This is a genomic window from Streptococcus porcinus (assembly GCF_900475415.1).
GTDB classification, from domain to species: domain Bacteria; phylum Bacillota; class Bacilli; order Lactobacillales; family Streptococcaceae; genus Streptococcus; species Streptococcus porcinus.
The window spans coordinates 1515760-1573430 of record NZ_LS483388.1 but is presented as its reverse complement, the minus strand read 5'-3'; the positions used below and the strand labels follow the sequence as shown (position 1 = coordinate 1573430).

The 57671-nt window shown below is 35.9% G+C and carries 62 protein-coding genes and 1 riboswitch (2 of these 63 only partly in view); of the genes, 55 read left to right on the top strand and 7 right to left on the bottom strand.

From position 1 onward, the window contains the following. The 10 genes from DQM45_RS07830 to DQM45_RS07785 form a co-directional block, all read left to right on the top strand. Positions 1-1029: the 3' portion of a nucleotidyltransferase gene (locus DQM45_RS07830; protein WP_003082845.1), read on the top strand. 78 nt of this gene lie to the left of the window's left edge; only the last 1029 of its 1107 coding nucleotides appear in the window; its start codon lies beyond the left edge, outside the window; its stop codon occupies positions 1027-1029. 91 nt (positions 1030-1120) lie between these two features. After that, the gene (locus tag DQM45_RS07825) at positions 1121-1837 is read left to right on the top strand and encodes a MerR family transcriptional regulator (RefSeq protein ID WP_003085759.1); all 717 of its coding nucleotides are present in this window, start codon (positions 1121-1123) and stop codon (positions 1835-1837) included. A gap of 43 nt (positions 1838-1880) precedes the next feature. Further along, positions 1881-2243, top strand: a complete 363-nt coding sequence (locus tag DQM45_RS07820; RefSeq protein WP_003084103.1) for a PH domain-containing protein — start codon at positions 1881-1883, stop codon at positions 2241-2243. 62 nt (positions 2244-2305) lie between these two features. Further along, a complete protein-coding gene (locus tag DQM45_RS07815) occupies positions 2306-3142 on the top strand; it encodes an SDR family oxidoreductase (RefSeq protein WP_003085777.1) in 837 nt (278 codons plus the stop codon). 186 nt (positions 3143-3328) lie between these two features. Next, on the top strand, positions 3329-4045 hold the full coding sequence (locus DQM45_RS07810; protein ID WP_003083499.1) for a YebC/PmpR family DNA-binding transcriptional regulator: 717 nt from the start codon (positions 3329-3331) through the stop codon (positions 4043-4045). A 132-nt stretch (positions 4046-4177) separates the two neighbouring features. After that, positions 4178-5005 (top strand): amino acid ABC transporter substrate-binding protein, encoded by an 828-nt coding sequence (locus DQM45_RS07805; protein WP_003085517.1) that lies wholly within the window; start codon positions 4178-4180, stop codon positions 5003-5005. A 262-nt stretch (positions 5006-5267) separates the two neighbouring features. After that, complete coding sequence (locus DQM45_RS07800) at positions 5268-6113, top strand: MetQ/NlpA family ABC transporter substrate-binding protein (protein WP_003083530.1); 846 nt, start codon at positions 5268-5270, stop codon at positions 6111-6113. 107 nt (positions 6114-6220) lie between these two features. Further along, positions 6221-7594 carry a M20/M25/M40 family metallo-hydrolase gene (locus DQM45_RS07795; protein WP_003083264.1) on the top strand — a complete coding sequence of 458 codons (1374 nt, stop codon included), beginning with the start codon at positions 6221-6223 and terminating at the stop codon, positions 7592-7594. Then, positions 7587-8651 (top strand): methionine ABC transporter ATP-binding protein, encoded by a 1065-nt coding sequence (locus DQM45_RS07790; RefSeq protein WP_003084797.1) that lies wholly within the window; start codon positions 7587-7589, stop codon positions 8649-8651. Before DQM45_RS07795 ends, DQM45_RS07790 begins: the two co-directional genes overlap by 8 nt. After that, positions 8652-9344, top strand: a complete 693-nt coding sequence (locus tag DQM45_RS07785) for a methionine ABC transporter permease (RefSeq protein WP_003084048.1) — start codon at positions 8652-8654, stop codon at positions 9342-9344. 46 nt (positions 9345-9390) lie between these two features. Here DQM45_RS07785 and ktrA read toward each other — a convergent pair whose 3' ends face one another. From ktrA to rsmG, 3 genes are all read right to left on the bottom strand, one after another. After that, complete coding sequence (ktrA, locus tag DQM45_RS07780; protein WP_003083332.1) at positions 9391-10062, bottom strand: potassium uptake transporter gating subunit KtrA; 672 nt, start codon at positions 10060-10062, stop codon at positions 9391-9393. A gap of 15 nt (positions 10063-10077) precedes the next feature. Then, positions 10078-11454, bottom strand: a complete 1377-nt coding sequence (gene ktrB, locus DQM45_RS07775) for a potassium uptake transporter channel subunit KtrB (RefSeq protein WP_003084296.1) — start codon at positions 11452-11454, stop codon at positions 10078-10080. A gap of 84 nt (positions 11455-11538) precedes the next feature. After that, positions 11539-12252: a 16S rRNA (guanine(527)-N(7))-methyltransferase RsmG gene (gene rsmG, locus DQM45_RS07770; protein ID WP_003085827.1), complete on the bottom strand. Its 714-nt coding sequence runs from the start codon at positions 12250-12252 to the stop codon at positions 11539-11541. A gap of 148 nt (positions 12253-12400) precedes the next feature. Between rsmG and DQM45_RS07765 the strand changes: the two genes are divergently transcribed. The 15 genes from DQM45_RS07765 to greA all read left to right on the top strand — a co-directional run bounded on the left by DQM45_RS07765 (position 12401) and on the right by greA (position 29512). Then, on the top strand, positions 12401-12955 hold the full coding sequence (locus tag DQM45_RS07765; protein ID WP_003084291.1) for a LemA family protein: 555 nt from the start codon (positions 12401-12403) through the stop codon (positions 12953-12955). 33 nt (positions 12956-12988) lie between these two features. Next, entirely contained in the window at positions 12989-13885 is an 897-nt protein-coding gene (htpX, locus tag DQM45_RS07760; RefSeq protein WP_003085754.1) for a zinc metalloprotease HtpX, read from the top strand. Positions 13886-14080: 195 nt separating this feature from the next. Next, positions 14081-14614, top strand: coding sequence for a YceD family protein (locus tag DQM45_RS07755; protein ID WP_003084706.1), 534 nt, complete (start codon positions 14081-14083; stop codon positions 14612-14614). Positions 14615-14832: 218 nt separating this feature from the next. After that, positions 14833-15519, top strand: a complete 687-nt coding sequence (gene covR, locus DQM45_RS07750; protein ID WP_003082738.1) for a two-component system response regulator CovR/CsrR — start codon at positions 14833-14835, stop codon at positions 15517-15519. Between the two features lie 9 nt (positions 15520-15528). Next, entirely contained in the window at positions 15529-17010 is a 1482-nt protein-coding gene (locus tag DQM45_RS07745; protein WP_039984627.1) for a HAMP domain-containing sensor histidine kinase, read from the top strand. 214 nt (positions 17011-17224) lie between these two features. Next, on the top strand, positions 17225-17719 hold the full coding sequence (nrdR, locus tag DQM45_RS07740; protein ID WP_003084743.1) for a transcriptional regulator NrdR: 495 nt from the start codon (positions 17225-17227) through the stop codon (positions 17717-17719). After that, a complete protein-coding gene (locus tag DQM45_RS07735; protein WP_003083617.1) occupies positions 17706-18893 on the top strand; it encodes a replication initiation and membrane attachment family protein in 1188 nt (395 codons plus the stop codon). Before nrdR ends, DQM45_RS07735 begins: the two co-directional genes overlap by 14 nt. Continuing rightward, on the top strand, positions 18894-19796 hold the full coding sequence (gene dnaI / locus DQM45_RS07730) for a primosomal protein DnaI (RefSeq protein WP_003082582.1): 903 nt from the start codon (positions 18894-18896) through the stop codon (positions 19794-19796). It begins immediately after the preceding gene. 62 nt (positions 19797-19858) lie between these two features. Then, positions 19859-21169: a ribosome biogenesis GTPase Der gene (gene der / locus DQM45_RS07725; protein ID WP_003085171.1), complete on the top strand. Its 1311-nt coding sequence runs from the start codon at positions 19859-19861 to the stop codon at positions 21167-21169. 218 nt (positions 21170-21387) lie between these two features. Beyond that, complete coding sequence (locus tag DQM45_RS07720) at positions 21388-24480, top strand: DEAD/DEAH box helicase (protein ID WP_003084613.1); 3093 nt, start codon at positions 21388-21390, stop codon at positions 24478-24480. Positions 24481-24741: 261 nt separating this feature from the next. Further along, positions 24742-25356 carry a hypothetical protein gene (locus tag DQM45_RS07715; protein ID WP_003082644.1) on the top strand — a complete coding sequence of 205 codons (615 nt, stop codon included), beginning with the start codon at positions 24742-24744 and terminating at the stop codon, positions 25354-25356. Between the two features lie 40 nt (positions 25357-25396). Further along, positions 25397-26731: a UDP-N-acetylmuramate--L-alanine ligase gene (gene murC, locus DQM45_RS07710; RefSeq protein WP_003084111.1), complete on the top strand. Its 1335-nt coding sequence runs from the start codon at positions 25397-25399 to the stop codon at positions 26729-26731. Positions 26732-26773: 42 nt separating this feature from the next. Continuing rightward, positions 26774-27256 (top strand): GNAT family N-acetyltransferase, encoded by a 483-nt coding sequence (locus tag DQM45_RS07705; protein WP_172601675.1) that lies wholly within the window; start codon positions 26774-26776, stop codon positions 27254-27256. 109 nt (positions 27257-27365) lie between these two features. After that, positions 27366-28958 (top strand): endolytic transglycosylase MltG, encoded by a 1593-nt coding sequence (gene mltG, locus DQM45_RS07700; protein ID WP_003085688.1) that lies wholly within the window; start codon positions 27366-27368, stop codon positions 28956-28958. A 71-nt stretch (positions 28959-29029) separates the two neighbouring features. Next, entirely contained in the window at positions 29030-29512 is a 483-nt protein-coding gene (gene greA / locus DQM45_RS07695) for a transcription elongation factor GreA (protein ID WP_003083977.1), read from the top strand. Between the two features lie 85 nt (positions 29513-29597). On the opposite strand, the gene yidC is transcribed toward greA, so the two are convergent. Together yidC and DQM45_RS07685 are read right to left on the bottom strand one after the other, a co-directional pair. After that, on the bottom strand, positions 29598-30527 hold the full coding sequence (yidC, locus tag DQM45_RS07690; RefSeq protein ID WP_039984623.1) for a membrane protein insertase YidC: 930 nt from the start codon (positions 30525-30527) through the stop codon (positions 29598-29600). Positions 30528-30609: 82 nt separating this feature from the next. Beyond that, positions 30610-30888 carry an acylphosphatase gene (locus DQM45_RS07685; RefSeq protein WP_003083602.1) on the bottom strand — a complete coding sequence of 93 codons (279 nt, stop codon included), beginning with the start codon at positions 30886-30888 and terminating at the stop codon, positions 30610-30612. An 85-nt stretch (positions 30889-30973) separates the two neighbouring features. On the opposite strand from DQM45_RS07685, the gene DQM45_RS07680 reads away from it, so the two are divergent. The 14 genes from DQM45_RS07680 (at position 30974) to DQM45_RS07615 (ending at position 40096) form a co-directional block, all read left to right on the top strand. Further along, positions 30974-31711 (top strand): TrmH family RNA methyltransferase, encoded by a 738-nt coding sequence (locus tag DQM45_RS07680; RefSeq protein WP_003085870.1) that lies wholly within the window; start codon positions 30974-30976, stop codon positions 31709-31711. 37 nt (positions 31712-31748) lie between these two features. After that, positions 31749-32249, top strand: coding sequence for an HD domain-containing protein (locus DQM45_RS07675; protein WP_003083777.1), 501 nt, complete (start codon positions 31749-31751; stop codon positions 32247-32249). Between the two features lie 19 nt (positions 32250-32268). Further along, positions 32269-32958: a Bax inhibitor-1/YccA family protein gene (locus DQM45_RS07670; RefSeq protein WP_003082722.1), complete on the top strand. Its 690-nt coding sequence runs from the start codon at positions 32269-32271 to the stop codon at positions 32956-32958. Between the two features lie 259 nt (positions 32959-33217). Continuing rightward, the gene (locus DQM45_RS07665) at positions 33218-33457 is read left to right on the top strand and encodes a YneF family protein (protein ID WP_003084275.1); all 240 of its coding nucleotides are present in this window, start codon (positions 33218-33220) and stop codon (positions 33455-33457) included. Positions 33458-33629: 172 nt separating this feature from the next. Continuing rightward, positions 33630-34424, top strand: a complete 795-nt coding sequence (gene racE / locus DQM45_RS07660; protein WP_003083093.1) for a glutamate racemase — start codon at positions 33630-33632, stop codon at positions 34422-34424. Further along, positions 34421-35407: a nucleoside-triphosphate diphosphatase gene (locus tag DQM45_RS07655; protein WP_003084634.1), complete on the top strand. Its 987-nt coding sequence runs from the start codon at positions 34421-34423 to the stop codon at positions 35405-35407. Before racE ends, DQM45_RS07655 begins: the two co-directional genes overlap by 4 nt. Beyond that, positions 35386-35907, top strand: a complete 522-nt coding sequence (locus DQM45_RS07650; RefSeq protein WP_003083615.1) for a metallophosphoesterase — start codon at positions 35386-35388, stop codon at positions 35905-35907. The genes DQM45_RS07655 and DQM45_RS07650 overlap by 22 nt, the downstream gene beginning before the upstream one ends. After that, entirely contained in the window at positions 35904-36371 is a 468-nt protein-coding gene (gene cbpB, locus DQM45_RS07645; RefSeq protein WP_003085346.1) for a cyclic-di-AMP-binding protein CbpB, read from the top strand. The genes DQM45_RS07650 and cbpB overlap by 4 nt, the downstream gene beginning before the upstream one ends. After that, the gene (gene xerD / locus DQM45_RS07640) at positions 36364-37110 is read left to right on the top strand and encodes a site-specific tyrosine recombinase XerD (protein WP_003084134.1); all 747 of its coding nucleotides are present in this window, start codon (positions 36364-36366) and stop codon (positions 37108-37110) included. Before cbpB ends, xerD begins: the two co-directional genes overlap by 8 nt. Further along, complete coding sequence (locus tag DQM45_RS07635) at positions 37110-37817, top strand: segregation/condensation protein A (protein WP_003085712.1); 708 nt, start codon at positions 37110-37112, stop codon at positions 37815-37817. Before xerD ends, DQM45_RS07635 begins: the two co-directional genes overlap by 1 nt. Continuing rightward, entirely contained in the window at positions 37814-38365 is a 552-nt protein-coding gene (gene scpB, locus DQM45_RS07630) for an SMC-Scp complex subunit ScpB (protein ID WP_003083598.1), read from the top strand. The genes DQM45_RS07635 and scpB overlap by 4 nt, the downstream gene beginning before the upstream one ends. A gap of 38 nt (positions 38366-38403) precedes the next feature. After that, complete coding sequence (locus DQM45_RS07625; RefSeq protein WP_003085222.1) at positions 38404-39126, top strand: pseudouridine synthase; 723 nt, start codon at positions 38404-38406, stop codon at positions 39124-39126. Beyond that, on the top strand, positions 39123-39365 hold the full coding sequence (gene yidD, locus DQM45_RS07620) for a membrane protein insertion efficiency factor YidD (RefSeq protein ID WP_039984620.1): 243 nt from the start codon (positions 39123-39125) through the stop codon (positions 39363-39365). The genes DQM45_RS07625 and yidD overlap by 4 nt, the downstream gene beginning before the upstream one ends. A 185-nt stretch (positions 39366-39550) precedes the next feature. Then, positions 39551-40096, top strand: coding sequence for a tRNA (cytidine(34)-2'-O)-methyltransferase (locus DQM45_RS07615; RefSeq protein ID WP_003084421.1), 546 nt, complete (start codon positions 39551-39553; stop codon positions 40094-40096). Positions 40097-40583: 487 nt separating this feature from the next. Here DQM45_RS07615 and DQM45_RS07610 read toward each other — a convergent pair whose 3' ends face one another. After that, a complete protein-coding gene (locus DQM45_RS07610) occupies positions 40584-41417 on the bottom strand; it encodes an AraC family transcriptional regulator (RefSeq protein ID WP_003084315.1) in 834 nt (277 codons plus the stop codon). A 191-nt stretch (positions 41418-41608) separates the two neighbouring features. On the opposite strand from DQM45_RS07610, the gene DQM45_RS07605 reads away from it, so the two are divergent. The 16 genes from DQM45_RS07605 to DQM45_RS07530 all read left to right on the top strand — a co-directional run bounded on the left by DQM45_RS07605 (position 41609) and on the right by DQM45_RS07530 (position 57288). Then, positions 41609-42883, top strand: coding sequence for a sugar ABC transporter substrate-binding protein (locus DQM45_RS07605; protein ID WP_003085930.1), 1275 nt, complete (start codon positions 41609-41611; stop codon positions 42881-42883). A 63-nt stretch (positions 42884-42946) separates the two neighbouring features. Then, entirely contained in the window at positions 42947-43837 is an 891-nt protein-coding gene (locus DQM45_RS07600; RefSeq protein ID WP_003085822.1) for a carbohydrate ABC transporter permease, read from the top strand. 12 nt (positions 43838-43849) lie between these two features. Continuing rightward, positions 43850-44680, top strand: coding sequence for a carbohydrate ABC transporter permease (locus DQM45_RS07595; protein WP_003083702.1), 831 nt, complete (start codon positions 43850-43852; stop codon positions 44678-44680). A 9-nt stretch (positions 44681-44689) separates the two neighbouring features. Continuing rightward, positions 44690-46891 (top strand): alpha-galactosidase, encoded by a 2202-nt coding sequence (locus DQM45_RS07590; RefSeq protein WP_093959126.1) that lies wholly within the window; start codon positions 44690-44692, stop codon positions 46889-46891. 76 nt (positions 46892-46967) lie between these two features. Further along, a complete protein-coding gene (locus DQM45_RS07585; RefSeq protein ID WP_003084652.1) occupies positions 46968-48017 on the top strand; it encodes an aldose epimerase family protein in 1050 nt (349 codons plus the stop codon). A gap of 60 nt (positions 48018-48077) precedes the next feature. Continuing rightward, a riboswitch (FMN riboswitch) is annotated at positions 48078-48202 on the top strand. A 79-nt stretch (positions 48203-48281) separates the two neighbouring features. After that, positions 48282-48860, top strand: coding sequence for an ECF transporter S component (locus DQM45_RS07580; RefSeq protein WP_003083168.1), 579 nt, complete (start codon positions 48282-48284; stop codon positions 48858-48860). Continuing rightward, positions 48850-49500, top strand: a complete 651-nt coding sequence (locus DQM45_RS07575; protein WP_003086026.1) for a phosphatase PAP2 family protein — start codon at positions 48850-48852, stop codon at positions 49498-49500. Before DQM45_RS07580 ends, DQM45_RS07575 begins: the two co-directional genes overlap by 11 nt. 58 nt (positions 49501-49558) lie before the next feature. Beyond that, a complete protein-coding gene (locus DQM45_RS07570; RefSeq protein ID WP_003083889.1) occupies positions 49559-50479 on the top strand; it encodes a TIGR01212 family radical SAM protein in 921 nt (306 codons plus the stop codon). 22 nt (positions 50480-50501) lie between these two features. Further along, complete coding sequence (locus DQM45_RS07565; protein ID WP_003082853.1) at positions 50502-51338, top strand: ABC transporter ATP-binding protein; 837 nt, start codon at positions 50502-50504, stop codon at positions 51336-51338. Continuing rightward, positions 51335-52120: an ABC transporter permease subunit gene (locus DQM45_RS07560; protein ID WP_003084417.1), complete on the top strand. Its 786-nt coding sequence runs from the start codon at positions 51335-51337 to the stop codon at positions 52118-52120. Before DQM45_RS07565 ends, DQM45_RS07560 begins: the two co-directional genes overlap by 4 nt. A 12-nt stretch (positions 52121-52132) precedes the next feature. Further along, on the top strand, positions 52133-52681 hold the full coding sequence (locus tag DQM45_RS07555; RefSeq protein ID WP_003083741.1) for a tRNA (mnm(5)s(2)U34)-methyltransferase: 549 nt from the start codon (positions 52133-52135) through the stop codon (positions 52679-52681). A gap of 150 nt (positions 52682-52831) precedes the next feature. Next, positions 52832-54166 carry a hemolysin family protein gene (locus DQM45_RS07550; RefSeq protein WP_003085331.1) on the top strand — a complete coding sequence of 445 codons (1335 nt, stop codon included), beginning with the start codon at positions 52832-52834 and terminating at the stop codon, positions 54164-54166. Between the two features lie 76 nt (positions 54167-54242). Further along, entirely contained in the window at positions 54243-55034 is a 792-nt protein-coding gene (gene pflA / locus DQM45_RS07545) for a pyruvate formate-lyase-activating protein (RefSeq protein ID WP_003083373.1), read from the top strand. A gap of 117 nt (positions 55035-55151) precedes the next feature. Then, entirely contained in the window at positions 55152-56087 is a 936-nt protein-coding gene (locus DQM45_RS07540; protein WP_003084955.1) for a manganese-dependent inorganic pyrophosphatase, read from the top strand. After that, the gene (locus DQM45_RS07535; RefSeq protein WP_003085949.1) at positions 56087-56551 is read left to right on the top strand and encodes a hypothetical protein; all 465 of its coding nucleotides are present in this window, start codon (positions 56087-56089) and stop codon (positions 56549-56551) included. The genes DQM45_RS07540 and DQM45_RS07535 overlap by 1 nt, the downstream gene beginning before the upstream one ends. Before the next feature lie 50 nt (positions 56552-56601). Further along, a complete protein-coding gene (locus DQM45_RS07530) occupies positions 56602-57288 on the top strand; it encodes a DUF1803 domain-containing protein (RefSeq protein ID WP_003084268.1) in 687 nt (228 codons plus the stop codon). 50 nt (positions 57289-57338) lie between these two features. On the opposite strand, the gene DQM45_RS07525 is transcribed toward DQM45_RS07530, so the two are convergent. Further along, positions 57339-57671 carry the final stretch of a FecCD family ABC transporter permease gene (locus DQM45_RS07525; protein ID WP_003083809.1) on the bottom strand. 669 nt of this gene lie beyond the right edge of the window, so the window shows 333 of its 1002 coding nt (coding positions 670-1002); its start codon lies beyond the right edge, outside the window; the stop codon is at positions 57339-57341.

Here is a 57671-nt window from a genome sequence, read left to right as displayed (position 1 = left end):
CTGAAAATTGTGGCCATGTCGGGTAATTTTGTCCAGCGAGGTGAGCCGGCTATTGTTGATAAGTGGACTAGGGCTCAGATAGCTTTGGAAAATGGTGCCGATATTGTAGTCGAACTACCTTTTCAAGTGGCTGTTCAGTCGGCTGATTATTTCGCTCAGGGAGCTATCGATATTCTTGCTAAGATGGGTGCAGATACTTTAGCTTTTGGTACTGAAGAAGACTTAGATTATGATAGAATTGCAAAGCTTTATGAGGAAAAAGCTGAGCAGATGACAGCTTTTCTTGAAACGCTAGATAATACCCTCTCTTACCCTCAGAAAAACCAGATAATGTGGGAAAGGTTTACTGGAATTGATTTTTCGGGGGAGACCCCAAACCACATTTTGGCTTTAGCCTACGTAAAGGCTAGCGCAGGCAAGAATTTGCGACTACAGCCCATCAAAAGGCAGGGCGCCGCATATCATTCTCAAGAAAAAAATCAGCTTATGGCCTCCGCAACAGCCATCCGAAAACACATTTCAGACCGAGCGTTTTTAGAGCAGGCAACGCCCAGCGCGGGTTTGATTCTATCCGCACCACACTTGTCTTGGGACAACTTTTACTCTCTTTTAAGGTATCAGCTGTTAACGCATCCCGATCTGACCCAGATTCCGCAGGTTAACCTGGAATTGGCCAGTCGCCTCAGCTCGGCAATTGCGAGCGCAGCGAGCTTGGAAGACCTAGTGGAGCAAGTGGCTACAAAACGCTATACAAAAGCTAGGATTCGCCGCCTCTTGACTTATATTTTGGTCAATGCTCAAGAAGCGACATTGCCGCAGGGGGTTCATCTTTTAGGCTTTACGGAAAAGGGCCAAGCTCACTTAAAGACCTTGAAAAAATCAGTCCATTTAATCAGCAAAATCGGTGCCGTTCCTTGGGATAAACCAACACAGCAGGCTGATTTGGTCTATCGACTAGGCCATCCTGACCTGCCAGAACAAACTTTTGGGCGAAGCCCCATTAGAATATTAAAAAATAAACTTGGCTAAGCCAAGTTTATTTTTGTAAGCTCTTGACGCTAACCTTTGGTAATAGTTTATACTAGAGGTAAGCTAGTGAAAATAATGAAAGAAGGTCAATATGAGAACCGTTAAAGAAGTTAGTCAATTAAGTGGTGTTACAATCAAGACCCTACACCACTATGATAAGATTGGTCTTTTAAAACCGGTGCTCATCAAGGAAAATGGTTATCGTTATTATGATAATGATAATTTGCATAGATTACAGGAAATATTACTTTTTAGGGAATTAGAATTTCCGCTAAAGGATATTGACCAAATCCTTAATCATCAATCCTATGATCGACAGGAAGCCCTAAAAGATCAGATTAAATTACTGGAATTAAAAAGAGTCAAGATTGACAAATTAATAGCTCACGCTAAACAAATGGAAAAAGGAGAAGTAACAATGACATTTGAAACCTTTGAGCATCTTGAATATGATAAGTATCAAACTGAAGTTAAGGAACGTTGGGGAGCAACTCAAGCTTATCGGGAATACAATCAGAAAAAGGGGGAATTAACTTTTGAAGCGATTGGTAATCAGATGACAGGTATTTTTTCAGAATTTGCTGCGATGCAAGAATTAGGAGCTGATCATGAAAAAGTGGAAGCTCAGGTTAAAAAATTGCAAGCTTATATTACAGACCATTTTTATAGTTGTACTATAGAAATACTAGCTGAATTAGGCCCACTGTATAAAGCAGATCAACGTTTTAAAGACAATATTGATAAAATGGGTGGACCAGGAACAGCTGATTTTGTGGCAAAAGCTATTAAAATTTATTGTCAACTCTAATGAGAGATGATATGATAAATAAAAAAATCACTTAGGAGAAAAAATGACTGATTTAACTGCATTAGAATGGACTTTTGTTTCAGAGTGTCAAATTCCTGATGATGTTCGTGACATTCTTGTTTCAGGTGAAGAACCAATTGCCGCTTATAAAACAATACGTGATACTGCTATTTTCACGTCAAAGAGACTCATTGTTAAAGATGCTCAAGGCTTAACGGGTAAAAAAGTAGAAATATACTCTCTTCCTTATAAATCAATAAATATGTGGTCTACTGAAAGTGCCGGTACCTTTGATTTTAACTCTGAAGTGGAACTTTGGACAAGAGCTGGCCATATCAAGATTCAATTAAAAAGAGATATTGATATTCGACGCTTTGATTGGCTCATTGCAAGTGTTCTCTTATAATTAGTTATTAGCAAAAGTGCTATGAGATATAGCACTTTTCTCTATTGATAATGGGGTGTAAAATGAAAAAAATTGCGATAACAGGGGTAACAGGAAAGCTTGGTGGCTACTTGGCGACTAGATTGGCTCACATAGGTATTGAGAGCCGTCATTTAGCTAGACGACCACAAAATGCTAAAGTATATGATAATGCAGAGATATTTCAATCTTTTTATGATGACTCACAAATTACAATTCAATCGCTGACTGGAATAGAAGTCTTATTTATGGTTTCTGCCAGAGAAGGTCGGAGCCGTCTTGATGAGCATAAAGCTTTTTTGAGAGCGGCTCAAAAGGCTGGTGTTAAGCACGTCATTTATACCTCTTTCATAGATGCAAGGTCAGACTCAACTTTTACCTTGGCGCGTGATCATGCATCAACTGAAGCTTACATCAAAGAATTAGGCTTTTCTTATACTTTCTTAAGGGATAACTTTTATCAGGATATTTTTTTAGAAATGGCTGAGCAATCTAGCTTATTAAGAGGTCCAGCAGGTATAGGTAAGGTTTCAGCAGTTTTACGTTCCGATGTGGCGGCTGTTGCTTTAAAAATTCTTCAAAATCCCGAAAATTGGGTCAATCAGAGCTTGAATCTGACTGGACCGCAAGCACTAACCCTTGAGGCGATGGCAAGACTGCTAAGTCATTATTTGGGTAAAGAAGTGACATACTATGATGAGACTGTTGAAGAAGCTTATGAATGGTGTAAACAGTGGCCAGTAGAAGATTGGCAGTATGATGCATGGGTTTCAACCTATACAGCCATTGCTAAAGATGAATTATCCCAAATATCAAATGATATTGAAAGAGTTTTGGGCAGACCGGCAACTTCCTTGGAGGAATATTTAAAAAATCGGTAGTATTACAATTCTCAAAACGATTAATGAAGAAATTCTGGAAAAAGGTTAATGTATTTGAAGCTATTGGGGGAGTTAATTTCCATTTTACCAAATCACCTCAAAGTGCTATAATAATAGAGTTAATGAGATAGCTCGGCTATTTTAAAAAGAGCTTTGAAAAATAATACTTATCGCGAGGAGAAACTAATGGGACGTAAATGGGCCAATATTGTTGCCAAAAAAACTGCTAAAGATGGTGCTACTTCAAAGGTTTATGCTAAGTTTGGGGTAGAAATCTACGTTGCTGCTAAACAAGGAGATCCCGATCCAGAATCAAATTCAGCACTCAAATTTGTTATCGACCGTGCTAAACAGGCTCAAGTACCAAAGCATGTTATTGATAAAGCTATTGATAAAGCTAAGGGTAACACAGATGAAACCTTCGTTGAAGGTCGTTATGAAGGGTTTGGACCAAACGGTTCAATGATCATTGTTGATACTTTGACTTCAAATGTTAATCGGACTGCAGCAAATGTTCGCACTGCCTATGGTAAAAATGGTGGAAACATGGGTGCCTCAGGGTCTGTCTCTTATATGTTTGATAAAAAAGGTGTTATCGTATTTGCAGGTGAGGATGCTGATGCTATCTTTGAGCTACTCTTAGAAGCAGATGTTGAAGTTGATGATGTTGAAGCAGAAGAAGGCACAATTACGGTTTATACAGCTCCAACTGATCTACATAAAGGAATCCAAGCCCTTCGTGATTCAGGTATTGCAGAATTCCAAGTTACTGAATTAGAGATGATTCCACAAAGTGAAGTCACTCTTGAGGGCGAAGACCTTGAGAAGTTTGAAAAATTAGTAGACGCTTTAGAAGCTGATGATGATGTTCAAAAAGTATACCATAACGTTGCTGACTTCTAAGTTACACCATAATTAAAAGAGCCGCAGAGCTCTTTTTTGATACGCTTTTTTTATCAGAGTGATAAAGAATAAATATTGGTAGGAAAAAGACAAAGGTGATAGAATATGAAATAATACTAAAGGAGTAAACTAATGATAAAAGGTAAAAAAGCTGCTTTTTTAAGCATGACAGTACTTGTCGGAATGGTTTTAGTAGCTTGTAGTAATAATAAAACAACTGGTGCCAATGGTAAAGAAATAATAACTTTTGCAACTGTTGGAACGACAGCGCCCTTTTCTTATGAAAAATCAGGTCAGCTAACAGGCTATGATGTGGAGGTTGCTAAAGCAGTCTTTAAAGATTCTAATAAATACAAAGTTAATTTTAAGAAAACAGAGTGGTCTTCTATCTTTACCGGACTAGATTCAAGTAAATATCAAATAGCTGGGAATAATATCAGTTATACAAAGGAAAGAGCTTCAAAATATCTCTTTTCTTATCCAACTGGAACAACTCCATCTGTTTTAGTTGTTCCAAAAGATAGTGATATCAAATCCTATGCAGATATAAAAAATCATTCAACACAAGTTGTTCAAGGAACAACGACTGCAGCCCAATTGGAAGATTTCAATAAAAAGAACAGTTCGGCTCAAGTTAAGTTGAAATACACTAACGAAAATATCACTCAAATGCTGTCAAATCTAAGTGAGGGTAAATCTGATTTTAAAATTTTTGATGCTCCAACGGTTAATGCGATTATAAAAAATCAGGGTCTTGATAATCTTAAAACAATTCCATTAGAAAGCAAAGAGCAGCCATATATTTACTTTATTTTTGGTCAAGATCAAAAGGACTTACAAACTTTTGTAAACAAACGACTTAAAGCACTAGAAAAAGATGGTACTCTGACTAAGTTGGCTAAGGCTCATCTCGGAGGAAATTACGCACCTAAAGCTAAACAACTTAACCTACCAAAATAATAAAGCAACTTTAAGGTAGTTTCTTATATAAGCTAATACAAGCTAAGCAATTATTGTTAATCAGTAGTTGCTTTTTATGTTTATAAAGCTTTATTTTAGGAAACCACTTTGAAAATAATTATCTGTGAAATCATATTTTTGCAGTTATAATTATCGGAGATATAGTTTTAAACTATGCATATAACTAAAATATATCAATTTGCAAACTATATCTTAATTGGTTAGAATAACTATATTACTAATTTGAAATGGGGAACAATTCATGTTACATAAAAAAATAATCACTTTTGTAGGTATTCTACTAACTTCAACAGTATTAGTTGCATGTGGAAATGCTAAAACAGATAAAAATACGATTACTGTAGGTGTTATGACTAAAACAACTTCGGATGACGCTAGGTGGAAGAAAGTTGAAGACTTACTAAAAAAAGATGGTATTAAGTTGAAATATAAAGAATTTACAGATTACTCACAACCTAATAAAGCTGTAGCTAATGGTGAGGTTGATATTAATGCTTTTCAACATTATAACTTTTTGGCTAACTGGAATAAGGAAAATAAAGAAAATTTAGTAGCAATTGCTGAAACCTATATTAGTCCTATTCATCTATTCTCTGGAACAAGCCAAAAAGGAAAAGCAAAGTACAAATCAGTTAGTGAACTGCCAAAAGCGGGACAAATTGCGGTGCCAAATGATGCGACAAATGAGAGTCGTGCCCTCTATGTTTTGCAAGCAGCAGGTCTAATCAAGCTAGATGTTTCTGGTGATCAATTAGCAACAATTGCTAATATTACTGAAAACAAAAAAGATTTAGATATTAAGGAACTTGATGCAAGTCAGACTGCGAGAGCTCTTTCATCAGCTGATGCTGCAATTGTGAATAATAGTTATGCAGTACCAGCTAAAATTGATTTTAAAACCTCTTTATATAAAGAGAAAGTTGATAAAAATTCTAAACAATGGATTAATATCTTAGCAGGTAAAAAAGATTGGAAATCGTCCAATAAAGCAGCAGCAATTAAAAAGTTAGTTAAAGCATATCATACTGATGACTTGAAGAAAGTTGTCGAAAAAACGTCTAAGGGAGTTGACGTTCCTGTTTGGTAATGGTTATAAGATGAGGCTGGGATGATTATCCTTAGCCTCTATCCTATTTTGGGAATAAACTAAAAAGCACAATAATAATATTAGAATGTTAGAAGGTTGGACGACAAATGGATAATCAAGGTATTAAAAGTTTTGATCAACACTTATGGCATGATGCAACTGTTCAAACCCATCTTGAAGAATTAAGACAGCTAATAGCTATTAAATCGATATACGCTCAAGACATAGGCTTAAAGGATGCAGCTACCTATTTAGGGAAGGTTTTTGAAAAGGCTGGAGCTCAAGTTACTATTGATCAAAGTTATAAAGCCCCCTTTGTAATTGCTGAATTTAAAAGTCCCTTTCCTGAGGCAAAAAAGCTCATTTTTTATAACCATTATGATACTGTACCAGCAGATGATGACCAAAAGTGGACGGCTGATCCCTTTACTTTGGATATTCGAGATGATATTATGTATGGACGTGGTGTTGATGATGATAAGGGGCATATTTTAGCTCGGTTAACAGCTGTTAGTAGATATTTAGTAGAGCATTCAGTACTGCCCTTGAATATAACTTTCATTATTGAAGGCGCAGAGGAATCTGCCTCTGTTGATTTGGAAAACTATTTAGTAAAGCACAAGGACAAGTTAGTAGATGCTGATCTTTTAATATGGGAACAAGGAATCCGAAATCAGTCTAATCAGTTAGAATTAACTGGAGGCAATAAAGGAATTTTGACCTTTGATATGTCGGTTACTAGTGCAGTAAGAGATATCCATTCGAAATTTGGTGGAGTTGTTGATTCTGCCACTTGGTATTTGCTTGAAGCTATTTCAAGCTTGCGCGATAAGGAGGGAACCCTTTTAGTAGATGGTATTTCTGAGCAGATTATACCTGAAAATCAAAGAGAGCTTGATTTAGTCGTTCACTATTCTACAGAAACTGGAGACATATTGCAGAACCTTTATGGATTGAGGTTGCCACTTTTACAATCTGAAAAAGAAGCATTTTTGAAGCGCTATTATTTCCAACCTTCTGTTACTATTCAAGGGATTTCTTCTGGCTATTTAGGACCTGGCGTAAAGACGATTATTCCGGCTTATGCTAGTGCTAAGATGGAAGTTCGTTTGGTTCCAGGTTTAGATCCCAATCATGTCTTTGAAGCTATTAAAAAACATTTGCAAAAACAAGGCTTTGCAAATGTCGATCTAACCTATACGCTTGGAGAAAAGAGCTATCGAAGTGATTTAACTAATCCAGAGGTTCTTAGGTTGATCAGCACGGTTGAAAATAATTATCCTCATGGTGTTTGTTTACTACCGATCTCTGCAGGAACGGGCCCTATGCATACTGTATTTGAAGCTTTAGGGGTACCTATGGTTTCTTTAGGACTTGGTAATGCTAATAGTTCAGATCATTCAGGTGATGAAAATGTTTTAATTTCAGATTATTTACGCCATATTATATTAATTGAGGAGTTTATTAAAAGTTATGAATAAAGCAATGGTGCAGTTGAATCATATCGCTATTACTTTCCAACAGGGTAAGAAGCAAATTGAGGCTGTCAAGGATGTATCAGTAACTATTAACGAGGGAGATATTTACGGAATTGTTGGTTACTCTGGTGCAGGGAAGTCAACTTTAGTTCGTGTTATTAATTTATTACAAGTTCCTTCAGCTGGTCAAATTCATATTGATGGGGACTTAACTTATAAAGACGGCAAAGTTATCTTATCCAGTAAGGGGTTGCGGGAGAAGCGTCGTGAAATAGGAATGATTTTTCAGCATTTTAATTTGATGGCTCAAAAAACGGCTAAAGAAAATGTTGCCTTTGCGTTACGTCATTCTAGCTTGAGTAAAATAGAAGTGGAAGAGAAAGTTACTCATTTGTTGGAAATGGTAGGGTTGAGTGATCGTGCTGATAATTACCCTTCACAATTATCTGGTGGACAAAAACAACGGGTAGCCATTGCCCGTGCATTAGCAAATGATCCTAAAATTTTGATATCTGATGAGGCAACTTCGGCATTAGACCCTAAAACGACAAAACAAATATTAGCCCTCTTACAAGACTTAAATAGGAGATTGGGTCTCACTATTGTTATGATTACTCATGAGATGCAAATTGTTAAAGATATCTGTAATCGTGTTGCAGTCATGCAAAATGGTTCTTTGATTGAAGAGGGGTCGGTTTTAGACATTTTTTCAAATCCCAAACAAGCCCTAACGCAAGAGTTTATCCGGACAGCAACTGGTATTGATGAAGCTTTAGGGAAAATCAACCAGCAAGAAATTGTTAAGCAATTGCCCAAGGATGCATTATTGGCACAACTTAAATATGCTGGTACGTCAACAGATGAACCAATATTGAACCAAATTTATAGAGATTATGAAGTAACTGCTAATATCTTATATGGGAATATTGAAATTTTAGATCAGACTCCTGTTGGTGAAATGATTTTGGTTTTAGAAGGCGATGCTAAAAACCTTGGATTAGCAGAAGAAGCACTAGCAAAAGCTGGTGTTGACTTAACGATATTAAAGAGAGGAAAATAAATGTCAAGTATCATTCAAACTTATTTACCAAATGTTTATCAACTAGGCTGGTCTGGTGATGCTGGCTGGGGACTAGCAATTTGGAATACCATCTACATGACTATTGTCCCATTCATTGTTGGAGGGAGTATAGGGCTCTTTTTAGGGCTTCTCTTAGTTTTAATGGGTCCAGGTGGTGTGATTGAAAATAAAGTAGTTTCTTGGATTTTGGATAAAGTGACATCTATTTTTCGAGCAATTCCTTTTATTATATTAATTGCTATCTTAGCAAGCTTCACTTATTTGGTAATGGGAACAATTCTTGGTGCTAATGCAGCGCTTGTTCCTTTAACTTTTGCGACATTTCCATTTTTTGCTCGTCAAGTTCAAGTTGTCTTTTCAGAACTTGATAAGGGTGTTATTGAAGCAGCACAGGCTTCAGGAGCAACTTTTTGGGATATTGTTCGTGTTTATCTTAGTGAGGGATTACCAGATTTGATTCGTGTTTCAACGGTGACTTTAATTTCACTGGTCGGTGAAACAGCAATGGCGGGAGCTATTGGTGCTGGTGGTTTGGGAAATGTTGCTATTTCTTATGGATATAATAGATTCAATAATGATGTGACTTGGGTAGCGACGTTACTGATACTATTTCTTATTTTTAGTATACAATTCACTGGTGATCGTTTAACAAGATATTTTAGTCATAAGTAAAAGAGTAGGCCTGATTGAGGTCTACTCTTTATATTCGTATAAATGTTTATTTTAAATAGCCAAGATAATCAAATTTTTCAAAAGTATGATTATTGGCAATTGCAACGAGGATAGTATTTGGTTCAAGCGGAGCAGTAGGATTGACATTTGGATCTAAGGAACTTTCTTTCTCGTGTCTAGTGCCAATAATATTCAATTCATACTTTTGTCTAACATCTAACTCCGTTAAGGTTTTTCCTACCCATGATTCGGGGATAGCAAAATTTATCATTGAGATGCCATGTTCAAGGTAGATGATGCTTTCAATATGACATTTTAGAATGTTTGAGGCAACTCTTTTGCCAGAGTCACGTTCAGGAGTGATAACATTTGTCGCACCGATACCATAGAGGACTTCCTCATGGATTTTATTTTTGGCTTTCGCAATAATAGCAGGGACTTCAAGTTTTTTACAATGCATAATTGCTAGAACTGACGCTTCAAGATTATTTCCTGTGGCAATAACGACAGTGTCACATTGATCAATGCCAACTGCTAATAAAAAATCATTATCGGTCATATCACCGACAGCGGCCTTTGTAACAAGATTGCCAATTTCATTAACATTGGCTTCACTTTTATCAATAGCAATCACGTCTTGATCAAATTGACTCAGCTGTCTAGCTACTGTTCTACCAAAAATACCTAAACCTAATACGCCTATAGTTTTACGTTTCATATTTATTCTCCTGTCCTATCCTACTAAAATATCTGTGGTTGCATATCGGATTGTTTTTTCTTTTCTTTGAATTAAGCTCAGTAAGAAAGTAATTGGCCCCACACGTCCAATAAACATTAAGAACATAATGATGACCCTGCCTGGTGTAGATAATTTTGGAGTAATATCCATTGTAACTCCAACGGTATCAATTGCTGAAACTGCTTCAAAGAGTAGAGCGACAGGATCTAAGGTAGGTTCTACGCTGAGTAGAAGGGTATAGCCAATGATAAATACTGACATAAAGAAGATTAAAACAGACATTGTTTGTTTAACAGTTCGACTAGTGATAATCCGATTTTGGAATGTTACTTGGGATTGTCCGGAAAGCTCTGCTTTTAAAAGTAAAATAGTAATGGCTACAGTTGTTACTTTAATACCTCCAGCAGTTCCCCCGGGAGCCCCACCAATAACCATTTGAATCATGTAAAGAAAATTTGTTGGTGCTAACGTGTCTAGGTAGGATAAAGTAGCAAAACCAGCGGTTCGCATTGTTACGGTTTGAAAAAAGCTAACCATCATTTGTTCTATGAAGGTGTAATTAGCAATTGTTTTAGGATTATCTTTTTCCAAAAACCAGGTTAATAAAGTTCCTAAGACTAAGATAATGCCAGTTGTTTGGAGTACTAGTCTAGTTTGATTGGATAGTTTTCGGTAAAACAAACCATGACATTTTGGTTTTTCAACAAAATAGCGTCTCAAGTTTTCCATGATATCGTGCCAGACGGCAAAACCAATTCCTCCAAAAATGATTAGAGCAGAGACAACAAAATTAATTGTTGGATTGAGAACAAAATCTTTTAGGCTAGAGCTCCCCAAATTATCAAAACCAGCGTTGCAAAAAGCAGAGACGGCTAAAAACAAACTATTAAATAGACCATCTTTCCAACCAAAACGAGGAACAAATTCAATTGCGATAATTGCACATGCAAGCATTTCGATGATAAAGGTAATCTTATAAGCAAAGAAAAGAAAATCTTTTAAGTTTTTACTATCTTTTCGATTTAAGGCAGACTGCAGTAAGGTGTGGCCAGACAAATCCATTTTACGCTTTAAAGCAAAGGTACTAAAAGCAATAAAACTTACTAGTCCAAGTCCTCCAATTTGCATGAGACAAATAACAATCGTTTGACCTAAGCCGTTATAAGCTTCGGAAACAGGTATGACTGATAGGCCTGTTACGCACACCATAGATACAACATTGAAAAGATGATCTAAAAAAGTAGCTTGATGGGCACTTGGGGAGTGTGTCAAAGGCGAAGACAGCAGGGTGCTGCCGATTAGAATAACAGAAGCAAAACTTAGGGTCAATTTTTGTGTGACCGTCCAAGTTCTGATAGGTGGTAGTCTCATAAGTCCTCCTTAAAGTATCCCTTTCATCTTATCAAAAATTAATCAAAAAAGCCAAATCTTAAAAATAATTTAGCTTTATTCTTTTTAAAGTGGCTTTTTATTTGGTATCCCAGCTTTACGTGGGTATTTATTAGGTGTTTCTTTTTTCTTTTCAACAATGGTCATATACCGATCGTCACCATTTGGTAATTGATAATGGTGGTTGCTAACTACTTGTGAAAAGAGAAGGTGAAGTGCCTTGCGGGCATCATTTAACTCTTGGTCAGCAGCTTGTGCTTTGAGGGCGATGAGTTGTCCTCCAACTTTTAGGAAAGGGATTGTTAATTCTGACAGAATTTGCATTCTGGCTACGGCACGTGCTGTAACTAAGTCATATTTAGAGCGAAAGTCCTTATCTTGACCAAAGTCTTCTGCTCTGCCATGATAAAAAGCTACTCCATCTAAGCCTAGTTCCTGAGTTAAATGTGCTAAGAAGGTAATCCGCTTGTTTAAAGAGTCGATGATAGTTACTTGCAGTTGTGGAAAGACAATTTTCATTGGAAGGCTTGGAAAGCCTGCTCCAGCGCCGATATCTAGAAGTTGAATGGGCTGATTAGGGATATAACCTTGCAAGATAGGAGCAATAGAATCATAGAAATGTTTTAGGTAGACATCATTTTTTTCAGTAATTGCTGTTAAATTAATCTTTTGGTTCCACTCAATTAGGGTGTTAAAATAGGTATTAAACTGATCTTTTTGTTTTTGGGTTAGGTCATATCCATACTTTGCTAAAGTTTGGTAAAATTCTTCTGGGGTCATTGTTTTCCTTTAATTTTTGATTTTTTTCTATTCTAACATAATTATAGTGATAAACAAATGCCTAAGAAGAAAGTCTTCATAACATTGATAGTTGCTATTCGGCTGAAAATTGCTATAATTAAGTCAATAGATAAAAAGGAGAAACACTATGACACTTGTAATCATTTTAGTCCTTATAGCACTCTTAGCTCTTTGGTTAATGTCTAGCTATAATAGTCTTGTTAAAAGCAGGATGCATACCAAGGAAGCTTGGAGCCAAATTGATGTTCAATTAAAAAGAAGGAATGACTTAATTCCTAACTTGATTGAAACCGTGAAAGGCTACGCTGCTTATGAAGAAAAAACCTTCCAGAAAATCACAGAACTTCGTTCACAAGTTGCTCATGCTTCAACGCCAGCAGCAACTATGGAAGCTTCAAATGAACTAACTAAACAAATGGCGAGCTTGATAGCAGTAGCTGAAAACTATCCAGATTTAAAGGCCAATACTAATTTCTTGAAGTTGCAAGATGAATTGACTAATACTGAAAATAAAATTTCTTACTCACGTCAATTGTTTAATACAACAACATCTAATTACAATATGAAATTAGAAACTTTTCCAAGCAATATCGTAGCGAAAATGTTTGGGTTTAAACCAAGTGAATTTTTACAAACACCTGATGAAGAAAAAGCAGTTCCAAAAGTGGAATTTAATTTCTAAGGTATCTAAAATCTGTTTTTAGAAGGGGAGAAGATGCTCTATCAACAAATTTCTCATAATAAGCGACGTACAGTTATTCTCATTATCGCCTTTTTCTTCCTATTAACAGCAATAGGTGCTGCGGCAGGCTATTTATTGGTTAGGTCATATCAGTTGGGCATAGTTATCGCGCTGATTGTTGGCTCTATTTATGCTTTTAGTATGATTTTTCAATCCATAGCTGTAGTTATGAGTATGAATAATGCAAGGGAAATTACGGTTGATGAGGCTCCTGACTTTTTTCACATTGTTGAGGATATGGCAATGGTTGCCCAGATACCGATGCCAAAGGTTTACATTATCGATGACCCTTCTTTAAATGCTTTTGCTACAGGATCAAGTCCTCAAAATGCAGCAGTAGCTGCAACAAGTGGTTTGTTGCAAGTTATGAATCGCGAGGAATTAGAGGGAGTTATTGGGCATGAAATTAGTCACATCCGTAACTACGATATTCGAATTTCAACAATTGCAGTTGCTTTAGCAAGTGCAATTGCTCTAATTTCCAGCATTGGTAGCCATATGATGTGGTATGGAGGTGGCAGTAGAAGTCGTGATGATGACCGAGATGATAGTGCTTTAGGAATATTTCTGTTACTCTTTTCCTTTTTGTCACTGATTTTGGCCCCAATAGTAGCTTCACTTGTCCAATTGGCCATTTCTAGACAGAGGGAATACCTAGCTGATGCAAGTTCAGTTGAATTAACACGTAATCCTGAAGGCATGATTAAAGCTTTGCAAAAATTACAAGATTCTCAACCATTATCTAGCCCCATAGATAGTGCGAGTGCGGCCCTCTACATTAATGAACCACGTAAAAAAGAAGATGTTTCGAATTTATTCAGTACACATCCTCCTATCAAAGATCGAATTGAGCGATTGCGTCATATGTGAGAGTTTAAGGAAACCTTAAGCTCTTCTTTTTATACTAAGATAGTATTAAGTTTTCTGTTTATATTATTATAAATAGGTTTAGATAAAAGGACCTCTGTCTTTTGAAGTGATAAAAAAGCACTTTTTTTACAGAAATGCATTGACAAATTGTTAAAATAATAGTAAAAATAAATGAGAGTATTATTAGGAGATCCTATGTTAAACATTTCAGAAATCAAGAAAAAACAAGAACCAATTTCATTTGACCACTATTTGGAGATAAAGAAAAGTCTCATAGAACGTGATCCATCGATTATTGATATCAAGGATGTTCACGTTGTTGGCACAGTCAGCTATGATGATGGTCTTTACCATTTAAATTATCAATTAAGCTATTCATTAACTTTACCTTCTAGTCGTTCCATGGAACCAGTTGAAAGATTAGAAACCCAGTCTATACAGGAATTTTTCGCAGAAGAAGGAGCTGTTAAAGACATGGGGGATAAGATTGACGAAAGCCTAGTGTTGATTTTAGAAGGTGATAGCATTGATTTAGAAGTGAGTGCTATTGATAACATATTATTATCGATTCCATTACAAATCTTAACTGACAAAGAATTAGAATCAGATGAAATGCCTTCTGGTAATGATTGGGAAGTTTTAACAGAGGATCAGTTTCGAGCTTTACAGGCTGAAAAGAAAAAAGGGAACAATCCTTTTGCAAGTTTAGATGGCTTGTTTGATGAATAAAACTGACTATTTAAGGAAATTGTAATTTTTTGTTGCTAAATAAAGCTGACTTTGATATACTCTATACAGTATCTGATTAGTCAAAAAGAGGGTTTCTTGTAACTCTTTAAAATTCTGAAATACTATATAGAATCTAGTGGATTACAAAACTCTCAATTAAAAAAGGAAAACCGACTATTAAAGCTTGTTTAGAAGATAGAAGGGAAAAGGAAAAATATATGACAAAGAAAATTCTAATTGTCGAAGATGAAAAAAATCTCGCACGGTTTGTCTCACTTGAACTTCAACATGAAGGTTACGAGGTGACAGTAGAAGTAAACGGGCGTGAAGGCCTAGAAACAGCATTAGAAAAAGATTTTGATTTAATTTTACTAGATTTAATGCTTCCAGAAATGGACGGTTTTGAGGTTACTCGTCGTCTTCAAACAGAGAAAACTACCTATATCATGATGATGACTGCGCGTGATTCTATTATGGACGTTGTGGCAGGTCTCGATCGCGGTGCAGATGATTATATTGTCAAACCATTCGCTATTGAAGAGTTGTTAGCACGTATTCGGGCAATTTTCCGTCGTCAAGATATTGAAACTGAAAAGAAAGCACCTAATCAAGGTGTTTATCGCGATCTTGTTTTGAACCCTCAAAATAGATCCGTGAACCGTGGTGATGATGAAATTTCACTAACAAAACGTGAGTATGATCTCTTGAATATTCTTATGACAAATATGAACCGTGTTATGACTCGAGAAGAGTTGCTTTCTAATGTTTGGAAATATGATGAAGCTGTTGAAACAAATGTTGTGGATGTTTACATTCGTTATCTTCGTGGTAAAATTGACATGCCTGGTCGTGAATCTTATATCCAGACTGTTCGTGGCATGGGTTATGTTATCCGCGAAAAATAGTTATAGCTTATGAAAAATCGGAAAGTAAGAAAATATAAAAGATCATTACCTAAACGCTTGTCTAGCTTATTCTTTGTTTTGTTTTTCTGTATTTTTTCTGCATTTACAATGATTGCTTACTATTCTACTGATTATTTTTTAGTAAAAAAAGAAACCCAAGCAATCACTCATACCAGTGATTTAGTTAGAGTTCGTCTGTCCAAGGTGAACTCTAATTTTTCATTTGATAATTTAGCAAATGTACTCTATACAAATCATAAAGCAAATCTAAAGATTGCATCTGAAAAAGGCCTTGAACTGATTCGAAGTCGTCGTGACTTGACAAATATTTTAGATACCAAACAAGAAATTTACATCTATAATACAGATAAAAAAATGATTTTCACGACTGATGAATCTGAATTTTCCTATGACTTAGTTGGTCCACTGAACAAAGTTTTTAAAGATGAAGTTGAAGGCGAGTATCGAGGCTTCTCTCTCATCAAGAAGGTTTACTCGAACCGCAGTGGCAAACTAGTCGGTTACGTTCAAATTTATCAAGATTTAGAAGACTATTATGTTATTAGGGCTCGCTTGCTCTTATGGTTGATTTTTGTAGAATTATTTGGCACTAGTCTGGCGTATGTCATTATTTATATTTCAACTCGGAAATTCCTTGAACCTTTAAACAATCTTCATGATGTTATGCGAAATATTTCTGAAAATCCAAATAATCTAAATCTAAGATCGCGGATTAGGTCTGGAGATGAAATTGAAGAATTATCAGGAATCTTTGATACCATGTTAGATAAAGTTGAAAGTTATACTAAGCTACAGTCTCGGTTTATCAGTGATGTAAGCCACGAGCTTCGTACTCCCGTTGCTATTATTAAAGGCCATATTGGACTGTTGCAACGTTGGGGCAAGGAAGACGAAGAGATTTTAGAGGAGAGTCTTTCAGCAACGGCGCATGAAGCGGATCGTATGGCAATTATGATTAATGATATGTTAGATATGATACGAGTTCAAGGAAGTTTTGAGGGTCATCAAAACGATACAACGGTTTTAGAGGCTTCAATTGAAACCGTTATTGGGAATTTTCGTGTCCTGAGAGAAGATTTTGTTTTTAATTGGGAACCAAGAACAAAAGAGACCCTTGCTTGTATCTATAAAAATCATTTCGAACAGGCTCTAATGATTCTGATTGATAATGCCATTAAGTATTCTCGAATCGAAAAGAAGATTTCTCTTGAGTTAGAGACAGATGGTAAACAAGCTATTGTAAAAGTTTCTGACCGAGGTGAAGGAATCTCTAATGAAGATATTAAACATATTTTTGAACGTTTTTATCGTAGCGATAAATCTAGAAATCGGACCAGTACTCAAGCTGGTTTAGGTATCGGCTTATCAATTCTAGAACAAATTGTAGAAGGTTACGATTTGAAGATGGAAGTTAAGAGTGAACTGAATAAAGGCTCAACCTTTATCATTTATATACCACTAGCAGACTAAATCAAGGAATTCTCTTCTTAAAACAATTTTTCAGAAATTAATGAGTTAATTGTGAAAAATAAAAATTGTCATAAGCGGGTTATCGTTAAGATAGCTCGTTTTATGATTTCTCTAATTTAAAAGGCCTATATATAGTGGGATAGATACTTTTGTTATCTTATAATTTATGATAAAATAGAGTACTAGATTAATTTGATAGAATTGGGGTGTTTGCGTGCGTTGTCCAAAGTGTAATTATAATAAATCCAGTGTTATCGATAGCCGACAAGCTGAAGACGGTAATACGATTAGACGTCGAAGAGAGTGTGAAAAATGTCATACACGTTTTACTACTTTTGAGCGCTTAGAAGAACTCCCACTTTTAGTCATTAAAAAAGACGGGACAAGAGAGCAATTTTCTCGCGATAAAATCCTAAATGGTGTGGTTCAAAGTGCTCAAAAACGCCCAGTTTCAAGTACTGATATCGAAAATTTGATTTCTAGAATTGAACAAAAAGTTAGAGCTGATTATGAGAACGAAGTGTCAAGTACCTCTATTGGTAATTTGGTGATGGAAGAATTAGCTGAACTAGATGAAATTACTTACGTTCGTTTTGCCAGTGTCTATAAAAGCTTTAAAGATGTTGATGAGATTGAAGCGCTGCTGCAACAAATCACATCCCGTGTTCGTGGGAAGAAAAAGAGTAATGTAACAGATGAAACCTATTGATACTTACTATTATCTGAAACGGAATAAGGTTTCTTATAATGCCAACAGTTTAATTCAGCTTTATTATCCCATTATTGGTAGTGATGCTTTAGTGGTTTATCAGTATCTAACACATTTTTTTGATGATGGGAAACGTGAACATAAATATAGCGAAATTCTCAATCATTTGCAATTTGGAATGTCACGTTTAGAAGAAGCTTTGGTTGTCCTCACAGCACTTGACTTAGTAGTTTTGTACCAAGAGGTCAACCACTATCTTATTAAATTACAACCAGCTTTAGAGTTAGAAGATTTTTTGGTTAATCCAATTTATAAACGCTTACTAGAACAGAAAATTGGAGAGTTAGCTCTAGCTGATTTGGAAGTTACCATTCCAAATCAAGCTAGAGATATTTCAAAAAAATTTTCAGATGTTTTTGGAAAAGCACCGGCAGATCTTGATGTAACTCTGAAATCTAAGAAAAAGAAGATATCTTTTGATTTAGATAGTTTTCAACAATTGATGTCTCGTGATGGACTGCAGTTTGCTAATGAAAATGAAGATGTTGTAAGACTTTATAGTATCGCCGAAGAATATAAAATGACGTGGTTTGATACCTATCAGCTAGCCAAAGCAACAGCTGTGAATGGGAAAATCGCACCAAATCGGATGATTGCTCAGAAAAAACAAATGCTAACCCAACCGTCAAAATCAGAAGAGTTTACTCAGGCAGAACTCGTTATTATTCGTGAAGCAAAGAAAGATAAAGCTCAGTTATTTTTAGAAAAAATAAAAAAAGTTAAAAGAGCAACGGTGACTGAGGATGAAAAAAATCTTCTTATAAGATTAGCTCAAATGGATTTTTTGGATGAAGTTATTAATATCATGGTTTTATATACTTTTAATAAAACTAATTCCGCTAATCTTCAGAAAAATTATTTGTTGAAAGTCGCCAACGATTTTTCGTACCAAGGAGTGGCAAATGCTGAAGAGGCTATCATAAAGATGCGTGCATTTGAAGATCGTAAAGGCAAACCAACTACTGCCAAAACAAAAAGTTCTAAAACAAATGTTCCTCAATGGAGTAATCCAGATTATCAAGAAACGACAAGTGCTGAAGAGCAAGAGCAACTTGATAAATTCAAAGCAGAGGCCTTAAAACGCTTAGAAAAATTGAAAAAAGGTGGTGAGTAGATGGAAAAAATTGGAAATACTATGGAAAAATTAGGAAAGCTTAATCGTGTAGATTCTGACCAATTAATTCAAAGGATTTTAGAAGATCCAGAAGTTGCAGCTTTTATTACTTCTCAAGGTCTTAATCAAGATGAAATCACTCTAAGTTTATCCAAATTTAATCAATTTTTACTTGAGCGTCAAAAGTACCAAACAGGTGATCTTTCATATGTTGCCAAAGGCTACGCGCCAATATTGGTTATGAACGAAGGTTATGCAGATGTTTCTTATCAAGAAACAAAAGAATTGGTTGAAGCTAAGAAAAAAGCTGCCATTTCAGATCGTATTAATTTGGTCAATTTACCTAAATCTTACCGTAATATTAACATGACAGATATTGACGTCAACAATGCTAGTCGTATGCAGGCTCTATCTAAGATTCTTGATTTTGTTGAGCAATATCCTAATGCTAGTCAAAAAGGTTTATACCTATATGGTGATATGGGCATTGGAAAATCTTATTTTATGGCAGCTATGGCTAGAGAATTATCAGAACGTAAGGGCGTCTCAACAACTTTGCTTCATTTTCCGACTTTTACCATTGATGTTAAAAATGCCATTTCATCAGGTTCTGTAAAAGATGAAATTGATGCTATAAAAAGTGTTCCAGTACTGATTTTAGATGATATAGGGGCAGAACAAGCCACCTCTTGGATACGTGATGAAGTGTTGCAAGTAATCTTGCAATATCGTATGTTAGAGGAGTTGCCAACTTTTTTCACTTCTAATTATAGCCTGACTGATTTAGAGCAGAAATGGGCGAAGATTAAGGGAAATGATGAAACTTGGCAGGCTAAGCGTGTAATGGAAAGGGTTCGCTACTTGGCGCAAGAATTCCATCTTGAAGGCGCTAATCGCCGTTAATTGTTAAAAAACTAATTAAAGAGAAATTGATAATGGAAACATTATAAGTATAAAGGAGAATCATGGCTTTACCTACAGTTGCCATTGTTGGACGCCCGAATGTTGGCAAGTCCACATTATTTAACCGAATTGCAGGGGAACGTATTTCCATCGTTGAAGATGTTGAAGGCGTAACACGTGATCGTATCTATACAACCGGAGAATGGTTGAACCGCAAATTTTCATTGATTGATACTGGTGGGATTGACGATGTCAATGCTCCTTTTATGGAACAAATTAAACATCAAGCTCAAATTGCAATGGATGAAGCGGATGTTATTGTATTTGTAGTCTCTGGTAAAGAAGGTGTTACTGATGCTGATGAGTATGTTGCTAAAATGCTCTATCGCACTCATAAACCAGTTATCTTAGCTATTAATAAAGTGGATAATCCAGAAATGCGTAATGATATTTATGATTTCTATTCACTTGGCTTGGGGGATCCTTATCCGCTCTCATCTGTTCATGGTATTGGTACTGGAGATGTCTTAGATGCCATTGTAGAGAATTTACCCGTCGAAGAAGTTGAAGATAATGAAAATATCATTCGATTTAGTTTGATTGGACGCCCTAACGTAGGAAAATCGAGTTTAATCAATGCTATTTTGGGGGAAGATCGTGTTATTGCAAGTCCAGTAGCAGGTACAACTAGAGATGCTATTGATACTAGCTTTACAGATAGTGATGGTCAAGAATTTACAATGATAGATACTGCAGGTATGCGTAAATCGGGTAAAATCTATGAAAATACAGAAAAATATTCTGTTATGCGTGCGATGCGTGCTATTGATCGTTCAGATGTTGTTTTAATGGTTATCAATGCTGAGGAAGGCATTCGAGAGTATGATAAGCGAATTGCTGGCTTTGCTCATGAAGCTGGTAAGGGGATGATTATTGTCGTTAATAAATGGGATACCATTGCAAAGGATAACCATACTGTTTCCAAATGGGAAGAGGATATTCGTGATCAATTCCAATTTTTAAGCTATGCTCCAATTATTTTTGTCTCTGCCTTGACTAAGCAACGCTTAAATAAATTACCAGAATTAATTAAGCGTATCAGTGATTCACAAAGTCGTCGTATTCCTTCAGCGGTTCTTAATGATGTTATTATGGATGCTATTGCAATTAATCCAACGCCGACAGATAAAGGGAAGCGCCTTAAAATCTTCTATGCGACACAGGTTTCGGTAAAACCTCCAACTTTTGTCATTTTTGTTAATGAGGAAGAGTTGATGCACTTTTCTTATCTACGTTTCTTAGAAAATCAAATCCGTGCGGCTTTTACTTTTGAGGGAACACCGATTCATCTGATTGCGCGTAAGCGTAAGTAAAGTCAGTTTTTTCTCGCTCTAGTCAGTAATTTTTTAGATGGGAGACTGTGTTATCAGTTCCTGTTATAAGTGAGTTTATAATTCTAAATGTGGGTTAGGCTTAGTGCCTAATCTTTTTTGCTCTGCTATTTTCTAAAGAATTAAGAATCAAGAAAAATGCAAGTAATATATCTGGGAATTTGGTATAATAAAGGGATAATCAAAAAGGTGGGAAAATTATGGTAAGACTAATTCCGGGTCGGGTTCGTAATCAAGGAATTGACCTTTATGATCAAGGACTGGTAAGTATTAATCATGAAGAAGATAGCTTGATAGAGGCTACTGTAGATGGGGAAAAAGTTACTTATGGTATTGATGACTCATCGGTTTTTTGTACATGTCCTTTTTTTCAATCCAAAAAATATTGTCAGCACTTGGCTGCCTTAGAGTATTTTTTGAAAAATAGTGAGCAAGGGAAAGTTCTTTCTGAAAAATGGCATCATCAAACGGAGTCTAAGGAAAAAAGACAGAAAATGACCTCCTTTGGTAGTCTTTTTTTAGATAATTTAAAAATGAATGAGGACGATAGTCTTAGATTTAGGCTTTCTGCTTCAGCTAGCCCTAGCCCTTTTTCATCGGATTACTGGTGGTCACTAAAAATTAATCGTCTGCCCGATGACAGGTCCTATGTGATTCGTGATATTAAAGGATTTTTAGGATTGATTCAACGAGAAGGTTTTTATCAGATTGGGAAAAATTACTATGAGCCTTTATCACTCATACAATTTGATCAAGCTAGTCAAGAGTTAATTCAGTTTTTATGGCGCTTAGCACCAAGTTGGGATAAGAGTGAAAATGCTCAAATCTTTCCTAATCATGCACGGCATCTCTTTTTGCCAAGTGGCCTTTTTGAAGAAGGTTTATACTTAATGACTGATTTATATGACTTTACTTTCGAAGGCCCACAGCAGATTTATAATCACATGTATGTCAAACCTTTAGATGCATCTGCGGGTTTATTTCAATTTATTGTTGAAGTTCATCGTAAATTTATTTCTCTCCAGATTAATGAGAAAGATATGCAGTTTTTATTTGATAATGAGTATATTTTATATCACGACACATTTTATCACTTAAGTTTAAAACAGCGGAAAATCGTCGGAGCTATTCGCAGTCTACCAATACAATCAGATTTAGCTAAACATATTCACTTTGATTTAGATGACCAAGCTAAGTTAGCTGCCAGCCTGTTAGATTTTCAAGAAATTGGTCAGGTAAAGGCACCAAAAAGTTTTCAGATTAGGGATTTCAAAGCTGTCTTTAATTTTGATTTGTCAGGTGACAATAGGATTGTTTCTCATCTTACCTTTGATTTTGGGAACTTCCAAGTGACCAGTAAGCAAGAATGTGATCAACTGCCCTTTGCTAGTAATTACAAAAAAGAAGAAAAGCTATATCGTGCTTTAAATCACTATGGCTTTGAAGGGCAATTCCATTCTCAAAAAACTATCCGTAATCCACAGGATCTTTATAGTTTTTTTTCAGAAGCACTGCCTTATTTTCAGAAATTAGGTAAGGTGATTTTATCAGATGAAGTCCAAGCTTTAAAATTTTCCGAGAGACCACAAGTTAACATTACAAGAAATGGTGGTCTATTAGATATCTCTTTTGATTTTTCTCAAGTTTTTGAAGAAGATATTGATGATGCCCTTAAGGCACTTTTTAATAACGATTCTTATTTTATTAGTGACCAAGGGAAGCTAGTGATTTTTGATGAGGAAACCCAAAAAATTAGTCAGTCTTTACAAGAATTAAGAGCTAAGCAAGTAGCAGATGGGCACCTTCAAGTAGAAGGAATATCAGCTTTACAACTATCTCAGGCTTTTTCTGAAATGGATAATGTGCATTTTTCACAAGAATTAGAAGAGTTAGTAGCAGATTTAAATGATCCAGAAAGGTATCATCTCCCTGGACTAGAGATAGATGCCGTTGTGCGAGATTATCAGTTATTGGGTATTAAATGGTTATCCATGTTAGACAAATATGGTTTTGGTGGTATTCTAGCTGATGATATGGGACTGGGGAAAACTCTACAGACTATTGCTTTTTTAAGCACAAAATTAGCCGAGAATACTAAAGTTTTAATTCTCTCACCGTCTAGCCTTTTGTATAATTGGCAAGATGAATTCCAAAAATTTGCCTCTCATATTGATGTGGTTGTTTCTTACGGTTTGAAAACAAAAAGAGATCAGGCCATTTTAGAGGAACACCAAGTTACTATTACTTCTTATTCCTCCTTTAGACAAGATTTTGAGCTCTACCAAGATACACATTATGATTACTTAATTTTAGATGAAGCACAAGTGATTAAAAATGCTCAAACCAAGATTGCTCAAAAGTTACGAACTTTTAATGTGACTAATTGTTTTGCTCTTTCTGGAACTCCAATTGAAAATAAACTGTTGGAAATATGGTCTATTTTCCAAATTGTTCTCCCAGGTTTATTGCCTTCTAAAAAAACCTTTCTTAAAATGGAAGCACAAGAAGTTTCACGTCATATTCAACCCTTTGTTTTAAGGCGTAAAAAAGAAGATGTCTTACCTGAATTACCCGATTTGATTGAAATAACCTACTCAAATGAAATGTCTGATAATCAGAAAGCTATTTATCTAGCTCAATTACGTCAAATGCAAGAACGTATCCGAAATGCTTCTGATTCCGATATTAATAGACAAAAAATTGAAATCCTATCTGGAATTACACGCTTGCGTCAAATTTGTGATACCCCCAGTCTCTTTATGGAGTATCAGGGAGAGAGTGGCAAATTAGAGAGTCTTAGAACACTTCTTTTACAAATCAAAGAGAATGGGCATCGAGCTCTGATTTTCTCTCAATTTCGTGGCATGTTAGATATTGTAGAGCAAGAACTTTCTTCTCTTGATTTAAACTCGTATAAAATCACTGGCTCAACTCCTGCTGATGAAAGACAAGAAATGACGCGTGCTTTTAATAATGGCTCTAAAGATGTCTTTTTGATTTCTCTTAAAGCTGGAGGTGTAGGTCTTAATTTAACCGGTGCAGATACGGTTGTCCTCATTGATTTATGGTGGAATCCAGCAGTAGAGATGCAAGCTATTAGCAGAGCTCATCGAATTGGTCAAGAAGATAATGTAGAAGTTTATCGTCTTATTACACGTGGAACAATTGAAGAAAAAATCCTAGCTTTACAAGAAAGTAAAAAAAATTTAGTAACAACTGTTCTTGATGGTAACGAAAGTAGAGCTAGCATGACTGTTGATGAGATAAAAGAGATTCTCGGTTTGAATCGATAATAATCGTTTCAAGATCATAGTTGCAGATGATAGATTGGCCTTTTTTATTTCAGCCTTAGAGAAGATTAGCCGATAATATTTTAAATTCAAAAGGAGGTGCCTGAAAACTTTAAGCTTTTCAGGTCTCTTTTTTGAAAACATTAAAAAAAGAGAAAAATACCATAAATTCTTCCTTTTTCCGCCTACTATTAGAGGAATCTTTTGAAAAATGGTTGTAATTAGTTTATAATAGGGAGAGTTACAAGAAGGAAGGGAATGTCAATGATGAAACGTCAATTTCCATTGGTTGCTGATGGGGAACCAATCATCGAAGAAAGTCATCACATGCATTTGTATGAAAATGAAGATTTGATTACAAATATTCGTGGTTATTATCAAGATAAAGATTATGACGATGTTACGCGCGATTTTAATTTTGCAAACCCTTCAAAACCAGAAACGACACCCTCAAATCGTTCTCAAACTATTGACGAAGGGCGTCATTATGCAGAAGAAGCTCGTAAACGTGCCCGAAAAGACCTTAAGGAAAAGCGTCAAGCTTATTTGGCTAAGGAAATGTCTTACAGTAACGCCAGCAAGTCAAATTATCATAGGTCTTCAAATGATAAGCCTAAGGTTCAGACCAAGAGCGTGACCAGACGGCCAAATACGAAGTGGAGTCATTTGACCGAGAAATTAGAGCAAGATACTTACATTTTGGCAGAAATACCGAAGCAGTATAAGGAACCTCATCAAAGTAACTTAAAGACTGGTAAGAAAAATAACTATGACTTCTTAAAGCGAAGTCAGATTTATAACAATAAGGAAAATCGCCTTCAAAAAGAAAGAACAATTGCTCAAGAACTAAATTTAACTAGATTTGATGAGTTTCATTAAGGCAATTATTTGTGCGTTTAAAAAATTTAAAGGAGTTACAATGTCGTCAAAAAGCTATTATTTTATTGGTATCAAGGGATCGGGTATGAGTGCCTTAGCTCTCATGTTACATCAAATGGGACATGAGGTTCAAGGAAGTGATGTAGAAAAATACTATTTTACTCAACGTGGTCTAGAGAAAGCTGGAATTGAAATCAAACCATTTAGTAAAGATAATATTTCAGAGGGAATGGAAATTATCGCTGGTAATGCTTTCCGTGAAGATAACAATGAAGAACTAGCTTATGCGATTGCCCAAAATATTCCTTTTAAACGTTACCATGAGTTCTTGGGTGAATTTATGAAACAGTTTATTAGTTTTGGTGTCGCTGGAGCTCATGGGAAAACGTCGACAACTGGTCTCCTTGCTCATGTTTTAAAGAATATTACAAATACTTCTTATTTAATTGGTGATGGGACTGGTCGCGGCTCTGCAAATGCGCAATACTTTGTTTTTGAATCAGATGAATATGAGCGTCATTTTATGCCATATTATCCTGAATATTCAATCATCACTAATATTGATTTTGATCACCCGGATTATTTTACTGGGATAGAAGATGTGTTCTCAGCCTTTAATGATTATGCGAAACATGTTCAAAAAGCTCTATTTGTGTATGGTGAAGATGAGGAATTGAAAAAAATCACATCTTCTGCGCCTATATATTATTATGGATTTGAAGAAAAAAATGACTTTATAGCATTTGACATTATCCGTACAACGAATGGTTCTGACTTTAAAGTAAAACATGATAATCAGGTAATCGGTCAGTTTCATGTTCCAGCCTATGGTCGGCATAATATCTTGAATGCGACCGCAGTTATTGCAAACCTTTATATTGCTGGAGTTGATATGGACCTCGTGGCAAAACATATGGTGACTTTTTCTGGTGTTAAACGTCGTTTTACGGAAAAAGTGATTAACGATACCATTATTATTGATGACTTTGCCCATCATCCAACTGAAATTGTTGCAACTATTGATGCAGCTCGACAAAAGTACCCAAGTAAAGAAATTGTAGCCATCTTCCAACCTCATACCTTTACGCGGACAATTGCTTTGCTAGATGATTTTGCTCAAGCTCTAAATGAAGCTGATAGTGTTTATCTAGCTCAGATTTATGGCTCAGCCCGTGAAATTGATAAAGGTGAAGTTAAAGTTGAAGATTTAGCGGCTAGAATTGTCAAACCGGCAGAAGTCGTAACCGTGGAAAACGTGTCACCGTTGTTGAACCATGATAATGCTGTTTATGTTTTTATGGGAGCTGGTGATATTCAACTTTACGAACGTTCTTTTGAAGAGCTCTTAGCAAATCTAACTCATAATAATCAATAGAAAATCCTGCCTATGGCAGGTTTTCTGCTAGAAAGGGACACAATGCTAATTAGACATGTTACAGAAAAAGACTGGCCATTTATTCATGCAATAGAAAGTGCCAATTTTTCACCTGAGGAAGCAGCATCTCCAGAGGTGATTATAGCTAGAACGCAAGTGAACCCCGATACTTTTTTAGTAGCCCTGCTTGATCATCAAATTGCTGGCTATATTGAAGGACCGGTTGTTGCAAAAGCTCAGTTAGAAGATCATCTATTTCACGGTAGTCAAAAAAATCCTAAAACAGGTGGTTATATTGCTGTTACAAGCCTCTCTGTGGCACCTAAGTACCAAAAACAAGGTGTGGGGACAGCTTTGATTGCTGCTCTTAAAGATTTGGTTGTAGCGCAAAAGCGTGAGGGAATTGTCTTAACTTGTCATGATTACTTGATTTCTTACTATGAGATGAATGGCTTCAAAAATACTGGTTTATCAGCTTCAAAGCATGGCGGGGCTATTTGGTATCAAATGGTTTGGAATGTCTGATTTTAAAAAAACAAAAAGTGTTAAAAATGAGTAACAATTATGGGAAATAATTGCTTTTATCAGCTTTTTGGGTTATAATTGCGATTGATTACGTTTAGGAGGACTTGCTTTGACCGATATTAAAGATCATGGGCAACAGTCTCAGAAAGAAAAGAGCTTTAAAGAGCATATTTTAGCTGAGTTAGAAAAAGCCAATCAAATTCGCAAAGAAAAAGAAGAAGAACTTCTTCATCAAGACTTGAAAGCAGAAGAGATAAAACAAAAAGAGAGAGAAGTCGCTGAAGCAAGGCAAAAAACGGTTGCACTCTACAAAGATTACCAAGATGAAATAGCAAGATCGTCAGCTCCGTCAGAAACTGAGAGCCATGAATCTTTAAGCCCAAAATGGACATCGGAAAGTCTTTATAAGGACTCTGAAAAAGTATTTCATAGCCAAAGAAATGATGTTTCTGAAACCATTCCCTTTACGCCTATTACTATCCTTGACCAACCAGAGATTGGAATAGGGTCAGATATAATGGTAGAGTCTTCTAAAAAAGGAGGTTCTGTGAGAAGAAGCACTAATAAGCGCCAACATAGAGATCGTGTTGCCAAAAAGATATCATTAGTTGTCATTTCATCAATTATTTTGATTATCGCTTTAGTAGCCTTGATAGGTTCTATTTTTATCTATAACGCTATTAACCCAATTGATAAAAATGATACTAAGTATGTCCAAGTTGAAATTCCAGCTGGTTCAGGGAATAAGCTAATTGGGCAAGTCTTGGAAGAAAAAGGTCTAATTAAAAGTGGAACAGTTTTCAATTTTTATACTAAATTTAAAAACTTCTCAAATTTTCAAAGCGGTTACTACAACCTCCAAAAGAGTATGTCTTTAGATGAGATTGCTAAATCATTGCAAAAAGGTGGGACAGATAAACCAACTAAACCAGCTTTGGGTAAGGTACTTATCCCAGAAGGTTATACCATCAAGCAGATAAGTAAAGCAATAACTAATAATGTCAATACCAAATCAAGAAAAGACAAAACACCCTTTAAGTCACAAGAGTTTTTAGATACTATCCAAGATGACAATTTTATCAAAGCAATGGTTAAAAAGTACCCAAGGCTTTTATCTAACCTTCCTAAAAAAGCTGATGCAGTGTATCAATTAGAAGGCTATTTATTCCCAGCCACTTATGATTATTATAAGGAAACAGATATAAAAGCATTAATTGAAGAGATGTTAGCAACGACCGATGCCACAATGGCTCCTTATTATAGTGGAATAGAGTCAAGCGGTAAAACGGTAAATGAAGTTCTAACGCTTGCTTCATTAGTTGAAAAAGAAGGCTCAACGGATGAAGATCGTCGTGATATAGCAAGTGTCTTCTATAATCGCTTACAAAATGGTATGGCTTTGCAATCTAATATTGCTATTCTTTATGCCATGAACAAGTTGGGAGATAAAACAACTCTTGCTGAAGATGCGGGCATTGACACAACGATTAAATCCCCTTATAATGTTTATACCAATACTGGCCTCATGCCAGGCCCTGTAGATAGTCCAGGACTTTCTGCAATTGACGCAACGGTTAAACCTGCTAATACTGATTATTTATACTTTGTTGCCAATGTTAAAACAGGTGAAGTCTTCTACGCAAAAACCTATGAACAACATTCAGCAAATGTTGAAAAATATGTTAACAAGCAAATTCAGTAAAATACAAACATGATGCTTTAAGCATCATGTTTGTATTTTGCGAAATCCTAAAAAAAGAAAAGAGAAACGAAATGGCTGAAAAAACTTATCCAATGACTGAAATTGAAAAAGAACAACTTGAAAAAGAATTAGAAGAGTTAAAATTAGTTCGTCGTCCAGAAGTTGTTGAACGCATTAAAATTGCAAGATCCTATGGAGACCTATCAGAGAACTCAGAATACGATGCAGCAAAAGATGAACAGGCTTTTGTTGAAGGACAAATTTCAACTTTAGAAACTAAAATTCGCTTTGCTGAAATTATTGACAGCGATGCGGTTGCAAAAGATGAAGTTGCTATCGGTAAAACAGTAGTTGTCCAAGAAGTTGGAACAAACGATAAAGATACCTATCATATTGTCGGTTCCGCAGGTGCAGATATTTTTTCTGGTAAAATCTCAAATGAAAGTCCAATTGCTCAAGCTTTGATAGGCAAAAAGAAAGGTGATAAAGCTCAAATTGTATCGCCTGCGACGACTTATGAAGTTGAAATCGTGAGCGTTGAAAAAACCAAATAAGAAGGTGGCTGTTGATGCAGCGCTTTTTTATTTTAGTAAAAAGCCATCACTTTATTGAGTGATGGCTTTAGTTTATGTCATATTATTAACGTCTTTTTTGTTTACCTGCATTGCGGTTTTTTGGTGAAGACGTACTTTTAGGAATATTCTTGTTAGCTTTATCCTTAGCAGGTGTAACGTCTTTACGAACATTACTTACTTTTCCAACTTTAGGTGGATTATTTTTGAATTCTTCTTCAATTTGTTGACGGAGTTTTGGTTTAATAAAGTAAGTGGTTATTAACTGTTGAATAATACTAAAGAATCCACCGACTAACCAATAAAGACCAACACCGGCGGGTAAAGTCATAGTCATAAAAATCATCATGATTGGCATGGTGTACATCATGGTCTTCATTTGTGCACGTTGTTCTTCAGCAACGGCTTGCATAGACAGCCAAGATTGGAAGAAGTATAGAACTGCGATAATAGCAGTTAGGATAAGACTCTTGCTTCCAAGGTCAATGCCTAAAAAGTGACTAGTTGAAATACCTTTAGTGTGTAAGGCTGCGAAGTACATGGCAGAGAAGAAAGGCATTTGAATAAGTAACGGTAGGCATCCCATGCCCCCAAGCATATTAATCCCATTTTCTTTTTGTGCAGCCATTAATTCAGACTGTGCGGCAAATTTTTCTTCTTGAGTAGTAGCATTTTTAACGCGTTGATTGATTGGATCAAAAACAGGTTTTAAGTAAGCCATTTTCTCAGACTGATAGCTAGCCTTCTTTGCTTGGTAAAGTCCTAAGGGTAAAATAATAGTTCGAACGATAATGGTGACTATAATAATAGCAAGTCCGAACCCCAAGCCCATATGATTAGCAAAATACTCAATAAAGTGAGACATTGGTTTTCCAAGGATATCCCAGATAATACCTGTAGGATTACCTTGTTTATCTCTACCGACACAACCTGTTAAAGTAAAGAGGACCGATAGTGCCATAGTAGAAAATAATATGCGATTTAATTTAAGTTTCAATGTATTTTTCCTTTAAATTTTTAATATACTTATCTATTTTACTTTTTTTTGGGAAATTTAACAATACTTCCGTAGGATGATTTTAGTTGGAGATTTTAAAATCATGATAGTCTTCAAAATTTGCCATTTTGACATCTACATAAGTGACTTTGGACCATTTGGAAGGCCCTTTGCGGATTTCTTGAATAAAAGAAGCGATTTTGTGAGAATCGGCCGCCTGCGCTAAAATGCCTACCGTCCCATCCTCATTATTCCAGACACGACCATAGATGCCCCCTATTTGCAGGGCTAGGGAATAAGTGCTATATCGAAAACCGACACCTTGAACTTTACCCGAAACAGTCAAATGAACTTTTTTCATTTTAGAGCCTCCTTTTTCATATTATAACATATGTAGACTTTTCTAATATCTTAAACTGGCTAAAAAGATATGCTATAATAGAGATATGAAAATAAGTTCTAAAGCAAATCCAATTATCAAACAAAGTAAAAAACTCTTGCACAAGAAATACCGCAAAGATTCCTATCTTATTGAAGGCTGGCATTTGTTTGAAGAGGCCAAAAAAGCTCAAGTAAGCTTTTTACATATTTTTGTACTGGAAGATTATGTCGACAGAGTTGCTGCTGATGGTAAGGTTATTGTTGTAACACCAGAAGTTCTAAAGGAACTGACAGACTCTCCAACACCTCAAGGGATAGTTGCTGAAGTTAAACAAGAACAACTAGACCTACCAAGTATAGGGAAAGGGAAATATCTCTTGTTGGAAGATGTTCAGGATCCTGGTAACTTAGGAACAATGATCCGTACAGCTGATGCCGCGGGCTTTGATGGTGTCCTTCTCTCCGAAAAGTCAGCTGATATCTTTAACCAAAAAACCTTACGTTCTATGCAGGGAAGCCATTATCATATACCAGTTTGGCGTACGGATATCTATGCCTTTTGTGAGACAATGAAGTCTAAAGAGATGCCTATTTTAGCTACTACCTTGTCAGAACAATCTATTGATTACAAACAACTGGGAACTTTAACAGATTTCATATTAGTTATGGGTAATGAAGGACAAGGGATTAGTACCAAAATGGCAGAGCACTCTAGCCAGTTGGTACATATTTCGATGCCTGGACAGGCAGAAAGTTTGAATGTGGCTGTAGCTGCCGGAATCCTTATTTTCAGCTTGATTTAAGGGAATGTGGTATAATACCTACACGAGGTGATAACTAATGGATTATACTAATGACCAAGAATTTATGGAACATGTTGGACACTTAATCAATCATCCAAAATTTCAAAAACTAGAATCAATTGTTCAACATCAGCATTCAACCCGTTTAGAACATTCTATCAATGTCGCATATACCAGCTATAAACTTGCTAAGCGATTTGGTTGGGATGCTAAAAGCACAGCCCGCGGTGGTCTCTTACACGATTTCTTTTACTATGATTGGCGTGTCACAAAATTCAATAAGAGTCATGCTTGGGTTCATCCAAGAATTGCCCTACGTAATGCCAAAAAATTAACAGATATTAACAAGCGAGAAGAAGATATTATCTTAAAACATATGTGGGGAGCTACAGTAGCTTTTCCTCGCTATCGTGAAAGTTATATTGTAACGATGGTTGATAAGTATTGGGCAATTAAGGAAGCAGTCACTCCCATGCGCAACCGGTGGGCAAATCGTCGCTTTTTCAAGCGTAAAACTTTAAACAGTCATAATCGATAATTATTTAAAGGAGAAATTTATGAACGATCATATTATTTATTCGGAAACAGACACTGGTCTTAGCCAATTTTTTGCTAAGATATATGGATTGGTGGGAGCAGGTGTAGGCTTATCTGCCTTTGTATCCTACCTAATGCTATATCCTTTTAGAGATAATCTAGTTGCTATTATTGCAAACCATCCATTTGTTTATTATGGTGCTATTATATTAGAATTGGTTTTGGTATTTTTGGCTAGTGGGGCTGCGCAACGTAATACTCCTATGGCCTTGCCTCTTTTCCTCTTCTATTCAGCATTAAATGGTTTTACATTAAGCTTTATCATTGCTGCTTATACACAAACAACTGTTCTTCAAGCCTTTATTTCATCTGCGGCCGTTTTCTTTACAATGTCAATGATTGGATTACTTACTAAAAAGGATTTATCGGGTTTTAGTAAAGCATTGATGGCTGCTTTGATTGGAATTATTGTGGCAAGTGTTGTTAACTTATTTATCGGTAGTGGAGGTTTGAACTTTATTATTAGTATTGTTTCAGTATTAATCTTCTCAGGTCTAATTGCAGTTGACAATAATCGTATTAAAGCTGTTTATCAAGCTACTAATGGTCAGGTTGGAGATGGCTGGGCAGTTGCTATGGCCTTAAGTCTCTATTTAGATTTTATTAACTTATTTATTAGCTTGCTTCGTATTTTTGGTCGTAATGACTAATTTTGCCTAACTAGCCTCGCTGAAGGCTAGTTTTTATTATGCTATTAATAGGTTAATTTAATTGGCTTATATAGTGTATGATGCTACTGGTAGTAGTGGCTGGTTTTATGAAAATCAACTAATTGGACAACTTAGTTTGTTACTATTAGAAATTTTGACTTTTCCTTTGAGAAGAAAGTTCTACTGTTTTTGTCATTTGTAAATAAGGTAAATTTTTGATATAATGAGTGGAATAAAGAACTAGGAGAAATCAAAGAAAATGTCTACAACAATTTGGATTTTATTAATTATTCTTGCGCTTACAGCTGGTTTATTTGGCGGGATGTACATTGCCCGCAAGCAAATTGAAAAAGAACTAGGAGAACATCCTCGTTTGACTCCAGAAGCTATTAGGGAAATGATGAGCCAGATGGGTCAAAAACCAAGTGAAGCTAAAATCCAACAAACCTACCGTAATATTGTGAAACAATCTAAGGCTGCTACAGCTAAAGGGAAATAATCAACGTAAAGAAAAGTTAAACAATTCTTTATGATTATGTGAACAGTCATTGATATGAAAAAACTTCTTAATTTATATTTTCGAGAGGATATGTCAACTGTTCAGAGTTGGAAGAAAAACTCAGTTGGCTAAGCAGCTGAGTTTTTTTCGTGTCAATTAGGAAGTAGTTTAAATGGATAATAGACCGATTGGTTTTCTAGATTCTGGAGTTGGTGGTTTAACAGTTGTTCGAGAGTTAATGCGTCAACTCCCTTATGAGAATATCGTATATATCGGTGACTCTGCAAGAGCACCATATGGCCCAAGGCCAGCCGAACAAATTAAAGAATACACTTGGGAACTCGTTAATTTTTTGATGACGAAAAATGTTAAGATGATTGTTTTTGCTTGTAATACAGCAACGGCGGTTGCTTGGGAAGAAGTCAAAGAAGCATTAGACATCCCTGTTTTAGGTGTTATTTTACCTGGTTCAAGTGCTGCAATTAAGTCAACAACAAATGGCCGTGTAGGTGTGATTGGGACTCCAATGACCGTAATATCAGATATTTATCGCCAAAAAATTCAATTACTAGCACCAGCTGTCGAGGTGACTAGCTTAGCTTGTCCTAAATTTGTACCCATTGTTGAGTCCAATGAAATACAATCTAGCGTAGCTAAAAAAGTGGTTTATGAAACTTTAGCACCCTTGGTTGGAAAGGTAGATACTTTGGTCTTAGGTTGTACTCATTATCCCTTACTTCGTCCTATTATTCAAAACGTTATGGGACCATCAGTCAAGTTGATTGATAGTGGAGCAGAGTGTGTACGGGATATCTCTGTTCTCTTAAATTACTTTGAGATCAACAGTGGTCGTTATCAAGAAAAAGTGAGACACTATTTTTACACAACGGCAAGCCCTGAAACCTTTCAAGAGATTGCCTCAGTATGGTTAAAACGAAAAATAAATGTGGAGCATGTGACCTTATGAGTGAAAAAATTTACGAGTATAAAGACAAGGATAACTGGTTTATCGGAAAAATGACTGGTCATAATATGGTCTCTGGTTGGGGAGTAGACCAGATAATGGTCAAAAAAATAGATGATCTTTTAGATGGTATTTCTACTGAACTAGACTGGGAAAATCCTAAGGGCTATGATGTTTCAGTGCTTCGCTACCAATCTCCTTTTTCACTCCTTTCTTTTATTGTTGATATGATCAATCAAGAAACTAAGCGCGAAATCAAGGTGGATCGCCATGCAGGAGCTATCTTATTAAGTGAGGATGAAAAGTTACTTGCTGTCTATCTCCCGGAAGGTGGCGTATCAATGGCTGCCTTTTTCCCTGATAGCAGAAAAGGAGTTGGCGAAACAATCTTGATTGCTACACGAAATGAGGGAAAAACCAAAGAATTCCGTCGTTTGTTTGCTGATCTCGGTTATCGTGTAGAAAATCTTAACGATTATCCCGATTTGCCAGAGGTCGCGGAAACTGGTGTAACCTTTGAAGAAAATGCTCGCTTGAAAGCAGAAACGATTTCACACCTAACAGGAAAAATGGTCTTGGCAGATGACTCGGGGTTGAAAGTGGATGCCTTGGGGGGACTTCCAGGTGTTTGGTCAGCTCGTTTTTCAGGACCTGATGCCACAGATGACCGTAATAATGCTAAATTATTGCATGAATTAGCTATGGTTTTTGATCAAAAAGATCGTTCAGCGCAATTTCATTCAACCTTGGTAGTAGCTGCACCGGATAAAGAAAGTCTTGTTGTTGAGGCAGATTGGCCCGGTTATATTGCCTTTCAACCAAAAGGTAATCATGGCTTTGGTTATGATCCTCTCTTTATTGTCGGTGAGACTGGCCGTCATGCAGCTGAACTAGAAGCTGAAGAAAAGAATCAATTATCGCATAGAGGTCAAGCTGTTCGAAAATTAATGGAGGTCTTTCCATCGTGGCAAGCAAAACAATTATAGTAATGAGTGATTCTCATGGAGATCGAGATATTATTCAAGCTATTAAAGACAAATATATTGGTCAAGTGGACGCCATTTTTCATAATGGAGATTCTGAATTGAAAAGTTCAGACTCTATTTGGGATGGGGTCTATGTGGTAGGTGGAAATTGTGATTATGATATAGGGTATCCAGATCGCTTAGTGACAAAGCTAGACTCCTTTACCATTGCTCAAACACATGGACACTTGTATAATATCAATTTCACTTGGGATAAGCTTGACTATTTTGCACAAGAAGTTGATGCAGATCTATGTCTGTATGGACACTTGCATCGTCCAGCGGCTTGGAAACTTGGAAAAACCCTTTTTGTTAATCCTGGATCCGTGTCGCAACCTCGTGGAGAGGTTAACGAAAAGCTGTATGCTCGTATCGAATTGGCTGATGATGCCATCAAAGTTGATTATTTGACTCGAGATCATAGCCTTTACCCGTCACTGACTAAGGAATTTAAACGATGATCGCAAAAGAATTTGAAGATTTTATTTTACAACATTTAGATAGTTATCTAATACCAGCAGATGATTTAGCCATTTTTATTGATACTCATAATTCTGATCATGTCATGCTATTACTGGTTAATAATGGCTTTTCCAGAGTTCCTGTTTTGACAAAAGATCGTCATTTTAAGGGAACAATTAGTATCTCAGATATTCTAAGCTATCAGGTTAAGAAACAATTAACAGATTGGGAGTTGAACCAGACTGATATTGGAGAAATGGTTAATACTAAAATTGAGTCAATCCGCAATACGGCTAGTTTGACACTGATTATGCATAAATTAGTTGATTATCCATTTTTACCAGTTGTTAATGATCAAGATATTTTTGTGGGTATTATTACGCGTAAGTCAATTCTTAAGGCTTTAAATAGCCTATTGCATGACTTTACAGATGATTTTAGGATTTCAAAAAAAGATGATTAACCTGGTAGAAGTTTTCCTTGAGCAAAAACACTTATCTGACAATACTAAATCAGCTTATCGCTATGATTTATTGCAATTTGTTAACATGATCTCAGAAAAACTAAGCCAAGAAAGGCTAACCTTGTATAAGCAACAAATTGCTCATTTGAGTAAGTCGGCCAAACGTCGAAAATTTTCAACAGTCAATCAGTTTCTTCTCTTCCTTTATCAATCTGGAAATTACAATAGCTATCTCCGTATTGATGAGAAGATTAGCCAGAATGATACAAGTCAGATAGAGAAACAAAATTTGGATAGGCAGCTTTTCTATCAGGACTCAACAGAAAAGATTGGTCAAACTATTGCCTTGCTAATCCTAGAACTAGGCCTTTTACCAAGTGAAATTGCAATAATAAAGGTAGCAGATTGTTCTTTAGCTTTTCAGAGTTTACGGATTTACCGTCAAGGTAATGTTCGTGTACTACAATTGCCAAAAGTACTTTTGCCTTTTTTAGAGTCTATTCTTGATAACGATGCTCTTTTTCTCTTTGACCATAAAGGTCAAGCTTTTTCACGTCAATGGTTTTTTACGCAATTAAAGGCTTTTTTAATCACTATTGGCTGTTCACATTTAAATGCTCAAGATCTGCGTCATCACTATATACTTAAAGAAAAAGCAGCTGGTAAGTCACTGTTGGAATTGAGTCAACTTCTAGGATTGAAAAGTCCTATCACACTAGAAAAGTACTACAAAATGTAATGGATATAAAATTAAAAGATTTTGAAGGCCCCTTAGATTTACTCCTTCATTTAGTTTCCAAATATCAAGTTGATATTTACGAAGTTCCTATTGTAGAAGTCATTGAACAATATTTAAGTTACATTGAGACACTTCAGGCTATGAAGTTAGAATTAGCAGGGGAATATATGTTGATGGCTAGTCAGCTTATGTTGATTAAAAGCCGTCGCCTTTTACCTAAAATTGTCGAAGCTGAACCAGAAGCTGATAATCCAGAATTCGCACTTTTGAGCAAAATTGAGGAATATAGCCGCTTTAAAGAGTTGAGTCAAGCTTTAGGAGAGCAACATAATCATAGAGCGCTGTTTTATTCTAAACCAAAACAAGAATTGATTTTTGAAGATACTGTCTTACGAGAAGACAAAACCATTACAGATCTCTTTTTAGCCTTTTCGAAAATAATGGCTGTCAAACAAGAAGAATTCAAACAAAATCATACAGTTATTGAGCGTGAGGATTTTCTTATTGAAGACATGATGGAGCATTTGGAAGGTAAGTTAAACCAGCAAAAACAGCTTGTTCTCACTGATGTCTTTAAAGAATGTACTAGTCTCAATGAAGTCATTACTTTATTTTTAGCGACACTAGAATTAATCAAGGTTCAAGTAGCTAAAGTTCAGCAAGCAGATAATTTTGCAGATATCATTTTAATAAAGGAAATGTCATGACTCATTTATCACAAATTGAAGCATTGCTCTTTGTTTCCGGAGAAGAAGGCTTGAGTTTGCGACAGCTAGCAAACTTAATCCATCTAACACCGACAGCACTGCAACAACAAATGGAAAAATTAGCTGAAAAATATGAAGAAGATGCAGATTCAGCTCTTTGTTTAATGGAATCAGCCCAAACTTACAAGTTGGTTACTAAAGATGCCTATGCCGAATTATTAAGGAGCTTTGCGAAAGCACCGATTAATCAAAGTTTATCACGAGCAAGTCTAGAAGTTCTCTCCATTATTGCTTATAAGCAACCTATAACACGTTTAGAAATTGATGATATTAGAGGTGTTAATTCAAGTGGTGCTTTGAGTAAGTTGCTTGCCTTTGAGCTGGTAAAAGAGGCTGGCAAAAAAGAAGTAATTGGACGCCCAAATTTATATGTCACAACTGATTATTTCTTGGATTATATGGGGATTAATCACTTGGACGACTTAATAGACGTGTCGAGTTTAGAAATTGAAGATCAAGAGATTGCTCTTTTTCAAAACAATGATTAACTGCGCACCTGTGGAATTTTCAAAAGAAAAGAGAAAAAATGAGAATAAATAAGTATATTGCCCATGCTGGTGTTGCCAGTCGTAGAAAAGCAGAAGAGTTAATCAAGCAGGGTTTGGTAACGTTAAATGGCCAAGTTATTACAGATTTAGCAACGATTGTCAAGTCTGGTGATGTGGTGGAAGTAGAAGGTAGTCCTATCTATAATGAAGAGAAAGTCTATTATTTGCTAAATAAACCACGTGGCGTCATTTCAAGTGTTTCTGACGATAAGGGACGAAAAACGGTTATTGATTTATTACCACAAGTTAAGGAACGTATTTATCCTGTTGGACGTTTGGATTGGGATACCTCTGGCCTTTTGATTTTGACAAACGATGGTGATTTTACAGATAAAATGATTCACCCTCGTAATGAAATTGATAAAGTTTATTTGGCTCGGGTCAAAGGTATCGCTACTAAGGAAAATCTCCGTCCACTGACACGTGGTGTGGTTATTGATGGTAAGAAAACTAAGCCTGCACGCTACAATATTATTCGAGTAGAAGCTGATAAAAATCGCTCTATTGTTGAATTAACTATTCATGAAGGACGTAATCACCAAGTGAAAAAAATGTTTGAGTCGGTTGGACTTTTAGTAGATAAGTTGTCACGAACTCGTTTTGGAACACTTGATTTAACTGGTTTACGTCCTGGAGAAGCTAGACGTCTTAATAAAAAAGAGGTTAGTCAACTACATAATGCAGCGGTAACTGATAAATGATTAAGACTTTTCTGATTTATGTGGTTCGTTTGTACCAAAGGTTTATTTCACCTCTTTTTCCGCCATCATGTCGCTATAGACCAACATGTTCAACTTATATGATTCAGGCTATTGAGAAACATGGTATAAAGGGGGTATTGATGGGAATCGCTCGTATTTTCCGTTGTCATCCTTTTGTGGACGGTGGAGATGATCCTGTTCCTGACTATTTTAGTCTCAAACGCAATCGCAAGCACTAAAAAACAGTTGTTTTTCAAATAAAAGCATTGACAAGGATTGTTAAAGTGTTATAATAAAAAATAAGCATTCGTTGGTTTAAATCAAACCTGTTATGATTTAAGTTAATGAATCACCACCAACCACATTGTCTGCTGAGTTTAACTCCGGGCAGTGTGGTTTTTTGATGAGTAAAAGAGGAAAGATGATGACAGTTGATATTGAACATAGCCAATACCGAGAAGTAAATTCTAAAAACCATATTGTACTTTTTGAACCCCAAATTCCTCAAAATACTGGGAATATTGCTCGAACTTGTGCTGCTACAAATGCACCATTACATATTATTAAACCTATGGGTTTCCCTATTGATGATCGTAAGATGAGACGTGCAGGACTTGATTATTGGGAAAAATTGGACGTTCGTTTTTATGATAATCTAGAAGACTTTTTAGATAAGTGTGATGGTCAATTGCATCTGATTAGTAAATTTGCAAGTAAGGTCTATTCTGATGAACATTTTGATGATGGTCAGAGACATTACTTTTTATTTGGACGCGAAGACAAAGGGTTACCCGAAGCATTTATGAGAAAATATCCTGAAAAAGCGCTACGTATACCCATGAACGATGAACACGTTAGGAGTCTAAATCTTTCGAATACGGTTTGCATGATTGTTTACGAAGCACTTAGACAACAGGCTTTTGAAGGGCTAGAACTAGACCACGTCTACGAATATGATAAATTAAAATAAGTGACAAAAAGTCGCAAATTGACTTTCTTATTTTATCTTCTTTTTAGATATATTATTCGAGTTGTAAGTAGTTTTATTTTTAAAATTTTATTGAGTATTATTGAGTGATGATTGCTTAGCGTCTTGGAAATACTAATGGTTGGATAGTATTTGACGTGAAGTTTTTGAATAGATAAGTATATATGAGCTTATTTTTAGTGGCAAGGAGGTTTGTGTGACCTACCTTGTTTTTTTAATTTTCTTATCTTGAGAGAGGCTAAGTAAGTTATATATTATACTTTAGAATTAATGATTGTCAGTTAGGTACTTATTAAGTTTATAGACTAGCAATAAGTTTTTAGTACCTATTTTATTCTGATATAAGTGCTGGCTAAACTGTATCAATAGAAAAAAGCTTCCTTAGAGAATAGTGCTAAGGAAGCTTTTTTCAGTATCTATTCTATTGGTAAAAAATAAGAGGAAGTGATAGCTAGGGAAATAGGAGATATTAACTATGGTGTTTTCGCCAATGGAGTGGAGACAGATTGTAGTGACGTTTGAATGCAGTTGAAAAATTAAACTGATTGGAATACCCGACTGCTTCAGCAATTTCTTGTAAAGACATGTTAGTATGTCTTAATAGTTCGCAGGATTTACTTAGTCGATAAGAAATTAAAAAGGTTTGTGGGGAAATGTTCATCTTCTCTTTGAAAAGCCTACTAAAATAATGTCTGTTTAAATTACAATGGTTAGCAATAGTTTCAACGGAAATATTATTTTCATAATTTCGTTCTATAAAATTCAGTGCCTCTCTGATGTAGAATTCTTTAATATCGTCATGGGATGTAACAGTTTGTGATTGAGACTCCTCAATTAACGCATCAATAAATAGATAAGTTTTGGCAATGATATATGAAGAGCGTTTATCATGACCATCAATTAACTCTTTTAAATAATTGTATACTAAACTTTCTTTTGGAGATTTTGATTGCTCAAAGACGTAATGCCCCTTATCAAGTCCTGCTTGTTGGATATAATGGTAAGCTTTAATACCACTGAATTCAATCCACATATATGACCAAGGATTATCAGCATCTGCCTCATAACTGGAAATAAGATGAGGAGGAATTAAAAAGCCTTGTCCTGCTTTAAGAACATAATGTTTATTAGCCTCACTAATATATAATGTCCCTTCCCCTTCAGTAATGTAATGAAAAATGTAATGTTTTCTAACAGAAGGTCCAAAGGAATGAAAGGGATCACAATCTTCGTATCCAAACTGTATAGGATAAAAATCCATATATGATGTGTTATTAAATAGGAAAAATTTTGGAGTTGACATATGTATCCTCTTTCATGAATGATAAACTCATTTTACCAAAAATATTTGTATTTGTGACATTTTATTTGAGGAAATCTAAAAAAAACGCAACTTAATATAAAGGAAGTCAAAACAAGAGATTCAAAAGGAAGCGGTTACATTCTATAATGAATATAACATAAATATATTCGATTTTCAGGAGGAAGACGAAAATGAAAATGAGAAAGTTAGGCTTAGGTATTCTACTCTTTAGTTTAGGCTTATCTTTAGCTGCTTGTTCAGATAAGGATAAAAAACAAACAGAAAGTTCTACAACAAAAGATGGGAAAACAACCATCTCATATGCTATTTGGGATTCAGGTCAAGAACCTGGGATTCGTAAAATAGCTGATAAATTTGAAGAAAAAAATCCAAAAATTAAAGTAGATATTCAGGTTGTTTCCTGGGATACTTACTGGACGATGCTGGAAGCTGGTGCAACAGGAGGCTCATTACCTGATACTTTCTGGATGCATTCAAATGAAATCTACCGTTATGGTGCTAACGAAATGTTGCTAAATCTTGATGATTATATTAAGTCTAGCAAGATGGTATCATTAAGTCATTTTCCTAAAGATTTAACCTCTATTTATGCTATTAAGGGCCACCAATATGCTATTCCTAAAGACTTTGATACAATAGGCCTTTGGTATAATAAGAAAATGTTCGATGAAGCTGGTATTAAATATCCGGACGAAACTTGGGATTGGCAGACATTGAAAGAGAACGCTAAACGTCTGACAAAAGCAGATAAACATCAATATGGGTTCCTTGCTCCTTTACAGAATCAGTCAGGATACTATAATTTTGTCTATCAAAATGGTGGAACTATCATCACTAAAGATAAAAAATCCGGCTATGACGATCCTAAAACTGTGGAAGCTCTTAAGTTCTACAATAGTTTTGTAGATGAAGGGCTATCCCCTAAGGTTACTGATGATAAGGCCAGCGTGGAAGCTCTTGAGAATGGACAAGTTGCGATGGGTTACTTTGGCTCTTGGAACTTAAGTTCTTTTAGTCAAAACGATTATATTAAGGCAAACGTTGATGTTGCTGTTTTGCCAAAAGGAGAAAAACGAGCAACTATATTTAATGGTCTAGGGAATGCAATCTCTGCTAATACGAAACATCCTAAAGAATCATGGAAATGGGTAGAATATCTAAGTTCAAAAGAAGGACAAGTTATGCAAGCTAAACTTGGTGTTGCAATCTCTGCGTATAAAGGGACATCGGATACTTGGGTAGATTCCAACAAGAACTTTAAGATAAAACACTTTATTGATATGTTGGACTACGCTCAAATTCGTCCATACTCAAATGCAACGACCAAGTGGGAAGATAAAGCATATGAAACCCTAAAACCGGCTTACCTTGGGAAAGAATCTGTCGAAAAAGCAGCCCAGAAAACAGCTAAAATGATGAATGAAGAATTAGAGTCAGAAAAATAGCCATTTATTTAAAGCTGGAGAAAATTGAAAAATCTTCTCCAGTTTTTGATAGGAGATGAGGCAATGAAAAATTATAAAAAACGAAAACAAACTTTTTGGGGCTTACTATTTGTAGCACCGACCATAATTGGTTTAGTTATCCTGAATATTATCCCTATTCTACAAACTTTAAAGATGAGTTTTTTTAAAAGTGGGGATTTTGGGAGAGGAGATATATTTATTGGGTTAGCAAATTATAAACGATTACTAGAGGATCAACAAGTCTGGCAAGCAACCTGGAATACAATTCTATATACATTACTAGTAGTTCCTATAATGGTTATTCTAGCTCTAATACTAGCAAGTATTTTGAATGCAAATATTAAAGGTAAACATCTCTATAGGACAATTTATTTTTTACCAATGGTAGCAGCTCCTGCAGCAGTTACTATGGTTTGGAAATGGCTTTATAACGAGGATTTTGGATTAATCAACTTTATGTTATCTAAAATAGGAATTGGGGCTATTGATTGGTTGAAGGATCCTAAAATAGCTATGTACTCGATTGCTATTATTGGTATTTGGAGTTCAGTAGGCTACGGGATGATATTGATTTTGGCTGGGCTCCAAGAAATTCCAAAAGATTATTACGAAGTTGCAGTCATAGACGGTGCAAGTCCGATAAAACAGTTCTTTTATATCACATTGCCTCTGGTTTCACCTACCTTATTTTTTGTCATTGTAACCAATATCATTTCATCGATGCAGGTTTTTGACTCTATTTATATGGTTCAAAGTGTGACTAGTCCAGCATATCAAAACACAGTTTCTTTAGTTTACCTTTTTTATAATCAGTCCTTTAAATATGCTGACAGAGGTTATGGTGCAACGATTGTGATGCTCTTACTCATCATTATTATGGTTATTACTGGTATTCAGATGAAGGTGCAGAAGAAATGGGTTCACTATCACTAGAAAGGGGCAGACATGCAGTCAAAAAAATATTTTTCAAAGTTAGGGTTACATCTATTTCTTATTTTTATCGCTTTAGGAATGGTAGTACCATTTATATGGATGATTTTAACTTCCTTTAAAACCGTATCGGAATCCACTCAAATGAATCCATTCAAAATTTTTCCACATGTTTGGCAGTTTAGCAATTATTCAGAAGTTATTCGACAAAATAATTTCGTTATTTTATACCTCAATACGATTTTAATGATGTTATGGCGAATTATCAGTTCAGTTTTATTCAGTGCAATGGCAGCGTATGCTTTCGCTCGCCTACGCTTTCCCGGTAGAAATTTCTTATTTGGTCTAGTACTTTTCCAAATGATGGTTCCTCCACAACTATTTGTTATTCCGCAATATCTTATGATTAACAGTCTAGGTATGCGAAATACTGTTTTTGCTCTAGTTTTTCCAGGATTAGTGTCAGCTTTTGGCACATTCCTATTAAGACAATTTTTTGTAAGTTTACCAAAAGAATTAGAAGAGGCTGCGGAGCTGGACGGTTGTAATATAGGACAAACATTTTTTAAGATTATGCTACCACTTGCTAAGTCCGGTCTAATAGCTTTAGCCATCTTCACTGCTTTATTTGCATTTAAAGATTTGTTGTGGCCATTAATTATCAATTCAGAAGCAGAATCAGCAACCTTATCAAGTGCCTTATCAAAAATCCAAGGAGCATATGCAACTAATTATCCACAATTAATGGCTGCTAGTGTTTTGGCGATTTGGCCAATGGTAATTATTTATCTTATTTTTCAAAAACAATTTATTCAGGGCGTTGCTTCCTCTGGAGGAAAATTATAGGAGTAAAATATGTCAATTAAATTTAACCCTAAAACCAAAGAATTTCATCTTTACAATAACAAAGTGAGCTATGTTTTTTGTGTCTTATCTAATGGCCAGCTGGGCCACCTTTACTATGGTAAACGAGTTAATCCTGAGGAATCGTATTTACAATTTATAGAAGGTGAATACCGTTCATTGACTTCATTTGTATCGGAAGAAGAACCAACGTTTTCATTACAACACACTCGTCAAGAATACCCTTCGTTTGGAACAGGCGATTATGCAAATGCTGCTTTTATGATCAAGACAAAGGATGGAAGTCGTTTATCAGATTTCAAGTTTTATGATTTTCAGATTCAAAAAGGGAAGCCCTCTTTGGAGGATTTGCCCTCAACTTATGTTGACAGTGATGAGGAAGCAGAGACACTAAAAGTTCAGCTGCGAGACGATTATTCTCAGACGCTATTAGAATTGACTTATACCCTTTATGAAGATCGACCAGTCATTACACGTCATGCACGCTTTGAACAACTTGGCGATGAAGATATTGTCCTCGAAAAGGCCTTATCTATGAGTTTAGATTTATTAGATTCGAATTTTAAATGTTTGCATCTAGATGGGGCATGGGGTCGTGAAAGGCATGTCAGTGTCGTTCCTTTAAAGCAAGGCTGTCATTCGATTTATAGTCTAAAAGGAGCTAGTAGTGCAGAGCACAATCCTTTTCTAGCTTTACTAAGGGGAGATGCCAATGAAAATTTTGGAGAGGTATTTGGTTTTTCATTAGTATATAGTGGTAATTTTATTGGACAGATTGATGTCAGTCCTTATGACGAGGCACGCATTAATTTTGGAATTCATCCAGAAAATTTTGAATGGCTTTTGTCAAAGGGTGCCTCATTTACTACACCGGAAGTTGTCATGGTTTATAGTGATTGTGGATTAAATGGAATGAGCCAGACTTTCCACAGTCTATTTCGTCAAAGGTTGGTAAGAGGGAAGTGGCGTGATACACCGAGACCTGTTCTACTTAATAACTGGGAAGCAATGACTTTTGACTTTGATGAAGAACGGATTCTAACTTTAGCTAAAGAAGCTGCATCTGTAGGGATAGAACTGTTTGTGATGGATGATGGGTGGTTTGGAAAGAGAAATAGCGACCGATCTGGATTAGGAGATTGGACTGTTAATTTAGAAAAACTACCACATGGTCTTACTGGTTTGATAGAGTCTATCCATGAAATGGGTATGTCCTTTGGTTTGTGGATAGAACCTGAAATGGTGAATAAAGACAGTGATTTATATAGAGAACATCCTGACTGGATTTTTCATCACCCCGATCGCAATACATCTCATGGAAGATTTCAATATACGCTCAATCTTGCCAATGAAGAGGTTTATCAGAATATTTATCAGCAATTACATCAGCTTTTAGCTAATCATGAGATTGATTATATTAAATGGGATATGAATCGTTACATGAGTGAAGTTTTTAGTCCACTACATTCTTCACAGCAGCAAGGGGAGCTATTCCATCGATATATTTTAAATCTTTATCGGCTATATGATGCCTTAACTAGTGAATTTCCAAATGTGTTATTTGAATCTTGCTCAAGTGGGGGCGGGCGTTTTGATCCTGCGATGCTCTATTATGCTCCACAAACTTGGACAAGTGATAATTCAGATGCTATAGAACGACTTAAAATTCAATATGGGACGTCAATGGTTTATCCACTTTCAAGTATGGGATGTCATGTGTCAGAAGTTCCAAATCAGCAGGTTCAACGAGTAACTCCTCTGTCGACTAGAGCAAACGTTGCTTATTTTGGTAGTTTTGGCTATGAACTTGACTTGTCAACATTAAATAGCGATGAAAAAAAAGCAATCGCCAATCAGATAGCGTTCTATAAAAACTATCGTCATGTTTTTCAAAGGGGTGAATTTACACGTTTAATAAGTCCTTTTGAAAGTAAAGTGACAGCATGGCAGGTTATGTCTGAAGATGGCGATAAAGGATTTGTAGCCTTTTATCGTACACTTGTTACATCTAATGAGGGGAGACAACGTTTGATGTTACAGAACCTTCAGCCAGAAGCTATTTATAAAATTAATAATAGCAAAACCTATTCCGGTGCAACCTTAATGAATGCTGGACTGGTTATTGATAAAGAAGATTTTGTGGAAGGTCTAAAGGACTTCACATCACTGCTAATTTCAATTGAAAAACAATAATTAAAAGAAAGGTAAACTATTCAAAAGGTTTACTTTTCTTATCTTTTTAAGAAAGTTAACTAAAAGAGGATTTTATATGGAAGTAAAAAGTGTTCTTATTGAAGTGGTTGATGGTATAGAAATTTTTCAAATTCAACTAATAAATGAAAATGGTATCAGAGCACATTTTTTAAGCTTGGGTGCAACATGGCAAGCCTATCTAGTTCCTCAAACAGATGGAACCTATAAGAATATCGTTCTAGGACATGAAAAGCCAAGTGAGTACTTGGCAAATGGTATCTGTGCTGGACAATCTATTGGACGAGTGGCGGGAAGAATTTCAAGGGGGCGTATTGCTCTGACGGATGGGGTCTATCAACTTCCCCAAAATAGTTATACAAATTGTATTCATGGGGGACCACAGGGATTTCATAAACAAAACTGGTCCTATCATACCAATGTAAGTGACAGCTATGCGGAAGTTTGCTTTACCTATCAAGCTCGAGCAGAGCTTGATGGTTTTCCAGGAGATATGCGAGTGAGTGCTACCTACCGTTTGGAAAAAGATAACAGTTTATCAGTAACTTATGTAGCTGACCAAGTTACTCGGGAAACACTTTTTAATCCCACTTGCCATGTTTACTTTAATTTGAGCTCTCAAGAAACCATTGAAAAACATTCATTATTTATCGCTTCCCAACAAATGCTAGAAACTAATAATGAACTTATTCCATCTGGCCAATTCTTACCTGTAAAGGGCTCACCTTATGATTTTTTAATTCCAACTTGCTTGCAGACTCCTCTTAAACAGACAGCAGGTCTAGATGATGCTTTCGTTGTTAAGGATGATATTACTCAGCCCATTGCTATTTTGACAGATTTAGAAAGTCAAGATCAAGTTTCACTCTATTCAAACAGAAATGGGCTGGTTGTTTATAGTTTTAATTATCCCGAAGAAGGTGTTCGTTTTGAACGGAGTTGGCAACGCAATAATGTTAAGTATGAAGGTTTAGCCTTAGAAGCTCAAACCTTGCCTGATGCAATTACCCATGAGCATTTAGGGAATATCAGGCTGTCAAAAGGACAAAAAAAATCGTATGCTATTAAGTATCAGTTTAGTTTTCCATCAATGCAATCACATCCTTAAGGGATGATAAAAAAAGTAAATAAAATTTCTTGCTAAGTAGTAATAAATTTGCTATCCTATAAGTGTCTTCAGGGCAGGGTGCAATTCCCGACCGGCGGTGACTAATGAGTTAGAAGTCCGCGAGCGCAAGCTGATGTGGTGCAAATCCACAACCGACAGTAAAGTCTGGATGAGAGAAGACCGGGTTTTTTGTGTATGCTTTTTTGAGTGTAGGCAATTACGAAGGAACTTCTTTCAATTTGAAAAAATTGGAGGAACTTTTTTATGTCAAAAACACATCGGCTTGTGATGATTGCAATTTTGTCAACCATTTCTTTTTTACTAATGTTTGTCAGCTTTGCAATTATTCCGGGAGCTAATTTTTTAAAAATCGAATTTTCGATAATACCTATTATGTTAGCCTTAGTTCTGCTAGATCTTAAAAGCGCTTATACTGTCTTGTTATTACGCAGTTTGCTGAAATTGATTCTTAACAATAGCGGCGTTAATGATTTTATTGGCTTACCAATGAATATCTTGGCTTTAGGTTTATTCGTAACGGCATTTGCTATGTTTTGGAATCCGAAGAAAACACGCAAACAATTTATAGGAGCTACTTTAATTGGGACAGTTATGTTAACGCTTGTGATGCTGTTATTAAACTACTTTTATGCCATTCCTTTATATGCAAAGTTTGCTAATTTTGATATAGGTACCTTTATCGGTGTGGCCAAATACTTAGTTACAATGGTATTACCATTCAATTTGGCAGAGGGGGTAATATTTGCAATTTCATTTTATTTTGTTTATATTGCTAGTAAACCAGTTTTAGAAAGATACATCAATTTACCATATGAAAACTAAACAAACTTATCTATTAAGATCATCATTTGCATTTTTAATTTTTGTTATGCTGGGGTATACTGTCCAATTTTATCCGTATTCACTTGTGGTATTTGACGATAGGGTTCAAAATGCTATTAGGGGCTCATTACCGGATCAATTAACAAGCTTCTTTAGAGCTATCACCTATATGGGGAATGTCTCAACTCAAGTCGTTGTTGTTGCAGTATTAGTAATTCTTTTCTTGATAAAAAAATGGAAGGCTGAGGCCTTATTTCAACTAACGAATGGCGTTTTAGCAGGATTGTTAGTCACAGGTTTTAAATTTGTGTACCAACGGGCACGCCCTAGTTTAGAGCATATCGTTTATGCAGGTGGCTATTCCTTTCCTAGTGGGCATGCTATGGGTGCCATGATGATATATGGGGCTCTGATGGTGATTCTGCTGGGGCGTTCACAGAAGAAGAGCACCAAAATACTAGTCACGGTTGTATTTTCGACAGTTATTCTGTTGATTGGCTTGTCTCGTATCTACCTGGGTGTTCACTACCCTACAGATGTTATTGGCGGTTTTGTTCTGGGCTATGGTATTTTGAATCTGTTATATCCTTACTATAAAGAAAAGCGTTTTGAATGGCGATTTCAATCAAAACAGAAATAATAACTAAGCAACTCGAAAGGGTTGTTTTTTTTAGGGTAAATTGTGCTAAAATGGGAATATGAAAAAACGTTACCAAACACTGAATGATTACTATCGTAAACTATTTGGTGAAAAAATATTTAAAGTTCCCATTGACGCAGGTTTTGATTGTCCAAATCGTGATGGAACAGTAGCACATGGAGGCTGTACTTTTTGTACTGTTTCGGGGTCAGGAGATGCTATCGTAGCACCTGATGCCCCCATTAGGGAGCAATTTTACAAAGAAATTGACTTTATGCATAGAAAATGGCCAGAGGTTAGCCGTTATTTGGTTTATTTCCAAAATTTCACAAATACGCATGCCTCTCTAGAAGTCATTAAAGAACGTTATGAACAAGCTATTTTTGAGCCTGGTGTGGTTGGTATCAATATTGGGACCAGACCAGATTGTTTGCCTGATGAAGTTATTTCTTATTTAGCAGAGCTGGCAGAAAAAATGCATGTTACCGTAGAGCTTGGGTTGCAGACAACTTATGAAGAAACATCACAACTGATTAATCGTGCTCATTCTTATGAATTGTATCAGGAAACTGTAAAGCGTCTTCGGAGATACCCTAAGATTGAAGTGGTCGCTCATCTTATCAATGGCTTACCGGGAGAAACACACGAGATGATGATCGAAAATGTAAGAAGATGTGTCACAGATAATGATATTCAAGGTATTAAGCTCCATCTTTTACATTTGATGACAAATACGCGTATGCAACGCGACTATCATGAAGGACGTTTGCAATTACTGAGCCAAAAAGATTATGTTAACATTATTTGTGACCAGTTAGAAATTATTCCCAAAGATATCATCATTCATCGGATTACAGGTGATGCCCCACGGGAGATGCTAATAGGCCCTATGTGGAGCCTAAATAAGTGGGAAGTATTAAATGCCATAGATAAAGAAATGGAAGCCAGAGATGTTTATCAGGGCTGTCAACTAATCTAAGATATGCCAGAAGGAGTCTATTATGACAGAGACAATCATTGCTATTCAAAATCTATCAAAATCCTATGGTCGACAAATTGCGCTTGATCAATTGACTTTGACAGTTGAGAAAGGGGAAATATATGGATTCCTTGGAGCTAATGGTGCTGGAAAATCAACGACTATAAGGTGTCTATTAGGTCTAATCACTTGTAATAAAGGACAAATTACCCTTTTTAATAATCGTTATCAAACCTTGTCTGAAACCTTAGAGCATATTGGGTATATGCCTTCAGAAGCTATGTTTTATCCTAATATGACGGTTAAGGAGACCATTGATTTTGCTGCTAAAGCCCATACTAATACAGATTGTAGTAGAGAATCAGATCGCATTTGTCAACTCTTAGAAGTACCGCTAACCAAAAAAATTAAGGATTTATCTTTAGGTAATCGTAAAAAAGTTAGTATTGTTTGTGCGATGCAACATCAGCCAGATTTATTAATTTTAGATGAGCCAACGTCAGGATTAGATCCTCTCATGCAAGAGCGTTTCTTTCAACTCTTGTTAGAAGCGAAAGCAAATGGTAAGACTTGCTTTTTATCCTCTCATGTTTTGTCAGAAATCAAATCATATTGTGATCGCATTGCAATTCTTAAAAAAGGAAAATTGGTAACTATTGATCGGGTTGAAAATCTCATGCAACATCAAAAAAAAGTAGTTACGTTATGGAAAGATGGCCAATCAAGCACGCGCACCTTTGAGGGTAAAGCTAGTGAGTTACTCAAAGAGTTGAGTCAAATGGAACTTGATGATGTTTTAATTGAAGAACCATCCTTGGAGGACCTCTTTATGCACTATTATGAGGAGGAAACAAGATGATTATTAGACATGAGTTACAGGAAAACAGAAAAAGTCTTTTAATTTGGGCATTATCTGTGGGCGTTAGTAGTGCTTTATGTATTCTACTCTACGAGAGTGTCGCTGATAGTATTAAAGAAATTGCATACCTCTATCAAGACATGGGAGGTATTTCAAAGGCTTTGGGAATGGACAAAGTCTCCATAGCGACCTTAGGAGGCTACTATTCATCAGAAATTGCTCTGATTTATTCGATTGGCGCAGCGATGTTTTCAGCAATGTTAGGAATATCAATGCTATCTAAGGAAGAAGAGGCTCATACAGCAGAGTTTCTCTTTAGCCTACCGATAAGTCGCAAACACATTTTTTGGAAGAAGTATCTTAGTATTTTAATCTTACTGATACTTTTCAATATGATAGCGATTATCCCTGAGTACCTAGCGCTTTACAAAGTAGGGATGCCTTTTAATTATAGTGACTTCGCACAATATCATTCTTTGGTACTTCTTATGCAGGTAGAAATCGCAAGTATTTGCTTCATGATTTCCGCTTTTTCTAGGAAAAAGCTAGTTGGTTTAGGAATGGGGCTTGCTTTATTTGGCTATTTTATGGATCTTATATGCCGACTAGTTGATAAAGTAGATATTCTCAAGTATGTGACGCCATATTATTATGCGAATGCTACCGATCGGTTCGCTGGTTTAGATCTTGATGCTATGATGTTATTAATTGCGGCCGTTATTATAATTGTTTCTTATCTGATTGGACTTTATGTCTTTAGCCGCCGTGATTTAGCAAGTTAGGAGTAAACAATTATGCAAAGACCACTTGACATGTCTCACCAATTTTTAGATGCTATCCTTGATACCAATAGTATTCTGGTTGATGCAACTATGGGAAATGGCAACGATACCCTATATTTTGCACCAAAAGTTAAAAGACTATATGCTTTTGACGTTCAGGAAAAAGCTTTGCAGGTAACAAGGGAGAAATTGCAAAAAGCACAGCTTGAGAATGTCCAACTGATCCAAGATGGGCATGAAAAAGTCGATGATTACCTTGACCAAGTAGATGCAGCTATCTTTAACTTGGGATATTTACCAAATGCTGATAAGTCAATTGTTACAAGAGCAGAAACAACTATCGAAGCCCTTAAAAAATTATTGAGAGCTCTGCGTGTGGGCGGTAGGATTGCTATTATGGTATATTATGGCCATGAAGGAGGGCGTAAGGAAAAAGATGCTCTACTTGATTATTTGAGTCAGTTGCCACAAGAAAAAGTGGCCGTGATGAGTTACCAAGCTTTGAACCAGAAAAATTGCCCACCATTTTTACTAATGCTAGAGAAAATAGCTGCTGATTAAGAGTAGATTAGTTGCCTAATAAAAATTCTTTGTTATAGAAAATTTTTAGGGCAAAAAATTGAAATTTAGGGCTTAATAACAAATTGAGTTCTTTTCTGTAAAATCTGTGATATAATGACTATACTATAAACTTTTTAGGAGTATTTATTAATGGAAGACCCTGTCAATCAGCCCTTATACCTTCAAGTATTATTGCTGATTTTCTTGACTTTATTAAACGCTTTTTTCTCTGCTAGTGAGATGGCTCTTGTTTCTTTAAGCCGCTCCCGAGTTCAACAAAAAGCAGCAGACGGTGATAAAAGTTATGTCCGATTATTGAGCGTCTTAAATCAACCTAACCACTTTCTTTCAACTATCCAGGTTGGTATTACCTTTATCAGCCTCTTGCAGGGAGCTAGTTTATCAGCTTCCCTTGGGAAAGTTATCTCAAGCTGGTTAGGAAATTCAGCAACAGCCCGCTCTGCTGGGACAATTATCTCATTGATTTTTTTAACTTATGTTTCTATCGTTCTGGGAGAATTATATCCTAAACGGATTGCTATGAATTTAAAAGATCGCTTGGCTATTATTTCAGCACCAGTGATTATTGTTTTAGGGAAGTTGGTCAGTCCTTTTGTATGGCTCTTATCTGTTTCAACTAACTTACTTAGTCGTATAACTCCGATGACATTTGATGATGCTGATGAACAGATGACACGTGACGAAATCGAATACATGTTGTCAAACAGTGAAGCAACATTAGACGCTGACGAAATCGAAATGTTACAAGGGATATTCTCTCTGGACGAATTAATGGCGCGTGAAGTGATGGTACCACGTACTGATGCTTTTATGATTGATATCAACGACGATGCTTTAGAAAATATCCAAGAAATCTTAAAACAAAGTTTTTCACGTATCCCCGTTTATGATGTTGATAAGGATAAGGTTATTGGCTTGGTCCACACCAAACGCTTATTAGATGCCGGATTTAAAGAAGGCTTTGAAAATATCAATATCCGACGAATTTTACAAGAACCCTTATTTGTTCCAGAAACAATTTATGTAGATGATTTATTACGTCAACTCCGAATCACTCAGAACCAAATGGCAATTCTTTTAGATGAGTATGGAGGAGTAGCTGGACTGGTTACCTTGGAAGATTTACTGGAAGAAATCGTTGGTGAAATTGATGACGAAACCGACAAAGCAGAACAATTTGTGCATGTTATTGGTGAAGATACTTATATCGTCGTAGGGACAATGACACTTAATGAGTTTAATGAGTACTTTGGAACTGACCTTGAGAGTGATGATGTTGATACGATAGCAGGTTTTTATATAACAGGTACCGGTACTATCCCGAGCCAAGAAGAAAAAGAAAGCATTGAATGCCATAGTAATGGGAAACATTTAATTCTTACTAACGATAAAGTAAAAGATGGACGGATTACGAAGTTAAAAGTTGTTGTTTCTAATATAGAACAGATAATTAATGAAGACTAGGATCATACCTAGTCTTTTTTGTGAAAAATGTTATAATGAAAGTGTTAAAAACGTTTACAAGGTATAAGGAGATGCAATGACTGAAATAGATTATGGGCAAGTTACTGGAATGATCCACTCAACTGAAAGTTTCGGTTCAGTTGATGGCCCAGGAATTCGTTTTATCATTTTTATGCAAGGTTGTAAAATGCGTTGTCAATATTGCCACAATCCTGATACTTGGGAAATGGAGACCAATAATTCCAAAGAACGTACAGTTAATGATGTTTTAAAAGAAGCTCTAAATTATAAACATTTCTGGGGGAAAACTGGAGGTATTACAGTTTCTGGTGGGGAGGCAATGTTACAGATTGATTTTATCACGGCTCTGTTTATTGAAGCTAAAAAGTATGGTGTCCATACCACCCTTGACACCTGTGGTTTTACTTATCGAGCGACTCCAGAATATCATGCTAAGTTAGAAAAACTATTAGCTGTTACAGATTTGGTCTTACTGGACATAAAAGAAATTGATGCGGACCAGCATAAAATCGTGACTAAACAGTCCAATAAAAATATCTTGTTATTTGCTCAATACCTTTCAGACAAAGGCATTCCGGTATGGATTCGCCATGTTTTGGTACCAGGATTAACCGATATAGATGAGCATTTGGAACGATTAGGCGCTTTTGTAGCAAGCTTAAAGAATGTGGATAAGTTTGAAATTCTTCCCTACCATACGATGGGAGAATTCAAATGGCGTGAGCTGGGAATTCCTTACCCACTAGAAGGAGTGAAACCTCCGACTAAAGAAAGGGTTCAAAATGCAAAAGCTATTATGAAGACGGAATCCTACACGGAGTATATGAACCGTATCCATAAAGTATAAAATAAGGCTGGAAATAACTTTCGGCCTTATTTTTTTCAATAATAAATAATTGAGATACTTTGATTTTAGTTTTCATTTCTGCTAAAATAAAGTGAATAAAGAGAATGAGGTAGAAAAATGTCTAAAGTTTTCGTTTTTGGTCATCAAAACCCAGATACAGATGCTATTGCATCATCCTATGCTTTTGCCCATCTGGCAAAAAAAGCTTATGGTATGGATGCTGAAGTGGTAGCACTTGGAACACCGAATGAAGAAACAAATTTTGCACTTAAAAGTTTTGGAGTTACAGCACCTCGCCTTGTTGAATCTGCTCAAGCTGAAGGCGTTGACACAGTTATCTTAACGGATCACAATGAATTTCAACAATCAATTGCAGATATTGCAGATGTCACAATATATGGTGTTGTTGATCACCACCGAGTAGCTAACTTTGAAACAGCTAATCCATTATTTATGAGAGTTGAGCCTGTGGGATCAGCATCTTCTATTGTTTATCGTATGTACAAAGAAAATAATGTAGAAGTGCCAAAAGAAATTGCAGGCTTGCTCCTGTCAGGACTAATTTCAGATACTCTTCTTCTAAAATCACCGACAACACATGCTACTGACCATAAAGTCGCAGAAGAATTAGCTGCGTTAGCTCAAGTGAACTTAGAAGAATATGGAATGAATCTTCTAAAAGCAGGTACCAACTTAGCAAGTAAATCTGAAGCAGAGCTTATTGATATTGATGCTAAAACTTTTGAATTAAACGGAAGCCCTGTACGTGTCGCCCAAGTTAACACAGTTGATATTGCTGAAGTCTTAGAGCGTCAAGAAGCAATTGAAGCAGCAATTATGGAAGCTATTGCTAAGGAAGGCTATTCTGACTTTGTTTTAATGATTACCGATATTGTTAACTCAAATTCAGAAATCTTAGCAATTGGTAGCAACATGGATAAAGTTGAGGCAGCTTTCAACTTCACACTAGAAAATAATCATGCTTTTCTAGCGGGAGCTGTATCACGTAAAAAACAAGTTGTTCCACAATTAACAGAAAGCTTTGGAAACTAATGTCATATCTTGTTAATTTTAAAGAAGTTAAGACTAACTTATTAGAAGAAAGTCCTGTTAAAGAAGTTTTAGCAGGCCTAAGAGCTAATGAAGCCCGCTACTTCTGGAACAAATACAAACTTGCATATGAGGTTTTTACGATTGAGGAAAAACCTCATATTCTACCATTTATTGAGAAAGTCTTAGAAGAGCGGGAGATGACTTTTCCTTATAAAGCTCTTTGTGTTTCACAACTGGAAGTGGATGGTATTTTATGGTCACATGTCTATTATGATAATGGCTTAGCAGTAAACGTTCTTTACACCATGAAAGAAGGTGGGAAGCGTGCAGTTGGTTTTAAACTATCAAATGGGATTGAAATTCCAAAAGAATTTGAAGGTAAATTTAAATTTGCAAGGCAGCGTTCTAAATTAGCTGGTGAAATTCGTGGTAGCTTTTTCGTCATTAAAGGTGACTATTTGTAAAAGTGGACTTATCCACTTTTTTTCATAGGTAGAAGGGTAGCTTTAAGCTGATGTTAATTGTAATTAATCCTAATAAGACAACCAAGCAAGTTTTCTTCAAAGATCTAATCAACTATCTTTATCAACATACAAATGTCACTTTACGACAGCTCAAAAAAGTATTTCCTGATGTAAGACATTTAGATCGGCACTTGGATCTTTATATTGAGGAAACTTACATTTTAAGAGATGAGCGTCGTTATTATTTGAATCTTCCACTTCTTAAGAGCACAGAAGGGTTACAGCTTGATAGCATGGTGTTTGTAGATAATGAAACTCCTATTTACCAAGAACTTCAAGAACTAGTTTTTGAGACTAGGCTGGCTAATAAAACTAATGATCTTATCATTATAGAACGAACTGATTTTACTAGAGATACATTAACCTTATCCAATTATTTTTATAAATTAGGAAAAGGTTATTCTTTATCCACGGAACAAAACAAACTGTATCAGATCATAGGGGATGTTAATCCAGACTACGCCTTAAAATATCTGAGCACGTTTTTAATGAAGTTTATTCGCAAAGATTTGGTCTTACAAAAAAGGCCAGATATTTTCTGTAAAACGCTTGTAGAGCTTAATTATTTGCAAGAAAAAGAGGAACATAAATACCAATTAAATGGGAAATTGGACCAAGTCTCTCTTCACTATGTAGCGCCAAAAAAGCTTGACTATCATGATAACAGTCAGCTTTGAGAGCGAATACAGACTAAAGAAAAGGTTGAAATCGTACAGATTTCAACCTTTTAGTTTTTAGTTTTTATCATTAAATAAAGAAAATAAGGGGCACCAATGATGGAAACCAAAATACCCGTAGGAATATTAGAACCAACAAGGAAAACTCTTGTGATAGTATCAGCAATAAGCATAAGAAGCATTCCAAGCAAAAAACTTGTTGGTAAATTTAAGCGATGATCCTCACCTGCTAGTTGACGACTCAGGTGGCCAGCCATTAAACCGACAAAGGCAATGTTACCGACTAAAACCACACTCAAGGCAGCAAGGCTACTTGATAAAATTAGTGAAAGTCGACGCTCTTTTCTTAATTGAAAACCTAGAGTAATTGACATGTCGTCAGA

Excerpts from the sequence above, each read along its gene's own strand:
- DQM45_RS07755 (WP_003084706.1), top strand. The coding sequence starts at position 14,081 with ATGTTAAACATTTCAGAAATCAAGAAAAAACAAGAACCAATTTCATTT.
- DQM45_RS07595 (WP_003083702.1), top strand. The coding sequence starts at position 43,850 with ATGCAGTCAAAAAAATATTTTTCAAAGTTAGGGTTACATCTATTTCTT.
- DQM45_RS07600 (WP_003085822.1), top strand. The coding sequence starts at position 42,947 with ATGAAAAATTATAAAAAACGAAAACAAACTTTTTGGGGCTTACTATTT.
- DQM45_RS07795 (WP_003083264.1), top strand. The coding sequence starts at position 6,221 with ATGGATAATCAAGGTATTAAAAGTTTTGATCAACACTTATGGCATGAT.
- DQM45_RS07625 (WP_003085222.1), top strand. The coding sequence starts at position 38,404 with ATGAGAATAAATAAGTATATTGCCCATGCTGGTGTTGCCAGTCGTAGA.
- DQM45_RS07665 (WP_003084275.1), top strand. The coding sequence starts at position 33,218 with ATGTCTACAACAATTTGGATTTTATTAATTATTCTTGCGCTTACAGCT.
- pflA (WP_003083373.1), top strand. The coding sequence starts at position 54,243 with ATGACTGAAATAGATTATGGGCAAGTTACTGGAATGATCCACTCAACT.
- DQM45_RS07825 (WP_003085759.1), top strand. The coding sequence starts at position 1,121 with ATGAGAACCGTTAAAGAAGTTAGTCAATTAAGTGGTGTTACAATCAAG.
- DQM45_RS07805 (WP_003085517.1), top strand. The coding sequence starts at position 4,178 with ATGATAAAAGGTAAAAAAGCTGCTTTTTTAAGCATGACAGTACTTGTC.
- DQM45_RS07535 (WP_003085949.1), top strand. The coding sequence starts at position 56,087 with ATGTCATATCTTGTTAATTTTAAAGAAGTTAAGACTAACTTATTAGAA.
- DQM45_RS07685 (WP_003083602.1), bottom strand. The coding sequence starts at position 30,888 with ATGAAAAAAGTTCATTTGACTGTTTCGGGTAAAGTTCAAGGTGTCGGT.
- DQM45_RS07800 (WP_003083530.1), top strand. The coding sequence starts at position 5,268 with ATGTTACATAAAAAAATAATCACTTTTGTAGGTATTCTACTAACTTCA.
- DQM45_RS07735 (WP_003083617.1), top strand. The coding sequence starts at position 17,706 with ATGAAACCTATTGATACTTACTATTATCTGAAACGGAATAAGGTTTCT.
- ktrB (WP_003084296.1), bottom strand. The coding sequence starts at position 11,454 with ATGAGACTACCACCTATCAGAACTTGGACGGTCACACAAAAATTGACC.
- rsmG (WP_003085827.1), bottom strand. The coding sequence starts at position 12,252 with ATGACCCCAGAAGAATTTTACCAAACTTTAGCAAAGTATGGATATGAC.
- scpB (WP_003083598.1), top strand. The coding sequence starts at position 37,814 with ATGACTCATTTATCACAAATTGAAGCATTGCTCTTTGTTTCCGGAGAA.
- DQM45_RS07590 (WP_093959126.1), top strand. The coding sequence starts at position 44,690 with ATGTCAATTAAATTTAACCCTAAAACCAAAGAATTTCATCTTTACAAT.
- DQM45_RS07680 (WP_003085870.1), top strand. The coding sequence starts at position 30,974 with ATGAAAATAAGTTCTAAAGCAAATCCAATTATCAAACAAAGTAAAAAA.
- DQM45_RS07655 (WP_003084634.1), top strand. The coding sequence starts at position 34,421 with ATGAGTGAAAAAATTTACGAGTATAAAGACAAGGATAACTGGTTTATC.
- DQM45_RS07715 (WP_003082644.1), top strand. The coding sequence starts at position 24,742 with ATGATGAAACGTCAATTTCCATTGGTTGCTGATGGGGAACCAATCATC.
- DQM45_RS07585 (WP_003084652.1), top strand. The coding sequence starts at position 46,968 with ATGGAAGTAAAAAGTGTTCTTATTGAAGTGGTTGATGGTATAGAAATT.
- DQM45_RS07575 (WP_003086026.1), top strand. The coding sequence starts at position 48,850 with ATGAAAACTAAACAAACTTATCTATTAAGATCATCATTTGCATTTTTA.
- ktrA (WP_003083332.1), bottom strand. The coding sequence starts at position 10,062 with ATGAAACGTAAAACTATAGGCGTATTAGGTTTAGGTATTTTTGGTAGA.
- DQM45_RS07530 (WP_003084268.1), top strand. The coding sequence starts at position 56,602 with ATGTTAATTGTAATTAATCCTAATAAGACAACCAAGCAAGTTTTCTTC.
- DQM45_RS07635 (WP_003085712.1), top strand. The coding sequence starts at position 37,110 with ATGGATATAAAATTAAAAGATTTTGAAGGCCCCTTAGATTTACTCCTT.
- DQM45_RS07570 (WP_003083889.1), top strand. The coding sequence starts at position 49,559 with ATGAAAAAACGTTACCAAACACTGAATGATTACTATCGTAAACTATTT.
- DQM45_RS07550 (WP_003085331.1), top strand. The coding sequence starts at position 52,832 with ATGGAAGACCCTGTCAATCAGCCCTTATACCTTCAAGTATTATTGCTG.
- DQM45_RS07790 (WP_003084797.1), top strand. The coding sequence starts at position 7,587 with ATGAATAAAGCAATGGTGCAGTTGAATCATATCGCTATTACTTTCCAA.
- dnaI (WP_003082582.1), top strand. The coding sequence starts at position 18,894 with ATGGAAAAAATTGGAAATACTATGGAAAAATTAGGAAAGCTTAATCGT.
- DQM45_RS07815 (WP_003085777.1), top strand. The coding sequence starts at position 2,306 with ATGAAAAAAATTGCGATAACAGGGGTAACAGGAAAGCTTGGTGGCTAC.
- DQM45_RS07810 (WP_003083499.1), top strand. The coding sequence starts at position 3,329 with ATGGGACGTAAATGGGCCAATATTGTTGCCAAAAAAACTGCTAAAGAT.
- der (WP_003085171.1), top strand. The coding sequence starts at position 19,859 with ATGGCTTTACCTACAGTTGCCATTGTTGGACGCCCGAATGTTGGCAAG.
- DQM45_RS07615 (WP_003084421.1), top strand. The coding sequence starts at position 39,551 with ATGACAGTTGATATTGAACATAGCCAATACCGAGAAGTAAATTCTAAA.
- DQM45_RS07605 (WP_003085930.1), top strand. The coding sequence starts at position 41,609 with ATGAAAATGAGAAAGTTAGGCTTAGGTATTCTACTCTTTAGTTTAGGC.
- greA (WP_003083977.1), top strand. The coding sequence starts at position 29,030 with ATGGCTGAAAAAACTTATCCAATGACTGAAATTGAAAAAGAACAACTT.
- DQM45_RS07745 (WP_039984627.1), top strand. The coding sequence starts at position 15,529 with ATGAAAAATCGGAAAGTAAGAAAATATAAAAGATCATTACCTAAACGC.
- DQM45_RS07610 (WP_003084315.1), bottom strand. The coding sequence starts at position 41,417 with ATGTCAACTCCAAAATTTTTCCTATTTAATAACACATCATATATGGAT.
- DQM45_RS07540 (WP_003084955.1), top strand. The coding sequence starts at position 55,152 with ATGTCTAAAGTTTTCGTTTTTGGTCATCAAAACCCAGATACAGATGCT.
- xerD (WP_003084134.1), top strand. The coding sequence starts at position 36,364 with ATGATTAACCTGGTAGAAGTTTTCCTTGAGCAAAAACACTTATCTGAC.
- covR (WP_003082738.1), top strand. The coding sequence starts at position 14,833 with ATGACAAAGAAAATTCTAATTGTCGAAGATGAAAAAAATCTCGCACGG.
- DQM45_RS07820 (WP_003084103.1), top strand. The coding sequence starts at position 1,881 with ATGACTGATTTAACTGCATTAGAATGGACTTTTGTTTCAGAGTGTCAA.
- DQM45_RS07720 (WP_003084613.1), top strand. The coding sequence starts at position 21,388 with ATGGTAAGACTAATTCCGGGTCGGGTTCGTAATCAAGGAATTGACCTT.
- cbpB (WP_003085346.1), top strand. The coding sequence starts at position 35,904 with ATGATCGCAAAAGAATTTGAAGATTTTATTTTACAACATTTAGATAGT.
- yidD (WP_039984620.1), top strand. The coding sequence starts at position 39,123 with ATGATTAAGACTTTTCTGATTTATGTGGTTCGTTTGTACCAAAGGTTT.
- murC (WP_003084111.1), top strand. The coding sequence starts at position 25,397 with ATGTCGTCAAAAAGCTATTATTTTATTGGTATCAAGGGATCGGGTATG.
- DQM45_RS07560 (WP_003084417.1), top strand. The coding sequence starts at position 51,335 with ATGATTATTAGACATGAGTTACAGGAAAACAGAAAAAGTCTTTTAATT.
- DQM45_RS07670 (WP_003082722.1), top strand. The coding sequence starts at position 32,269 with ATGAACGATCATATTATTTATTCGGAAACAGACACTGGTCTTAGCCAA.
- DQM45_RS07565 (WP_003082853.1), top strand. The coding sequence starts at position 50,502 with ATGACAGAGACAATCATTGCTATTCAAAATCTATCAAAATCCTATGGT.
- DQM45_RS07675 (WP_003083777.1), top strand. The coding sequence starts at position 31,749 with ATGGATTATACTAATGACCAAGAATTTATGGAACATGTTGGACACTTA.
- DQM45_RS07555 (WP_003083741.1), top strand. The coding sequence starts at position 52,133 with ATGCAAAGACCACTTGACATGTCTCACCAATTTTTAGATGCTATCCTT.
- DQM45_RS07785 (WP_003084048.1), top strand. The coding sequence starts at position 8,652 with ATGTCAAGTATCATTCAAACTTATTTACCAAATGTTTATCAACTAGGC.
- htpX (WP_003085754.1), top strand. The coding sequence starts at position 12,989 with ATGCTCTATCAACAAATTTCTCATAATAAGCGACGTACAGTTATTCTC.
- DQM45_RS07765 (WP_003084291.1), top strand. The coding sequence starts at position 12,401 with ATGACACTTGTAATCATTTTAGTCCTTATAGCACTCTTAGCTCTTTGG.
- DQM45_RS07705 (WP_172601675.1), top strand. The coding sequence starts at position 26,774 with ATGCTAATTAGACATGTTACAGAAAAAGACTGGCCATTTATTCATGCA.
- DQM45_RS07580 (WP_003083168.1), top strand. The coding sequence starts at position 48,282 with ATGTCAAAAACACATCGGCTTGTGATGATTGCAATTTTGTCAACCATT.
- racE (WP_003083093.1), top strand. The coding sequence starts at position 33,630 with ATGGATAATAGACCGATTGGTTTTCTAGATTCTGGAGTTGGTGGTTTA.